Genomic DNA, 54,645 nt, shown 5'->3' with positions numbered 1-54,645 from the left:
AGGAACCGCAGCGAGAACTCCACGTTCTGCCAGGTGTTGCTGGATGTGTCCTCGTACCTGATAGCAGAGTCGGGGACACCGCGTTCGGTAAGGAGCCTGCGGAATTCGCGGCCTTCGACGATTCCGTTGTGGCGGTTCACGCCGCCGGTCGCGATGATCAGTGGTGCCAGTCCTCGGTGGTATCGTTCGGCCGCGATGTCAACCGGCTGGAGCTGATTCGTTCCGAAGAGCAGGTGAGCGGTCGGCTCGTTGGGGGGCGGGGGCGCTTCGATGTCCACGAATGCCGTGCAGGTGTCGATCTGCTCGCTACTGAGATGATTGCTGCTCATTCAACTCCTCCGGATGGTGCGGCAGTTGAAGACGTCGGGACGCCTCCACGTACCGGGTATGGTATTCCTCAGCCTGATGCGCGCTGGCGAAGCGTTTTGCTAGTGCTTGGTCAAGCTTTCCGGCAAGGGCCAGTGTGGGCCACGCTGGACGCTTTCCAGTGAGCGCAGCGTGGCCTGCGGAGACAGCCTCATCGAGGTCACCGTTCCCGGCGTGGGCAAGGCCCAGGATCAGCAAGGCGCGTGCGTAGCCGGACGGATGCTCGCCACGCTGCCGTGCCTCGGGCGGGTAGAGGGTCTGGAGTACCCGGTTCGTCGCGGACACGGCTTCCTGGAACTGTCCCAGCAACAGCAGGGATGTTGCGGTGTAGGGCGGTTCTTCCCCCCGGGCGACGGAGAAAGCCCCGGTCTCCTTGCTGCCGGGAGCAAGTCGCGTCAACGCCTTCGCAGCGTGGCGCCTGGCGCTTTCCATATGGCTGACATCACCGGCCATTGCCGCTGCTCGCATTTCCTGTGCTGCCAGCTTGGCGTGAACCGCTGTTCCGATCGGTGTTGCGCCCCGGCCTTTCGAAGCCAGAAGGGCAGACTGTCGCGGCTGTCCCTGATAGAAGGCGATCGTCGATCGCGTCAAAGCGGCCCATCCCGCCAGTTCCGGCTGCCTTGCTTCCTGGCTTCTGCGTTCAGCGTCGGCGCACCAGACGTGTGCCGACGCATGTGCTTCCGCATCGCACGCGGCAATGGCAAGCAGGCATGACAGCCAGCCGACTGCGAGGGAAATGTCTTTGTGCTGTGGAATGTTCCTGGAGCTCTTGAGGAATCTGCTTGCGTATGACCGCACCGCGAACATCTCGGCGTACGCGGTATCGGGGAGCGTGGTACAAACCGCCAGGGAGTAATGATCGACTAATTCGCTGAGGCTGTCCGCTATGGCTCCGGGGCTGTCCTGGCCGATCACATCCAGAGCCTCGACAGCACGCTGTCCTCTGGCCAGCGGGACAGCTGCCAGTGCTGCCGCGCTCACCGAGAAGAGGGCGCGCCGTTTCATGGAATCGTCCTCCACGCTCACCGGGGTGCTGTACGGGATAGTTCCCGTCGGCCGCATTGTCTCCCGGCCGACTGCATCGGGTGTACAGAGGTCCAGCCCCAGGATGGCCGCCAGATGCGGCAGCCACTCGCCGGGCTTTCGCCGTCCGGTCTCCCACCGGTAGACATCGTTGGCTGTGCAGGTGCCCCAGCCGGAGGCGCCATTGAGTTGGCCAGCGAGGATTTTCTGTGTCCAGCCACGGGCCAGCCGGGCCGCCTTGATCACAGCCCCCAGCTCCGGTGCCTGCATCGTGAGCATGGTTCAACTCCCTGTGTCAATCTGCCCCGTTGGCAGAACGATGGCAGACCCGCTGGCAGATATGCAGAGATCCGTCAACGTCGTTGACTCAGTGACAGCCGCCTGGGGACGGTGTTCCCGGACGGCACCCTGACAGTGGGTCCTTCCCCGAACAGTCCGCCGTCACCAACCAGTCCGCTCGTGTTGGAGCTGCCTCATGCCCAAGAACCGTGGCACCGCCATGCCCGCATCCGGGTCCTCGTCGCCGAGGCCGGAGCGGCGGTCGACGTTGCAGCAGAAGCTCAAGGCGAAGCACCCGCTCACCCCGACCGTCGCGACGCACGGGGATCCGGGCGGCTGGAGCCGGGACACGGTCGAGACGTTCCTGGACCTGTCCGCCGGAGAGGCGGCAGAGGAGTGACCGCGCCCAAGCTTCCTCAATGGCTGCACGAAGGCGCCCGTGTATACGACCCGGGCAGCGAGCGCGACGGGTTCGTGCAGTTCATCGGGGAGTGGGAAGACCCCTACACCCGCCGCCGCACTGACCGTGCGGTGTTCCTGCGGCCGGTGGGCGGCGGCCGGGAATGGGTCGTTGAGGACCCGGGGCGGCTGAGAATCCGCCCGCAGGCCGGACACATCATCGACTCCGCCTCCGCCGGGACGTTCCCGCCGGTGGTGGCGGCGGACACCGCACTCACGGTGTCTTGACCGGCCCCGCTCCCTTCGGTCGCATGGCGGCAGAAGATGGCAGGGGAGCGGGCACCAGCACCAGCCCCCGCCCCGTCCTGGGGCGGTCCTGCAACCTTTGGAGGACGCAGTGAGCAGCCTTGCCCCACCCATGTTCCCCAAGCCGAAACCGGACCTGCGCTCGCCCGGCAGCGGCACGGTCCGGCCCTTCGGTCTGACTACCGCCCTGCCCGTCACCACCACCGAGGATGACGGCATGGCCGAGGGCCTGTCCCTGTGCCCGCGCCGGCAGATCACCATCACCCGTGACGGGAAGCCGTTCATCAACGCCCCGTCGATGGCCTCGAAGTTCCAGACCGTCAGCCAGACGGTGGAGGACATGCAGGTCGCCACCGACAAGGAAAACGACACCGACTGACGAGGAGCTGCTGTGACGGTCCTGGTGCTGACCCGCCCCTTGTTGGACGCCACCGCCGATCTTGTGATCACCGAGCTGGATGCGCGGGGGATACCGGTCCATCGTCTCGACCCCGGCCAGTTCCCCCGGGAGATGGCCATCACCGCCCGCATTGGCGAGGGTGAGGAGGACTGGCTGGGCATCTGGCAAGGACAGCACCGGGACCTGCGGCTCGAAGACATCTCGGCCGTGTACTACCGGCGGCCCGGCCCCTTCCAGCTCGATCCCCGCCTGTCCGCCGATGACGCCCGGTGGGCATACGACGAGGCCCGCCACGGGTTCGGCGGCGTCCTGTCCTCGCTGCGCTGCACCTGGGTCAACCACCCCCACCGCAACGCGGTCGCCGACTACGCCCCGCACGCCCTCGCCATCGCACGCCGCTGCGGCCTGCCGGTGCCTCGCACGCTGATCAGCAACGATCCGGCCGAGGTCCGCGACTTCATCCGCTCCCTGCCCGGCCAGGTGGCCGCGTACAAGCCGCTGGGGGCAGCGAGCCCCTGTGTGGCGGGCGGGGAGCAGACCGCGGTGTGGACCAGCCGCGTGAGCGCCGAGGACATCACCGAGACGGTGGCGCTTACCGCGCACCTGTTCCAGCAGTGGGTCACCAAGGAGTACGAGGTCCGTCTGACCGCTGTAGGACGCCGGATGTTCGCGGCCGAGATCCATGCCGGCTCGGATGCGGCCCGTATCGACTTCCGCCGTGACTACGGCTCGCTCACCTACCACGTGTGCCGCGTGCCCACTCATATCCAACAAAGTGTCTTGCAGCTCATGGATGCGCTGGACCTGCGGTACGTGGCGCTGGACTTTCTCGTTAGTCAGGGAACCCGCGACTGGTCCCTGATCGACATCAACCCGGGCGGGCAGTACGGGTTCGTGCCCGAACTGCGTGACCCGATCACCCGCGCGATCGCCGACGTGCTGGAAGGACAACCGTGACGACCCTGACCGCTGAGCAGGCCCGCCACCGCATGACCGATGCCATGACCGAATCCGGTGCCCTGCACACCCCGGGCTGGACGAGCGCGTTCGCCACGGTGCCCCGCGAGGTGTTCGTGCCTGTGTTCTCCGTGCGCACCCCCGACGGCCTGATCGCCTTCGACGAGGACCATCCCGAGTTCTACGACAAGGTCTACAGCGACGACTCCCTCGTCACCCGACGGGACGCGGGCGGCACCTCGGTCAGCAGCTCCAGCCAGCCCTCCCTGATGGCCAGGATGCTGGAGACATTCACCGTCCCCGAAGGCGCCCGAGTCCTGGAGATCGGCACCGGAACCGGCTACAACACGGCCTTGCTGTGCCACCGCTTCGGTGACACCCAGGTCGTCAGTGTGGACATCGACCCCGAGCTCACCGCCACGGCCCGTCGGAGGCTGGCCGACATCGGCTACGTACCCGTTGTCGTCACCGGCGACGGCACCAACGGGCAGACGAGCGGCGCCCCGTACGACGGGATCCTCGCCACGTGCGGCGTGCACCGCATTCCCGCCGCGTGGTTGAAGCAGGTACGGCCCGGCGGGATCGTCGTGACGAACATCGGCATCGGCATCGTGCGCCTGACCGTCGATGACAACGGTGGTGCGCACGGCGCGTATCTTCCGGAGGAGGCCGGGTTCATGATCGCCCGTCCCACCGTCGACCACGTCGCCGAGACGGCCTCGAAGTACACGAGCCTGGTGATCCATGGCAGCGGGCACAGCCAGAGCGCGGAGGTACCCGACGGCTTCTACGAGGCGCTGGTCCACGCCTCGGCCCTCGAAGTCGCGCTGCTCCAACACGACGTGCTGAGCATGTCGCTCAGTACCGAAGGCGGAATCACCGTCTATGGCTTGCTTCACCCGCCCACTGGGTCCTGGGCACGCATCACCCCGCAGGGATCCGGCAGCAGTGCACGGATCGAACAGGGCGGACCGAAGCCACTGTGGGAGGAACGGTGCTCGCTGCTGTCCACATGGATCACCGACGGCCGTCCCGGACCAGGCTCCTATGAACTCACCGTGGACCCCAGCGGGGGGCACACCCTGAGCAGGCAGAAGCCCAAGTCCCATTCCTGGACGCTCCCTGCTACTGCCACCGACAGAGCACTGAACCACTGAACCGGTTTGCGCGGTGTGGCGTATCGGCATCACCGGGGAGCACGGCCGGAGCTGCTCGCCGTCGGCCTCTTCCATCGCCTTCTGCTGGAACCCGGAGGAGGGCGGCGGCGGTGCCTGCGCGGGCTGCCTGTGGAACGGCACGCAACAGGCGGGTGGGGGCGGGCCGTTGCCGATGCTCGACCTCCTGACCCGCTTCGGCAAGGCGTTCCCTCCGGGGGTGAAGGTGCGGGTGCCGTCCGTGGAGGGCGACGGGGGCGACGGGGTACGGGCGCTGGCGTCCGACAGCACGATGCTGGTGATCAACACGCGGGACCGGGGGGCGGTGGTGAAGGTGGGCGGACGTGATGTTTCGCTGGGGCCGTACGAGGTGCGGTGGTTGTAGCGGGGGGTGGCTATGGACTGCGCGACCCCGGCGCCACCCGGTGCTGAGAAACCGCTGGGCATCGGTTCGGCCTTGACCTACGATCGCGCGAATGATCACTCATGAAGCGATACTCGACGCCGCCCTCGCCCGGATCACCGCCGGTTATGTGTTCCCCGAGAAGACGGCGGCCATTGAAGCGGCGATCCGGAACCGGCTGGCGGAAGGCGCTTATGAGGGCCTGGACGGGCGGGGGCTGTGCGAGCGGGTCACGGAGGACTTGCAGGAGGTGTGCCCGGACAAGCATCTGCGGCTGCTGTGGAGCGAGGAGCCGCAGTCGATGGACGAGGAGCCGGAGGACGTCGCCCGGGCCCGGTTCGAACGGTACGCACGGGAGAAGAACTACGGAATCCGGCGGGCGGAGCAGCTCGACGGCAATATCGGCTACCTCGATCTGCGCATGATTCCCCCGGCCGGGGTGGGTGGTCCCGCGATCGCCGCCGCTATGCAACTGGTCGCTTCCACCGAGGCGTTGGTCATCGACCTGCGGCAGTGCAGCGGCGGTTCACCGGATGGCGTGCAGCTGTGGTGCAGCTACTTCTTCGCTGACGACGAGGTGCACCTCAACGACATCTACGACCGGGCCACCGACTCCACCCGCCAGTACTGGACTCTTGGGCACCTCGCCGCGCCGCGCTATTCGGACCGGCCGGTGGCGGTGCTGACCAGCGACTTCACGTTCTCCGGCGGGGAGGAGCTGTCGTACAACCTGAAGGTGCTCAAGCGTGCGACGCTGGTCGGGCAGACGACGCGCGGTGGCGCCCACCCGACGGCTCGTATTCCTGTTGCGCCGCATGTGACGGTGACTGTGCCGGCGGCCCGCTCGATCAACCCGGTCACCGGCACCAACTGGGAGGGCGTTGGCGTCGAGCCTGACGTGGCGGTTGCCGCTGAGGACGCGCTGGAGACGGCGCTGAAACACCTTTGCGCGTAGTTGAGTCCCCGGCTGCTAAGTCGTCATGAGCAGCCGGGGATTGGCTCAGTACGCGAGGTGGAATCCCGCGCCGACGACATCGTGGGCGTTCAGTTCGTCGATGATGTCCAGGATCGGCGAACTGTGCTGCACGCCGAAGGCGTTGCCGACCAGCGTCGTGCCGTCGACGACGGGGGAGCCGGAGTCACCGGCCCAGGTCCAGATGAGGTGGGTGAACCAGATGTCGTGGGTGCCCAGCTTGATGCCGCAGGTGAGGCCGGTCGCGTGGCCCTGCTTGCACATGCGGACCCCGTTGGCGGGCGGGGCTCCGATGGACTTGATGGTCACGCCGCCGATGGTGTCGGTGGGGGTGACTCTGGACTCGTCCAGCTTGATCACGGAGACGTCCAGGCCCTCGGGCCCGCCGCCGAGCACGTGGCTGGATGTGCCGACGTAGGCCACCGTGCCGATGGGCCCGGCCTTCAGGTCGGGGCTGCCGTTCGGAGCCGGGCTGAACGCCGTCCCCGAGGGCGAGGTGTCCAGGTAAACCCTGTTGCCTACCTGCTTGTTGTCCTGGGCATCGGTGAAGCAGTGGGCGTTGGTCAGGCCCACCAGGTTCCCGGCTTTGTCGCGGCCGACCGCGGTCAGGGTGCATCCCTCGTACTCGGGCACTGCCGCACCCGGGTTGGTCTGGAAGACGATCCCGGAGCCGCCGCCGACGGGCGTGAGCGTCGTTTCGGCGTTCGCGGCCGGGGCTGCGACGAGGGACATGCTCGCCGCGAGGGCGGCGAGGCCGAGGGCGCGTAACACACGGAGCATGTGATCACTTCCCACCTAGGACTGGGACCGCCGCGTCGGCGATCACGGATTTATGGGAACACGTGACCGTTCGTTTGCCACTATGCGAAATGCGCCACTCGCTCACCGGGAGCGGTCAAGTGTGGGCGAACTCGGCCCTCGCGCCAACCTGGTGGCTGAAGACGATCCAGGAGCAGCCCGTCGGTTTTGAGAAGCTGGTCGTCACCGCCTGACGCTGAGGAACTGGAGATCGGCCGCATGACGATGACGATGCTGGTGCTGGGCGGTTCGCACTTCCTTGGGCGAGCGATCGCCGAGGAGGCCTTGCTCCGGGGATGGGAGGTGACGGTCTTCAACCGGGGCCGGTCTGCCTGGGATCCTGAAGGGGTGCACTCCGTTCGTGGAGACCGCACCAACGTGGGAGACCTGGAACGCCTGGCCAAGGCCGGGCCATGGGAAGCCGTTGTGGATACCTCCGGCATGACCGCTGAATCCGTGCACGCTGCAACGCGGTTGCTGGCCGGCGCCACTCAGCGGTACGTCTACGTCTCCACGGTGTCGGTCTACGCAGGGTGGCCACTTGCGCCTCTCGATGAAGACAAGCCGACTCTGGCAGCAGCCGAACCGGCGCCGGGGATGCCCGGTGACGTCAACGTGCCGTATGGCGTCGACAAGGCGGCGTGCGAGACAGCGGCACAGCATCACCTCGAGGAGAAGCTGACCATCCTGCGCCCAGGGGTGATCCTTGGCCCCCATGAGTATGTCGGGCGGCTTCCTTGGTGGTTGCGTCGGGTACAGCAGGGCGGGAACATCCTGGCCCCTGGTCTGCCCGAGCAGCAGATCCAGCCTGTGGACGTGCGGGATGTGGCGCGGTTTGCCTGCCATCGTGCTGCCATGGCCGAGGGGGCGGAGGTGTTCAACGTCGCCGCTCCGACTCGGCACGCCACGATGGAAGGGCTCCTGACCGCTTGTCTCTCCGAAGTGCGTCCGGCGAACGCCGCGCTGGAGTGGGTGGCCAGTGAGTTCCTGATCAGCCATGGTGTCAAGCAGTGGACCGAGTTGCCACTGTGGCGCACATACCCGGGTACCTGGCAGGTGTCCGCCGAACGAGCGCAGGAAGCGGGCTTGGTCTGTCGGCCGTTGGCGGAGACGGTGGCGGACACCTGGGCTTGGATGGTGGCAGGCGGGGCCGCTGTGGAGCATAAACGGGCGGCTCACATCGGCCTTGCAGTGGACAAGGAGAGTGCGCTCCTCGCTGCGTGGCGAGCCGCCCGGGGCAAGGTTAGCTGAGCGCTTGAGGCATGGGACTCGGCAGCGTTGTCCTGACAGAGTTCAGGCTGAACTCTTCGATGTGCTCACCGAGTTCGATAGCCAGTTCGCTCAGTCCAACTCGGCGAGGGCATCAACGAGTGTGCGCCCTTCTTGCGCTCCACGCCGGAGCAACAGCGCAGCCACAGTGTGCAACTCGCCCCATGCATGGGGACGGCCGATCTCGGACGCGTCGCTGGTGATCGCCAATGCCGCTTCCAGAGCTGCTTCAGCCTCTCCCGCACCTGCATAAGCGTGGGCGAGACAGGCTCCATACCAGGCCCGGTCTCGCCGGAAAGTTGATGCAAAGCCAGTGAGCCCCGCCACCAAGTTGTCAACAGCGCTTGTCCAGTCCTTCAAGTGCGCATCTGCCATGCCTCGTTGCGCCGAGAACCATGACTCGTCGTAGAAGTACAGCCAGGGCGGGGCGTCGTCGGCGTTAGCGATGATCTGTTGGGCTTCATCCAGCCTGCGATGCGCATTACTGGCGTCGCCTTCGAGTGCATGGCCACGCCCGGCCATCTGGATCGCCATGGCGCGCGTCGCCTCACTCGCTCCCGGGATGGAGGCGGCGGCCTCGCCGAGGCGGACGCACCGCAGGCCCTTCCCCGCCGACCACGCCAGGTGGGCCTTCATGCTCATCGTGGTGGCGGCCATGTCGCCATGACCGGACTCCAACGCCCAGTCGTAGGAGCGGTCGAACCACCCAAGTGCCGCCGGGGCGTTGTCCTGATCCTGTGCCATCCACGCAAGGAACTGCGCGTACTCCGCCAGCAGTTTCACCAGCCGGTCCGCGAGCGGGCCCCGAGCTTGGTCGTACAGGCCCGCCACTTCCTGGAACTGCGCGGCGACGACCCCGTTCATGACGCGCGAGCCCAGGGTGTCCTCGGCCCTGCGGTGCGCTGCGAGCAGACCCTCCATTGCGCCCAGCGAAGTCACATCCAACCGCATGCCGTCTTCACGAACACGCCGCACGTGGCTCATTGCCGGGTCGGCAACTGCCTCGGGCAGAAGCAGCGATGGGAGCGGCATCTCCATGTCGGCGCATCCGAGCACCTCAGCAGGGATGTCCAGTCCCTCGATGATGCGCTGTCGCACCTCGACCGAAGTCACCATCCGGCGACGGTTCTCGATCGCGGAGACGTCCGGCTGCGACAACCCGACGAGCGCACCGAGCTTGCTCTGGTTGGTGCGGGTCAGGGCACGCCAAGTCCTCAATACCGTAGGCCAGTCCTCCGCCGCCGCAGCAGCTCGTAGACCTGGGTGTGCCCACACGTTCGGCTCCGGCTCCATCCCCGAAATATACGGCGGCTGTATATGACCCGGCAGTGGATCAGCGCGGCTACCAGCCGACATCGTGAAGGTTCACCCGGGGTGCGCTCCCCGTCGCAGCGGACTTCGACCCATCAACTTGGCGTGCCGCACAGCCCGCTGCATCCCTGCCGGAAAGGAAGAACGATGACCTATCGCAAAGGACAGCGGTCCAAGGACGAGCAGAGGGATGGCGGCCCGCCGTCTACGGCGATGACGTTGCGGGTGTCGCGGAACAGCGGGCGGACCTGGGGGCCGACGGTTCGCGTATCGGCGATCAAGGACGTCCAGGGCGATCAGGTGAGTTGCCGCTGGTCGCCCTGCAAGTGCTCGCGGTGCACCAGTGGCCAGAGTAAGGAGTACCTGGCATCGGATCAGCCACTGCGTGCTCTGCCTGGAGGACGCTCATGATGATGCCCCGGCCTTTCATCCCGCTGTTGCACACGGACAGACCGCCCGCCGGAACGGCGGCTCCATGCCCCACGTGCGGGCGCTTCGACCGCCTGATCGCCGCGGCCGAACGGAGCGGCATCTACGAGCGGGCCGATGCGTACCGTACGTCGAAGGGTGTCCACCAAGCCGAAGACCACGGGCGTGAACGGTGACTTGGTGGCGGAAGAAGGGCCAGGTTCACGTCACGGCGGACAGTCGGTGGGCGATCGTGTGGGCCCTTGGTGTCCTGGCATGCATGCTCGGCCTGTTCGCCTGGACTGTGGTTGAGGTGGTGTATCAGTGGTGACGCGGCGTCAGCAATGTTTCGTGGTGTGGCGCGCCCTGCGCTCCCGCTGGCAGACGCGGGCAAGCCGGACAAGAAGCTGCTGCGGTCACGCGCCGCGCGGTCAGTGAGCGCAGATGTGGGGTGCCACGGTGCCGGTGGCCGGGGGCTTGCTCGCGGCGGCGGCGCGCGCCACGTCGGCCAGTAGGCGCAGGCGTTCCGTGCGGTCCAGGTAGCGGCCCGCGACCAGGACGGAGTCGATCCGCTGGGTATGGCGGATGTCGGTGCGCGGGTCCGCGTCCAGGACCAGCAGGTCGGCGCGGTCGGCGGGCAGGCCGAGCATCCGGGCGGGTGCGGTGGTCGCGGCGTGGAGGACGTCCCGGGTGGGCAGTCCGGCCTCGGCGAGCAGCTCGAGCTCGTGGTGGAGGGAGAAGCCGGGGACCGCGTAGCCGGTTCCGGTGTCGGTGCCCGCGAGCAACTGGACACCGGCCCGGTGGAGTTCGCCGACGAGGCGCAGTCGGTGCTCGTAGATCTGGTGGATGCGGGCGGTGTCCTGCGCGGTGCGGCCGGCGGTCAGGGCGGAGAGGATGGTGGGCCATTGGTTGGTCGTCCAGTCGGGTAGGTAGGTGAACTCCGGTGAGTTGGTGGGGAGTTGGTCGGTGCGTTCCAGGGTGTGGTGGACGGTGAGGGTCGGTACGACGCGGGTGCCGTTGGCGGCGAGCCGGTCGAAGAGGGCGCGGGTGCGGCCGACGTCGTACGTCCGCACCGCCTGCCATTCCACCGCGTGCACCTGCCGGAACCAGCTTGCGTAGCGTTCGAAGCTGGTGCCGAGGGCGGGGTCGATACGGACCTTCGCCATGGCCCGCCTGATCTCGGGTTCCCGGGCGGAGGTGGCGAGGAGCAGGGCGTGGAGGTGCTCGATGGACTGCTGACCGGCGTCGCTCGCGCGGGCGATGGGCAGGGTGTCGGGGCAGTGGCCCGCATGGCGCAGGCCCTGGCGGCGGGACTCGTCGGCGATCGCCTCGTATGCCTCGGGTGTGAGCCGTGAGTACACCTTGACGAAGTCGGCGCCGCTCGCTTTCGCCTCGCGCACGGCGCGGCGGGCGGACGGGGCGTCGGTGACCTCGACGACGCGCTGGCCGGTGTCGTTGGCCCACAGTGAGGGGCGCCCGTCGATGATCGAGCTGGCGATCACCCAGCGGGGGCCGAGGAGTTCGCCCGCGCGGACCTTGTCGCGCCACGCGTGGTGGACGGGTCCGCCCCACATCTCGCGGACCGTGGTCACGCCGTTGAGCGGGAAGAGGGGCGGCAGCACGTCCTCGGGCCCGTTGTTGTGGACATGGGACTCTACGAGGCCGCCCGGGACAATGTACTTGCCGGTCAGGTCGTACGTCGTCGTCCCGCGCGGAATCGGGATCTCGGCCGAGCGGCCGGTACGGGTGATGCGGCCGTCGCGGATGAGGACGGTGTGGTCGGGGCCCGCGCCGAGGACGGTGGCGTGGGTGAGGGCGATGGCGCCGCCGGGGTGGTGATCGGATGCGGCCGCCGCGGCCGGGGCGGCGAGCAGGAGGGCGGTACTGGCCAGGGCGGCCGAGGCGGCGAGGGCTTCGCGTCGAGTGGGCATGGCACCACTCTGGCCCGGACCGGGGCCGCGAACACGGGCTCCAGGGCGTGAGTTGGAGGTGGTGGCAGCACCACCACAGGAGTCGGCACAGCGCCTATGACATCGTCACCATCCGCTGCGCCGGCGCTGGAACCGACGGGGCTGTCCGGTGGGATGCGGTGCTCAGCTCGGCAGTTCGGATGGGTGGTCGATCCTGGTCGGCAGTGGGTCTCCTGCGGCAGAGTCGGATGCGAAGGATGGCGTCGACCCGGACATGCTGAGGTATCCGTTCACGCTTTGTATGAGGGCGAGCCCGTACCCGTCAGCTGTCTGTGCGTAACCGCCGCGCGGGTACGAATCCGCATCGTTCCGCGTCGCCCAGCCTTGGTCATCCCAGGCGCGCATCACCAGGTCGAAGTACCGATCGGAGGTATCGGGTGTGGTGCCGAGCACCCAGTACCTGATGCTGAAGCACTCCAGGCGGTTGTCGGGATCGTTCAGGTCACAGGACAGGTTGACACCGCGGTGAAACTGCGCCTTGGGAAGGTCCGGATGCCGTAGCGCCAGGGCCAGTTCGGTGGGCAGCGCCCGGAGTGTGGTGATGAAGTGCTGTCGCAACTGCGCACGGACCGTGGCCTGCGTCGTCTCCGGTGGCATGCTGTCCTCGTTTCGTCGTCCCGTGAATAGGATGCCGGTGTTCGGGCGGTGACGGCGCCCGGCAAGAACGGGGGCCGCAATGGGCGACATACCGGGCGCACGTGAGGAGTTGGACCGGCTGGGTCGAGCCCTGCGCGCGCAGATGGTCGAACTGATCACCGGCCTGACCCCCGGCAGTGACCTCGGCCTGCTGTTCCTCGACGAGCCGACGGTCGCCGACTGGCATGAGCCGCTGCGCCACCACTACTCGGCCCTGTTTCGTGGGGAGCGGCCTGCAAGCGTCAGCACCGTCGACCTCGCGGCCGGCGCGGCCGGCCTGCTCGACTCGGCAGGCTGGGAAGTCGCGACGTCGGAGGAGGGCGACGACGCGAAGCGCTGGAGCGTGCTCACCGGTCGCCATGGCGACAGCAGCATTCACATCCGTGTGGGCCACCACACGACCGCCGTGATGTTCAGCGGGCAGACGCCGGCGCTGTCCCTGCGCACGCCGGAGGAGTTCCAGTGGCCGGAGTCGGTACGCACGCCCGAGACCGTCACGTCCGGATACGTGCTGTGCTACGAGTGCGATGGCCTGGGCGCGTGCCCCGGGTGTGGCGGACGCGGCTGGGTGCCCGACAGGGTACGTGGACGGACCAACTGTCCTGAATGTCACGGGGGACGCGTCTGCGCGATCTGCCGGGGCTCGGGTCAGCTCGCCATCTCCCGGGTGAGTCCGTATCAGCGCAGCTATTACCCTGAATTGGGCTAGTTCGCGAAGGAAGCGTTCAATGACCGGTCACAGTGGCCGCATTGTGAATGCAATCGAATCAGATCTTCGGTCATGTTTCGGTCGTCTACGGTCATTTGTCGCGGCCTGGGGATTTCTGGGGCACTCTCAAGAGCATGAAGCTCGCTATCCGGAGGTTTGTCGGTGTCGGCGCCGCGCTCGCCGCGGCTATGGTGTTCTTGGCTCCCCCCGCTTCGGCCGTCAAGCCGGGCGAGCGGTTGCGCTACGGCAGCCTGGACTGTGTCGCCACCGCCGACACGGCGTGGAACGGGGCGCTGAGCTGCACCGGCACCATGAACGCTTCTTGGCGGGCCAAGGTCAAGTGCTACGCGGGCTTCACGTACTACGGTCCGTGGCAGAACAACGCCTCCGGGGGCACCAAGGAGTCCAGGACCAACTCCAGCTGCGTCTTCTACGTCGACGACATCACCATCGACGCCATCTGACAGTGAGGATCGGCGTGGCAACGCCCGGACCCGGGCGGCCGGTTCACGGGTTTCCGACTCCTCGGACAGCGATCCATCGAGGACCGGCCGATGCGGCGAGCATGATCTCCCTGACCCGGTCGAGGTACTTCGGCACACCCGTCGCGGCCTCTGGGGTGTCCGGCATGCTGACCACCAGGTCGGCCCGGTCGGGAAACCAGTTGAACCACAGCGAAGGGCCCCTGGCGTTGTCGGGGCCGGCCAGGACGGCCGCGTCCGCGCTCAGGTAGTCACGGAAGCCCGGCGCATTCCGTCCGTCCAGGTAGGACACCATGGGTGGGATGGACGGGACGTCGCTGCCCAGTAGTTCGAGCGCTCGGTGCAGCGGCACGTCGTATGCCGCGCGGGCGCGCTGGAAGCCTTGCTGTGCGGCGGCGATCGCGTCGGCGAGAGTCGGCGAGGCGGGCAAGCGGAACAGCACCGGAACGAAGTTGACCAGCCAGCCGTGCACCTGGAGCAGCCGAGGGTAGGCCCTGGTCGACGCGACGGTGAGCACTCGGTAGACGTCGTTGCCGGTGAACTCCCGCTGTGCGAGTGCCAGCGCGGCGAAGACGCCCGCGCCGAACCCGCCTCTGTGCTGGGCGCAGTAGGCGCGGAACGCGCGCGCCTGGACTCCCGTGAGCACCGGGTACTGGAGCCGTGTGCCGGTCAGCAGTTCGTCACCGTCGTTGCCCAGCCCGACGGGGAAGCCGGGGAAGCCGTGGTCCCCCGCGGCCAGGAACTCCGACCACACGGCGAGCTCCGGCGCGGCAGCCGTCAGCGACGCGGAGCGTTCCTGCTCGCGGCGGTTGTATTCCAGGTAGCCGGGCGCCGGTGCCAGGTCGACCGAGGCGCCATCGCAGGCCGCGTGGTACCGGGCGCGGATCTCGTCGAACAGCAGCGCCAGGGAGTACCCGTCGGTATAGGCGTGGTCGACCGCGAAGTACACCGTGGACACCGTGTCCCGTCGGATCACTCCGGCCAGCACACCCGGCCAACCCGCTGTGGTCTGCTCGTCGATCCGCCGGTGCAGATAGGCGCGCAGATCACCCGAGTTCGTGAAGTCACCCACACGCGTCGGACGCACCATGACGGAATCGGGTGGTAAACGGAATCCGGTCAGGTGCTCGGTCTCCTGCTCGTACCAGGTGTGGTACGCCTCGTGCCGTCGTACCAGCCCTTGCCACGCGTTGGTGAGCGCGTCGAGATCGGCCCGGCCCGGCAAGTCGAACTTCATGCCCGCCCAGGGCGACTGCCGTCGCCCAGCGGCGCGGTGGGCGGCCGCCAACTGAAAGTGCACCTGCTGGAAGTACGAAGCCGGCACGTCGTGCGGTAGGGGCGCCCGGTCGGTGGTCAGCTCGAACTCGACCACTTCGCCCGGCTCGGGGTGCCAGTCAAGAACCTGAGTCATACGCATGGTTGGGGTCTCCTCTTCCATGGATCGGCTGGTCAGGCGGGCATGGACAAGGTTTCGGCCCGGTGGCCGTCCGCGACGCGGGCGGCGGCGTGCACGGCGGCCAGCACGAAGCGTTCGACGTTCGCCCGCGCCACGACCGTGTCGGGGAAGCGTGTCGACAGATGCACGCCGCGGTCGCTCCTGGTCAGCCACACGTACACCGCGGCTGGGCCGTGGATCCGGCTGCGCAGCATGACGTCTTCTTGCCGGGGCGGGGTGCCTGCCACTCGGCGCACATCGAGATAGGACACGACGAACCGGGGGCGGATCTTCCTGCGCAGCATCTGGTTGATGTGCGGCAGCGAATTCCCCGGCCCCGGTCGGTGACGGCGCAGTTCGGCGGCGGCGAGGGCGACGGTGTCGGCGAAGGCCGACCCGGGAGTTGCCGGGATCCGCACCGGGTACAGGCCGACGAACCAGCCCGGCGCTTCCCGCCACCGGTCGGGCCGGGTGTTGGCCAGGTTGACCACGGTCAGGTGCCGTTCACGCGCGACCTGCGCCGAGGCGAGCGCCAGGCAGGCGAGCATTCCCGCTGCGGTAGTGCCTCCGGCTGCGCGTGACGCGGCGGCGAACCTGGTGGCAGCAGGTCCGTCGAGAAGCCAGCGGTAGGTGCTGCACTGCGTGAGCGGCACCTCGGACGCGCCGAGCGGCAGGGGGAAGGCGGGTGTCCTGCCGTGGGCGTTGCGGAGCAGGGTCCGCCAGCGGTCCGCGTGCTCGGGCCCTGTCGGCAGCCGATCGACCAGGCTCCGTTCCTCGGCTCCGAAGTCAAGGTAGGTCGGCCCGGGTATGTCCTCGGCCCGGCCTGCCAGGAGACCGCGGATCTGCCCCGGGATCATGGCGAGCGTGCAGGCGTCCACGACACCGTGATCCGCCCCCGCGAACACCGTCACCCCGCCCGCGCCTTCGACCGTCGCGAAGACCACCTGCGGCCAGCCCAGCGGGCTGGCGCCGCGGTCGAAGAATGCCTCGATCTGCCGTCGGGCCGAGGCACCGTCCGGGAAGACGCCGATGTCCTCCCGCCGCAGCGTGACCGCGCTCGCGGGGACCGTGTGGCGCGCACAGCGCTCCCGGGTCGGCACCAACGTGCTTCGCAGGTGCTCGTGTTGGCCCAGCCAGGCCGAGAGCGCGGAATCGACCTGGTGCCGGCTGACTCGGCCCACGCCGAACGACACCCCGATCCACGCCGGATCCACATGCCCCGGTCCCCGGGCGGCCGCGCCGCGCACGTGGTGCTCGTGGACGAGCGCGGGCGCTCGTGAGTCCTCGGCCCAGGCCCAGGCCGGGGCGATCGGTGTCCAGAACACCAGTTGGCCGGCGGGAACCGTGCTGTCCTCGAATTCTGTGAACTTCAACGTTTCACCGATCCGGCAGGATGCGACGCCGGCCTCGAATCACCATCACCATCACTATGTCCCCCATGAACTCTCGATGTGACTTGGCGAAGCTATACGGGCGCAATGAAACTAAGATGAAACAGCGATGTTTTCGCTGGTCACGGATATTGGGGCGGTGTCCCGGAGAATCATCCCTCTTGTTGCCCGTCGAGTGCACTGCTAGCGTCGACCCCGCCACTCATTCTGAACTGAGCCAATTCGTCGGCCACTTCGACGGAGGGACAATTCATGAACGCAAAACCATCCATGGACTACGCCACGCTGCGCCGCGACCCCGAATACGCTGAACTGAATCGCGTGCTGCTCGACTTGGTCCCGGTCGGCCGCGGGCCGGCCATCCTCGACGTGGGGTGCGGAGACGGAGCCGTGAGCGAGCAACTGTTGCTGCGCGATCCGGCGATGTCCCTGGTCGGCGTCGACCCCGAACAAGGCCTGCTCCACGCGGCACAGGCTCGTCTCGGCGACCGGGCCCGTTTCGTCGCGGGTGACGCGGCCTCCGTCTCCCGGTTGTTCCCGCCGGGCGCCTTCGACACCGTCGTGCTGGCCAACTGCATTCATCTCGTCCCGGACCTCGACGAGGCGCTCGACGCGATCGGGCAGGTTCTCACCGACGGCGGGCGTCTGGTGTTCAACTCGGCCTTCTACTCGGGCGCGGAGACCGCGGCCGACCTTCCGCTGTACGCCGAGTTGATCAGCGAGGCCCGCCGCGTCGCCCGGGGGCGCGGGCTCCCACTGGCGCGATCGGCCGCCGGCCGGGCCGCTGGGCTGCGCAGGAGTGCCGGGGACTATCAGGCCGCTCTCGACGCGGCTGGTTTCACCGACGTGGTCACCGGAGAGCGGGAGTTCACCCTCGGCCCGCGCTTTCTCGCCGCGTTGTGCTCGACCCCGATGTTCGCCACCGCCGCGCTACCCGGAATCGAGCGGCATACCGCTGCGGAACTGCTTGCCGAGACGCTGGAACAGCAATACGAACGCGCCCCGTTCACGATTACGCGGCGCTGTGTGTACTTCTCCGCGATCTGGCCGTGAAAGACATCACGAAAGGAATGTGTCATGACCGAGGTGCTGGACGTGGTAACTCAAGCCATTATCGATATCCGGCCGGACCTGGGCGCAACCCGAGAGGCAATCACCCGCGACTCGGCCCTGTTCTACGCCGCTGATCCCGACCAGCCGGTGCTGGGGCTCGATTCCATGGAGGTACTCGAGCTGATGAGCCAGCTGGGACAGGAATTCGGGATCGAGCTGATGGACACCAATATCAGGATCGTCGACCTCCACACGGTCGGAGACGTGGTCGATGCGATGGCGGGGGCACTGTGACGTCCACGACGGTACGCAGCCGCGTACTGGTGACCGGCATCGGCGTCGAGTCGTGTGCCGGCGGCACTCCCGACGAGTTGTGGGACGCCCTGTCCACAGGACGGCCCGCGCTCTCGGCGCTGGAACTCGAGGAACCGCTGCCGTGCCAGGTCGGTGGTGTGGTCAAGGGGTTCGACCCCCGAGAGCACATGCCCGCCCAGCAGGTCCGCCGCACCTCACGCTTTCAGCAGCTGCTCTTCGCCGCGGCGAAGAAGGCACAGGCGGACGCACGGCTGCGCACACCGCCGGGGGCGCTGTACGTCGGCACCGGCGGCGGTGGGCTCGACGAAGCCGCGCGACTTGTGACCGTGTTGCGCCGGAGCGGGTGGTCGCACATGAACCGGCTCGGCCTGCTCCGTCTGCTGCCCAACCAGGCGGCCGGGCTGGTCGCCCAGGAAATGGCCATCACCGGCCCGGTGCTCACCATCTCGACCGCCTGCGCCTCCTCGACGGACGCCATCGGGGCCGGAATGCGCGCGGTGCGTGACGGCACCGCCGACGTGGTGCTCGTCGGCGGCGTGGAAAGCTGGCTGGACCTGCCGTGCCTGGCATCGTTCTGCTTGCTGGACGCGCTCTCCCAGCGCCCCGCGGCGGAGGCGGCGAGCGCGTCCCGGCCGTTCGACCGCGACCGCGACGGCATGGTGCCGGCCGAGGGCGCCGCCGTGCTCGTGCTGGAGTCCGAGCGATCCGTGGAGCGCCGCGGCGCCGCGGTGTACGGCGAGGTGCTCGGTGCCGCCTCCACCTGCGACGCCCACCACCCTGTGGCTCCCCGGGCGGACGGCACGGTAGCGGCCCGGACGATCGAACTGGCCTGCGCCGACGCCGGCCTCGACACCGATGCCGTGGACCTGATCAGCGCGCACGGAACATCGACCCCCCTCAACGACCGAGCCGAAACCACGGCCATCAAGCTCGCGTTCGGCTCGCACGCGCGACACGTGGCGATCACGGCGCCGAAATCGGTCATCGGCCACGCCTGCGGCGCGTGCGGGGTGTTGGAGAGCATTGGTGTGCTGCTCGCCATCCGCGAGAAGTATGTGCCGCCCACCGCGAACCTGGACAACCCCGACGCCGAATGCGACTTGGACTACACCCCGGTGGTGGGCCGGCCCGCCTCGATCAGCGTCGCCATCAAGCAGAACTTCGGATTCGGCGGCCAGAACTCGGCGGTCGTGTTCGGCGCCGCGTGACAGTACCTGCCGTGACTCACCTTCTGATGACGCCAGTTGGAGGGCGTATGAGAGTGGCTGTGTTAACCGCTGGTTCGCGTGGTGACGTGGCTCCCTACACCGGGCTGGGGCACGCCCTGGAGCAGGCCGGGCACCGGGTCACCCTGGTCACCCACGCCCGCTTCGCGCCCCTCGCCGAGGACGCGGGCATCGGCTTCCACCCGCTGCCGGTGGACCCGCGGACGGAGTTGGACAGTGCGCGGGGGCGCGCGCTGCAGCGCAGTACCAACGATGTGGAGCAACGGGTCCGGTCCTTCGCGCTCGCCCGGCGGGGCGCGGGGCGGATGGCGGACGGCCTGTTGGCGGCCGCACAGAAGGCCGACGTCCTGCTCGTCTCGAGCTCGCTGCAGTTGCCCGGGCACACTCTTGCCGAGGGGCTCGGGCTGCCCGCCATGGGGGTCTACCTCCAACCCCTCCACGCTACCCGCGAGTTCGCCCCGAGCGTCATGAGCACCCGCTCCTTGGGCTCGGTCGGCAACCGGATAGCCGCACAGGCCGCGAACGTCGCCATCGACGCCGTCTACGCCGGTACCGCCCGCACCCTGCGGGCCCGCCTCTGCCTGCCGCCGAGCAGCACCCACGCCGCCCGCCGCACCCGCGAACGGCAGCGCTGGCCCGTCCGGCACGGCTTCAGCCCGCTCGTCGTCCCCCGCCCCCGCGACTGGCGCCCGGAGCTGACCGTCGACGGCTACTGGTGGCAGCACGACCCGCCTGGCGCCGGACTGCCCCCGAATGTCCGGGACTTCCTGGCCGCCGGCCCGCCGCCCGTCTTCGTCGGGATGGGCAGCAGTCCTGTGCCCGACCCGGCGCGGCTGGGTGCGACCATGGTGCGGGCCCTGCGTGCGGCCAGGCTGCGCGGGGTGATCCAGCGCGGCTGGAGCGGGCTGGAGGCCGACGGCGACGACATGCTCACCGTCGACGAACTCCCGCACGCCGCGCTCTTCCCGCACACCGCCGCCGTGGTGCACCACGGCGGAGCGGGCACCACGGCGGCGGCCCTGCGCGCGGGAGTGCCCGCCGTGCCGCTGCCCCTCTCGCTCGACACCGGCTTCTGGGCCGCCCGCCTCACCGCCATGGGCGTCGCGCCCCGCGCCGTACCGCTGCGCCGCCTCACCGTGGACGCCCTGGCCGCCGCCCTGCTGCGCGTCACCACCGACCCGTCCTACCGGGAACGAGCCCGTGCCTTGGGCGCCCGCATCCGCGCGGAGGCCGGTACGGCCCCGGTCGTCGCCGCCGTGGACCGGCTGGCCGGCGCCTGAACACGCCGGTACCGCGGGCGAGGTCACGCAGTGCGCACCTCACGACATCGTCACCATCCGCTGCACCAGCACCCCCACCACCACCCCCACCAACGGCATCGCGAACCACAACGACATCTGCATCCACCGCGCCTTCCGCGGCCCCGGCCGCAGCGCCACCCGCGTCAGTTCGCGCGCTGTCAGCAGGAGCATCAGCACCACCGCCGCCAGGGCGCCGACCACGGTGGCGGGGGTCCAGGTCACGAGGGGGCCGGCCGGGCCGGGGCGGGGGTGCGGGGCGATGCTCGGGGGCTTTTCCTTCAGTTCGTACAGCACCGCGTCGCCGTTGACGAACGAGCGCTGCAGCTCGGGCCGTTGGTCCAGGGTGTGGCGCAGTTGCTGTTCCCAGTCGGGGGCGTAGCCCGCGGTGAGTTCCAGGTAGACGGACTGGCCGCGGTTGAGCATGAGGTACGCGTTGGGTCCGGCCTTGCGCAGGGCGGTCAGGACGTCGGAGACGTCGGCCGGGTCGTGCGGGGCGAGTGTCGGCTCGTAGAGGACGCGCTCCATGTCGCGGGAGCCCCACGGCATGGCGGGCGTGACGTTGTTGACCGTGTCGCTGCTCATCCACAGCAGCCGGACCGTCGGCTTGTCGTGTGCGTAGACGTAGTTCATCGCGGCGACTTCGCCGTCGCGGACGCGCTCGAAGGGCTCGTTGCCCCAGCGGGCCACCAGGAAACCGAAGACGAGGACGAGACCGGCCGCGAGGGCGGCCAGCGGGCCGAAGGCGGTGCGGCGGCGTCCGGGGCCCTTGCCCGGGAAGAGGGCCAGGGCGGCGAGGACGCCCGCGCCCGGGACGGCGAACAGGAAGACGCGCAGGGCGACTTCGCCGCCGTACGACTGGAAGCCGAAGGCCAGGAACGGGACGCAGGTCAGGACCAGCAGGGACACGTCCGCTATTCCGGCCCGGCGCCTGCGCCACCAGCCGAGCGCCGCGAAGGCGAACACGCCGCCCGCGAGCGCCACCCGGACGTAGAGCACCAGCTTGTGGATGCTGCTGCCGCCCTGGATGCGGCCCGACACCGATGAGGAGACATTGCCGCCCAGCGAACCGAGGCCGCCGAAGAGCTCGTTGAAGTGGCCGGACCAGTACGGCTCCGCGAGGAAGCCCACCCAGACCGCCACCATCACCCCGCACAGCAACGGCAGCCCGCGCAGGATCGAGCGGCGGGTGAGCACCAGGGCGGTCAGCACGCCCAGCATCACGAAGGGGGTGAGCTGGTGGCCGGCGACCGCGGCCGTGAACACGGCGATGAGGAGGGCCAGCAGGACGGTCAGTTCGCGGCGGCCGGCCGGAGCGGGGTGGCGTTCGCCGGGCAGCCTCTTACCGGGGGGACGCCGCGCCGGGCGGAACCACACCAGCAGCACGGCCGCGAAGAGGAGGTAGAAGACGTAGGTGAGGGACTGGGGGGAGAAGTAGTCCTGGCCGACCCAGCCGCACAGCGCGAACAGCCACAGTGCCGTCCACTTCGCCCGCCAGCTCGCCCTGACCGCCCGCAGCAGCAGCGCCAGCGGCGGCAGGCACAGGAGCTGGATGGTCAGGGGCCACCAGCGCAGGATCTCGGTGAAGTCGGTGACTCCGCAGGCCTTGGCGACGAAGGCGGCGAGCGCGAAGAAGCCGGGCCAGCTCCAGCGGGCGTCCAGATCGGGCGCCGCCGTGCCGGTGCGGTCGATGTAGTCGAGGAAGCCCAGGTGCTGCCAGGCCGTCGCGAAGCGGGGCTGGTCCTCCAGGATCGCGGGTACCGCGTGCAGGGAGACCACGGTCAGCACCAGCACCGTCGCCAGCAGGCGGGTGTGCGGGCGGTCCTGCCACAGGGCGTACGCGAACACCGCGATCAGCAGCCCCGTGCCCAGCAGTGTCGCCGTGGGCAGGACGGTCACCAGGCCGAGGCCGCCCATGCCGTCGAGATTGACCTCGCCGAGGGCCCGCAACGGCACCCAGTACAGGGCGAGTGCCGCGGCGAGCAGCAGCCAGCCCCGTGCCCCGGGCCCGCGCCACCACGGCGCGGGCCCGGGAGGGCGGGGGGCCGGAACACCGGCCGCACCGGCAGTACTGACAGCACCAGCCGCATCGTCCGCACCGGCAGCCGGTACGGGCCGGACGTCAGGGCGCCGCTCCAGGTGGTCGAAGTCCAGGCGGACGCCCAGCGGGAGCGTGTCCGCGTCCAGCGCCGCCCGCAGCGCCCAGCGGGTGCCGTACGCGCCGGACTCCCGGTCCGGCGGGGGCTCCGCCTCGCGGTGGGCCGGGAGGTCGGCGAGGTCGCCGTCGGGGGGCACGTCGACGGGACGAGCCGCCGGGGGCGAGGACTTGAGGATGCCCCGGAGCTTCACGGCCGCGACTGTCGCGATCACCGTGAGACTGCTGACCTCCGCGATGCCCTGACCCGCCAGCCCCATCCGGGGCAGCAGCACCAGCGTCAGCCCCAGCACCAGCGTGCACAACACCCCCTGGAGGAACGCCAGTCCGGCCGTCCGGCTCTGCGCCCTCAGCACCGCGAAGTACGTCTCCATCACCACGCGCAGCGCGGCCCCCACCGCGAACCACCGCAGCAGCGGGGTCGCCGCGTCCGCGTACCCCTGCCCGAAGACCCGCAGGATGTACGGCGCGAGGAGGAAGAGCAGCGCGCAGACCGGAATCATGATCTTGGCCATCCGCCGCAGTGCCGCACGGCAGTTGTCCGCGAGCTGCGCCGGGTCGTGCGCGCCCTCGACGGTCAGCGAGGCGCCCATGTTGATGGCGAGGAGGTTGACGGTGCCGCCGATGGTGGAGGTGATGTAGAAGTACGCGTTGTCCGTGGAGCTCACCTGGGAGGCGACGATCACCGGCACCAGGTAGACCACGGCGAGGGAGAAGAGGGAGCCGGTGTAGTCCCCGGCCAGGAAGCGGCCCATCTCCCGGTACGACGCGGGCCGCGCCGTCCCCTCGGTCGCCCGTACATGCGCGGGGACCAGCCGCCGGAACACCAGCCAGCCCAGCGGCACCACCGACACGGCGATCGACACGACCCAGGAGACGTACACCCCGGTCACCGGCAGGGCCGCCGCCACCCCGATCAGCAGCGCGAGCTTCACGGTCGAGAAGACCGTGTTGCCCACCGGCACCCACTTCGCGCTGCGCAGGCCCGTCAGCACCCCGTCCTGGAGCGTGAGCAGCGACCACGCGATCACCGCGACGACGAACCCCAGGCCGGGCAGCAGCCCGCCCAGGGAACGGTAGGACGGGCCCCAGACGCCGAGCGTGAGCAGGAAGACGCCCGCCGCGGCCGCCACGAACACCGAACTGGCCGCGTACGTACGGAAGACGAGCCGTCCCGTGGTGCGGCCCGCCACGGGGATGAAGCGCGCCAGCGCCCCGGTCAGGGTGACCGCGGTGAGCCCCGCGAGGAGCTTCATCGCGGCGATGGCCGCCGAGCCCTGGCCGACCGACTCCTCGCTGTAGTAGCGGGCGGCGACCAGCCAGTAGCCCACACCGAGGATCGCGCTGATGCCCGTGTTGAGCATCAGCGCGAAGGCGTTGCGGAACAGCGGGCTGCCGCCGGTGCCGCGCCCCGGCAGTCGCAGCCGGCGTCCCGCCGGTTCCACCGTGCGCTCCTCGGTCCGGGCGGACGTATCAGCCACGCGCCTGTTTCGCCTTTCTGATCACCTGTCGGCTCCTGCGCACAAGGGCATACCCCTTGGTGAGGGCCCGGTCACCCGCGAACAGACGCCTGATTTCCCGGCCTTGCACCATGCGTTCGAAGTCCGCGATCCCTGTCGTACGGCGCACGGTCACCCGGCGCAGGGCGTACGGCCCCTGTCGGCGCTCGGCCAGGCCGTTGCCCACCGCGAGCGAGGCGCCGAACCCGGCGTCCCGCACCGCCTCCCGCACCCGGCGGGTGGAATAGCCGTACGGATAGGCGAAGGAGACCGGCGGCCGGCCGAGCTCCTGGCTCAGGATGTCACGGCAGTGCTCGATCTCGAACCTCAGCTCATCATCGGCGAGTTGATCGAGCTGCGGATGTGTGTGGCTGTGCCCGCCCATCTCCACACCGGCCGCCTGCAGGTCGCGGATCTGCTCCCAGTCCAGCATGAGGTCGAGCGCGCCCCCGGCCTCGTGCGCCCCGCGCAGCCAGCCGGTCGAGACGAACAGCGTGGCCCGGAAGCCGTGTTCGGCGAGGGCGGCGAGGGCATGCCGGTGGACGCCCTCGTAGCCGTCGTCGAAGGTGATGAGCACGGGCTTCGGCGGCAGCGGGCGTCCGTCCCGCCAGGCGGCGGCCAGCGCCGCGGTGGTGAGCGCCGCGAACCCGAACGCAGCGAGCAGGCCCATCTGTTCGGCGAACGCCTCGGGGGAGACCGACAGTCCGTACGTCGCCCGCGCCGGGGTGTGGGCCACCGCGTGGTACATCAGGATCGGCACCGGGGCCTGGGTCATGCGGCCTCCTCCGACTCGACGGCCGCCGCCGGAGGTGGCACCTCGGGCACGGCGAACCGGCCGCCGCCCCGGCGCGCCCGGATGCTGCCGAGCACATAGCCGCCGGCCGTGGCGGCCAGGCCGGCCACGATCGCCGCGGCCCGTCCGGCGCCGCCGGGCCGGCCGAGCAGCGCGTCCCGCACACCGCGGGCGACGCCCGCGGGCAGCACCCGCGTGGCGTAGTGGCGTTCGGAGGCCAGCCCCGTCCGCGTCCCCACGCTGCGCGTCACGAGCGCCTTCGACAGGCCCTCGGCGTACGCCCGGGTGCGGAAGTAGCCGAACCGCTCACGGGCCTCGGGCACACGGTGGTGGATCACCGCGCGGTCGTCGATCAGCAGCACCGCCTCCGGCAGGGCCCGGGTCAGCCGGATGCACAGCTCGGTCTCCTCGCAGCCCAGCGGCAGCCGGTCGCCGTCGCGCCCGATGCCGCTCGCGAACCCGCCCACCGCCTCCAGGGCCGACCTGCGGAACGAGGCGTTGCCGCCGAGGACGTTGCGCACCGGCACCAGGCCGGGCTGCAGCCCGCGGTAGGAGCAGCCGACGACCCAGTCGAACTCCTCGGGGAACCAGGCCGGTCTGCGCCGTGACGCCCACACCGGCTGGGTGCGTCCGCCCACCGCCATCACGAGGGGATCCGCGTAGCCGCCCGCGAAGTGGCGCAGCCAGTCGCGCTCGGCCACCGCGTCGTCGTCGAGGAAGGCGATCACCTCGCCGGAGGAGGCCGTGACACCGGTGTTGCGGCCCGCCGACAGGCCGCGGGGGCCCGCGTTGGCGAGCACCCGCACCCGCTCCTCGCCGGCCGTCGCGTACTCCTTGGCCAGCCGGCGCAGGAGCGCGGGGTTGTGGTCCACCACGACCAGCGTTTCCCGCGCCGGATACGACTGCGCCGCCACCGAGGCCACGGCGGCGAGGATGTCGTCCCAGCGGTCCTCGGTGTAGACACAGATCACCACGGAGACGGCCGGTGCGCCGGGCCACCCGGACGGTTGTGCGCTCAAGACACTTCTCCGCGGTTCGCCGCCGGAGCGATGGCGAGCCGGCCGTGGTGCGACCGCCGGGCGCGCCTGCAACTCCGTTCGTGCACAATCACCTTGAGCACCCGCAGCCCGTCGCGCACGGCCCGCAGATTGCTGGCCCCGTGGATGCGCACGAACTCATGGCTGGGAATCTCCTGGACGCGCAGCCCGGCCTTCACCACTCTGATGTTCATCAGGGTCTCGACCTCGAAGCCGGCGCAGTCCAGGGCGATGTCGTCCAGCACACGCTTCCAGAACGCGTTGTAGCCGTAGCACAGATCGGTGTACCGGGCTCCGAACTTGTGGTTGACGAGCGAGCACAGCACCCGGTTGCCCAGCTTGCGGATCGGCGTCATGTCGTCCGTACCGCCCCCGTTGGCGAACCGGGAGCCCTTGGCGAAGTCCGCGCCGCCGACGAGGGCCGAGACATAGCTGACGATCTCGTTGCCGTCGGCGGAACCGTCCGCGTCCACCATCACGATGATCTCGCCCGAGCAGGCGGCGAAGCCCGTGATCAGGGCATCGCCCTTGCCCTTGCCGCGCTGTTCGACGACCTTGACCGAGGGCCACAGCTCACGGGCCACCTTCACGGTGTCGTCCGTGGAGTTGCCGTCGACCAGGACCACTTCGTGGATCCACTCGGGCAGGGTCTTGAAGACGTACGGGAGGTTCTCCGCCTCGTTCATGGCGGGGATGACGACGCTGACCGGCGGTGCTATCGCGAACTGTGCCGTCACCGGCCGGTACCGCGGGGGCTCCTCCTCGGGAGCCTGTTCCCGGTCGGCCGCCGGATGCGCGAACGAACTCATGAGTCGTGGTTCCCTCTCGTCCGGTGGACCGCCCGCCCCCGAGCGGTCCCACGATGTGTCCGGTTCGAAAAGGGGGTAACCCGCCCTGCCCCATGCGGTGTTCGAACACCGCGCGGGACAGGGCAGGTTGAGAAGTCTCTACTCGCACGGCAACGCGACTCGGCTCGCTGTCACGGGCCGAGCGCGGCACCCCCTGCCGCGCTCCGCTCCGGAACCATCAGCGGCGCTAGAGCCCTCCCCGGAGCCGCATGGAGTGATGGACCGATGCGGGTAGATGTACGACGGTATTGAAGCTTGAGAGTGTATGGCAAGAGGTGGGACGGAGCCTCCTCCTTTGGTGTCGTTTGTTCCTGACGCAACATTCGGCCGTGCCCCGGCTCACACCCCTGCGGGAGCCGGGACTTGGCCTGCCCGGGCGCTGCTCAGGCACCCGGCCGAAGGCGCCCCGCGCGCTTGAGCATGCGGTCCGCGGGCTCGAAGAGCGCGGGCCGTGCGAGCACCGTGTTGCGCAGCGCGCGCACCGGCACACGGCGCGCCAGATGGCCGAGGGCAATGGGATGACGCCTCGTCACCCACCCTTCGCAGACGCCTAGTTCGCGTGTCTTCAGGGAATCCTTGTAGCCCTTGTCGCCCCGCCCCAGGTCGAGGTAGGCCAGGCCCGCCGCGGCGGCCCCCTCCGCCATGCGCAGATGCAGCACCAGACCGGGGGAGTACTTCGCGAACTCCGGGTCGTAGGCCGGGAACCAGCAGGCGAGCACCGTCCGCGACCGCAGCCCGAAATGCGCCGCGACCGGCCTGCCGCCCGCGTAGAGAACGGACAACAGACCGGTGCAGGAGTCGGAACGGGTGTGGAAGAGCTGCTCGACGAGCCCGAGGATCCAGGGGTGCGCGAAGCGGTCGCTGCGCCCGGTTCTTCGGTACTGCGCCGACTTCCAGCGTATGAGCGTGTCGAGGACGGCCGGGTCGCGCTCGTCGTGCACGTAGCGCACCTCACCGGCGTCACGCGCGAGCCTGCGCTCCTTGGCGAGCGTGGTGCGGGTGAACTTCGGCGACTGCTTGCGCAGGGCGGCCAGATAGGGCTCGAAGCCGTGCTCCACGTCGATGACGGGAGAGGCGAAGGAGTGGGAAGTTCCCACTTCGAATGGTTTCTGCCCCTCGACGAGATGGTCGAACTCCCACAGCACGAGGCCGCACGAGCGCAGCAACTCCCGCGCGTCCCACTGGAATCCGGGACGGTGGACGAGCCCCTGGGCGTCCGACACCCCCAGCCCTATCGCGCGCCCGACCCCGAGCCGCGTCCGCTGGTAGGGGAAGAAGGCCACCGGCTCGCCCTCCTCGCGCACCACCGCTATGCGCGTCCCGGGCCGGCAGCGGCCGACGGCGAGGGCGAACTCGGGTGCGAGGAAAGGATTCGCGAGCTGAGGAGACCCGTCCGCGACCGCCCGTGCCTGCATGGCGGACCAGGCCGCGCGGTCGGCGGCCGTGAGGTCGCCGGGACGGTACACGCTGATGTTCACGTCAGGACGCCCGACTTCTCGGCGTGCGGCTGCGGTGGCGTCGCACGTGTGCCAGCAGGAAGAGGAGCAGGCTGACAGCCGCGACCGCGGCGACCCCGCCCCGCACCGACCACGCGTGCAACGCGAGCATCGTCTGTGCGACCAGCAGGTCGACGGCCACCGCTCCACCGGCCGCCACCACCGACCGGCTCAGCGGATCGAGGCCGCGCAGCGCGGCGCCGACGGCGCACGCGGGTGCCACGATCAGGAAGAACAGGGTGAACGGCGCCCGCAGCGGTGAACCGATGTCCGCCAGCGCCAGAGCGGCTCCCACTCCGGCCATCGCCGCCGCGGCGCCCGCGACCACGGGCAGGGAATCCGCCGCGGGATGCCTTCTGCGGGTGGATTCGCCGCCGGCCCGGGCCGGCTCGTCGAGACCGTCGAGACCCGTGAGATCGCTGAAGCTCTGCATTGGCGACTTTGCCCCCCGAAGCGCCGGATGCCGGGCTTCAATGTCGCGCAGCGGGCGGACGGTCGTCAAGATGTGAAGGCTGTGCAAACGCTTCCGCAAGCCATGTCGCAACTGGCCCTCGCACAGCGGAAATTGTCACGCATAGCCAATAGTTCGTCACGAAGCTGACATCACATGGCAATCGGATGTGGGGATCCTGCACACGTGTGTCATGGACGCTTCCGTTCGCAGCAGTGCGCTGCTACCACCGGGGTTGGCAAAAACCCTGCTACGGAGGTCCCCATGAAACTGCCCCGACTCACGGGTTTTCTTTCGGCTGCCGCACTCGTCGTCACCGCCGCCCTCGGTGGAGCGGGCACCGCACATGCCGCGGAGGAGGGTGCCGGCAAGGGCTACACGGCCCTCGGCGACTCCTACTCCGCGGGCGTCGGCGCCGGTTCGTACGACCCCTCGAGTGGCAACTGCAAACGAAGCAGCAAGGCATACCCCGCACTGTGGGCGGCGTCCCATTCGTCCACGAGATTTGCGTTCGCAGCGTGTTCGGGCGCTCGTACGGGCGATGTGCTCGACAAGCAGCTCGGCTCACTGAACGCCTCGACCCGGCTCGTCAGCATCAGCATCGGAGGCAACGACGCCGGTTTCTCCGACGTCATGAAGACCTGCCTCTTCAACGACGACAGCACCTGTCTCGACCGCATCGATCAAGCCAGCGCATTTGTCCGCAATGACCTTCCGGGGAAGCTCGATTCCGTGTACTCCGCCATCAGATCCAAGGCGCCCTCGGCGCACGTCGTCGTCCTCGGCTACCCGCGCTTCTACAAGCTCGGCGTCAGCTGCGCCGGCCTGAGCGACACCAAGAGGTCCGCCATCGACTCCGCCGCCGACCTCATCGACTCGGTCATCGCCGAGCGCGCCGCGGACCACGGTTTCTCCTACGGCGACATCGGCGCCGCTTTCCGCGGGCACGAGATCTGCTCCGCCAACCCCTGGCTGCACAGCGTGACCCTGCCGGCCATGGAGTCCTACCACCCCACCGCGGCCGGGCAGTCCAACGGCTATCTGCCGGTCTTCGCGTCAGCGGCCTGAGCCGTTCAGCCGCCTGAGCCGTACGGACTCGAGCTCGGGTAGCCCGAGTAGCCCGATGAAGAGGAAGCGGGCGGCGAGGCGCTGCCCGACTGCTTCTGCTGACAGGTGACGGTGAACCGCACGTGCGGGGAGGTCAGGTGCTGCGGGCTCCTGACCTCCACGGCGATCCAGTCCTGTCCGTCGTCGCCGGGGCCCCGGCCCGTCTCGGTGTGACGGATGCTCACGGCCTGCGACTCGCCCAGGGACACGGTCTGCCAGCCGCCGTCCGCCACCTTCCCGCTGCCCGTGACCCAGCGGTAGGACACCTCCGCCGGGGTGTGGTCCACGCTGATCGTCGCGGTGAAGGCCGGGGCCTGCGACGCGGGGGCCGGGCAGGGGCCGGTGTACTGGTTCCGTACGGCCCTCACCCTGACCTTCACCCCGTTCGGCGAGGCCGGCCCCGAGGACGTCTGACCTCCGCCCCCGCCGCTGCCGGAGGCCGAGGGTGCTCCCGCGTTCTGGCCGCCGTTGTCACCACTTTGCGCCGACGAGCCGCCGCCGCCGTCCGAACCGCCCCCGCGCGTCAGCGCCCACACCAGACCCGCGATCGCCAGCACCACCACCAGCGCGGCGACCGCGAGCACCACCCCGGCCCGGCGGGACGCCCGCGGGGCCTCGCCCGCCCCGCCGGGCCCGGGTGCCGGCGGGACGGGTCCGGCCGGGCCGGAGGGTGCCCCGGTCCCGCCCACGGCGTGGGCCGGGACCGTCGGGGTGTACGCGGCGGGCACCGCGCTGGGCGCGCCGCCGGCGGAGGCGGTCCGCAGCAGCCGGTCGGCCTCCGCCGCGCCCATCCGCTGCGCGGGGTCCTTGCGCAGCAGCCCGTCCAGGACAGGAGCGAGCACGCCCGCCCGGCGCGGCGGCGGCAGTTCGCCGTCCACCACCGCGCGCATCGTGCTGAACGGGGTGTCCTGGCGGAACGGCGAGTAGCCCTCCACCGCCGCGTACAGCATCACCCCGAGCGACCACAGATCCGACTCGGGGCCGGGCGGGTGGCCCAGCACCCGTTCCGGCGCCAGGAATTCGGGCGAGCCCACCAGCTGGCCGGTGACCGTCAGCGTGGGATTGCCCTCGATCAGCGCGATCCCGAAGTCGGAGAGGACCACCCGGCCGTCGTTGGCGATCAGAACATTGGCCGGTTTCACGTCCCGGTGCAGCACCCCCACGTCGTGCGCGGCCCGGAGCGCGGCCAGCACCTCGGCGCCGACATACGCGGCGCGGGCGGGGGAGACGGGGCCCTGTGCGTCCAGTTCGTCCGCGAACGACATCCCGCGCACCAGCTCCATGACGATCCAGGGGCGGCCGTCCTCGGTGACGACGTCGTGGACCGTGACGACGTTGCGGTGCGAGACCCGGGCCGCGGCGCGGCCCTCGCGTTCCAGGCGGGCGTACAGCTGCTGCACCTCGTGCTCGAGGAGCCCGGCCGGTGCCCGGACCTCCTTGACCGCGACCTCGCGGCCCAGGATCTCGTCCCGGGCCTGCCACACCACGCCCATGCCGCCGCGCCCCAGCTCGCCCTGCAGCCGGTAGCGGCCCGCCAGCACCCGCCCGCCGTCGTGAGCTCCACTCATGACGCACCCCTCCCCCGGGAGAGCGATTCCGGGTGAATGTACCGCAACAGAGCGTGATTGCCCCCGTCTTCGTACTCAAATGTCCGGGTCAACTCTGCTCTGTCTGCGACAGGTTCACGCCAGGCACGTCAACACCCTTGACGGGGTGGTGAATCCGTTTCGCCGATGCGCGGGTGACGCGATGGGGCGATAGGGTTACCCTGCCTTGGCCGGGTGCCTCGTACGGGTGGGGAGTCTCATGGATCAGATAGCTATGCGCAGCAGGCCGCGTGTGCCTGCCGTCGATTGCAGTGGTGCGTCCAGTTCGCGCCTCGACCGCCACCTCGCGGTGCTGGGCGGTCCCGCCCTGCCGCAGGGCGAGGTCGAGGGCGCCACTTCGCTGATGCGCGAGCTCACCACGCGCGACCACGCACGCGCCGGTGCGAGCCGTACGGCGCGCGTCTCCCTGTTCGCTCCCCTGCGCAGACTGCGCCGCTCGCTGTTCGGCAGCCGCCACTGACCTGTTCCCCCTGCCCGGCACCACCTAGCGCGCGTCCAGTGTGACCGTGAAGGAGAAGCGGTCGCCCCGGTAGCGGATGCGGGCGACGTCCACGACGCGCCCGCCCTCGTCGTACGTGACCCCCGTGTAGTGCAGGATCGGGCTCAGCAGCGGCACCCGCAGCAGGCGGGCCGTCTCCGGGTCGGCCAGCCGCGCCTCCACCGTGTCCGTGATGCGGGCGATGCGCACCCCCACCACGTCGCGCAGCACCTTGGTCATCGGTGCGTGCGTGAGATCGGCCGGATCGATGCGCTCGGCCACATCGGGGCGGACCAGGTTCTCCGCCCAGTTCGTCGGCTCGCCCGACGCCTCGTCACTGCGCAGCCGCCGGAAGGCGATTGCCTCCGTGAGGTCCGGGAAGTGCTCGGCCAGTTCGGCGGGCACCGGCGCCGGGCCGTGGCCCAGGACCGCCGTGTGCTCGCCGGACTGCTGGGCGACGATCGTGTCCACCGAGCCGAGCAGCCGCACCGGCGAGGTGCGGCGGGCGCTCGGCTCGATGAACGTGCCGCGCCGCCGGTGCCGGCTGATGAGCCCCTCCGCCTCCAGCTCCTTGAGTGCCTGCCGCATCGTCAGCACGCTCACCCCGTAGTGCGAGGCGAGCGCGTCCTCGGTGGGCAGGCGCAGCGGGTCGTCCGTGCTGCGCCCGAGTATCGAGGCCCGCAACGACTGCGACACCTGGTACCACAGCGGCAGTTTGCGGTTCAGGGCGAGGGAGTCGGGTGCGAAGACGGTCACTGGGGGCTCCCTACGAGGCGAAGTGGCGCTCCAGACCCTGCCACACCGCGTCGTACCCCCGTTGCAGGTGTCCGGCCGTCGCCGCCTGCCCGGTCAGGGTGATCGGCCAGCGGGTCTCGAACATGAACGCCAGCCCGTCGTCCACCTTGTGGGGCTTGAGGTCGGCCGCGCTCGCCTTGTCGAACGTCTCCCGGTCGGGGCCATGGGCGGACATCATGTTGTGCAGCGAACCGCCGCCCGGCACGAAGCCCTCCGCCTTGGCGTCGTAGGCGCCCTCGATCAGGCCCATGTACTCGCTCATCACGTTGCGGTGGAAGTACGGCGGCCGGAAGGTGTCCTCGCCCACCAGCCAGCGCGGCGCGAACACGACGAAGTCGACCCCCGCCAGCCCCGGGGTGTCGGAGGGCGAGGTCAGTACCGTGAAGATGGACGGGTCCGGGTGGTCGTAGCTGATCGTGCCGAGGACGTTGAAGCGGCGCAGGTCGTAGACGTACGGCACATGGTTGCCGTGCCAGGCGACGACGTCGAGCGGCGAGTGGTCGTAGGTTGCCGACCAGAGGTTGCCGCAGAACTTGTTGACGACCTCGACCGGGCCCTCGGTCCCCTCGTACGCCGCGACCGGGGCCAGGAAGTCACGGGGATTCGCGAGCCCGTTGGCCCCGATCGGGCCGAGGTCGGGCAGGACGAACGGGCGGCCGTAGTTCTCGCACACGTAGCCGCGGGCAGTCTCATCCAGGAGCTCCACCCTGAAGCGCACTCCGCGCGGGATCAGCGCGACGTGCCCCGGCTCGGCCCGCAGCAGCCCGAACTCGGTGCGCAGCAGCAGCCCGCCCTGCTGGGGCACGATCAGCAGCTCGCCGTCGGCGTCGCTGAACACGCGCCGGGTCATGGAGGAGTTGGCGGCGTACAGGTGGACGGCCATGCCCGCGCGCTGGGCGGCGTCGCCGTTGCCCCCCAGGGTCCACAGCCCGGCCAGGAAGTCCGTGCCCTCGGCGGGCTCGGGCATCGCGTTCCAGCGCAGCCGGTTGGGGTCGGGGACGGCCTCGGTGAAGGGGGCGCCGCGCACGGCCCCGTTGTCGACACGGGTGAACGGCGGGTGCGCGGCCGACGGCCGGATGCGGTACAGCCACGACCTGCGGTTGGCGTGCCGGGGCTCGGTGAAGGCCGAGCCGCTCAACTGCTCGGCGTAGAGCCCGAGCGGCGCGCGCTGCGGCGAGTTGCGTCCGATGGGCAGGGCGCCGGGCACGGCCTCGCTGCTGTGCTCGTTGCCGAAGCCCGACGCATACCGCAGGCTCTCGGCGGTCTTCCGGGCCTGCTCGTTGTCCGTGCCGGTCATCGCGTGTCTCCCGCTGCCGAAGGAATCCTATGGAGGACCGTAGGATTTCCGGCACCGTGCGTCAACGGTCACTGGTGTGTCACCGCTACGCGTGATTGGCTGGTGGCTGCTGCATGTACCGGCGGGACGAGGAGACGGCGTGATCGCACACGACGGGATGTTCATCGACGGTGGCTGGCGGGACGCGGCCGGGACCGGGGTGATCGAGGTGATCAACCCGGCTGACGAGCAGGTCATCGGCACCGTCCCGGCCGGTACCGCCGAGGACGTGGATGCCGCCGTCCGGGCCGCCCGTGCCGCGCTTCCCGGCTGGGCGGCCACGCCGCCCGTCCGGCGGGCCGAGCTCCTCACCGCGCTCGCCGGCCAACTGACCGCCCGGAGCGAGGAGATGGCCGCCACCATCACCGCCGAGCTCGGCACGCCGATCGGTTTCTCGCGGAAGGTGCACGCCGCTCTGCCGACGGCCGTCACCGGTTCGTACGCCGAACTCGCCGCCACGCACGCCTTCGAGGAGCGCATCGGCACCTCGACCGTCCTGCACGAGCCGGTCGGCGTGGTCGCCGCGATCACGCCGTGGAACTACCCGCTGCACCAGATCGTCTGCAAGGTGGCGCCCGCACTCGCCGCGGGCTGCACGGTCGTGCTCAAGCCCGCCGAGAACACCCCGCTCTGCGCGCAGCTGTTCGCCGAGTGCGTGGCCGCGGCCGGATTCCCGGCGGGGGTCTTCAATCTCGTCACCGGGCTGGGCGCGGAGGCGGGACAGGCCCTGGCCGAGCACGGAGGAGTGGACCTGGTCTCCTTCACCGGTTCCACGGCCGTCGGCCGGCGTATCGGCGCGATCGCGGGCGGGGGCGTCAAGCGGGTCGCCCTGGAGCTCGGCGGGAAGTCGGCGAACGTCATCCTGCCCGGCGCCGACCTGGCGACGGCCGTTGCCGTCAACGTCGCCGATGTCATGCGCAACGCGGGCCAGTCCTGCAACGCGCTGACCCGTACGCTCGTCCACGCCGACCACTACGACGAGGCCGTCCGCCTGGCCGTCGAGGCCGTGTCGGAGTACGTGCCGGGCGACCCCACCGACTCCGCGTGCCGGCTCGGCCCGGTGGTCAGCGCCGCCCAGCGCGACCGGGTGCGCGGCTACCTCCGCCGCGGTGTCGAGGAGGGCGCCCGCCTGGTGGCGGGCGGCCCGGAGGCGCCCGAGGGCCGGGAGAAGGGCTACTACGTGCGGCCCAGCGTGTTCGCCGAGGTCACCCCCGAGATGGCCATCGCCCGGGAGGAGATCTTCGGCCCGGTCCTGTCCTTCCTCCGGTACGAGGACGAGCACGACGCCCTGCGCATCGCCAACGACAGCGACTACGGCCTCGCCGGGGCCGTCTGGGCGGCGGACGAGAGCGAGGCGGTGGCGTTCGCCCGCCGCATGGAGTGCGGACAGGTCCAGGTCAACGGCGGCCGGTTCAACCCGATGGCACCCTTCGGCGGCTACAAGCAGTCCGGTGTGGGGCGGGAGCTGGGCGTGCACGGGCTGAGGGAGTTCCTCCAGACCAAGGCGCTCCAGCTCTAGCCCTGCCGTGGTAGTCCTCAAGGCGTCAGCCGCGGGTCGACTCCCGTTGCTGTGACGGCAGATGAACCACGATGAGGGCGAAGGCGGCGAGGACGATATTGCGCTCCGCCGCCTGCAGTCCGTTCCACTTCGACGACTGCCACATCGCGAACCACTCGCCGCCGATGGCGATGAACCCCGCCCCGAACAGCAGCAGGAACATCACCAGCCCCAGGGAGCTCGCCCGCCGTGCCCGGCGGCAGTCGCCGCGCCGCAGGCCGCGCGCCCACAGCGCGGTGGCCAGGATCAGGACGACGGCGGTCAGGGCCTCCCAGGCGATGATCGCCACATAGGCGATGTCCTGGAGCGTGTGCGAGGTGATGGCCCGCCACATCAGGGAGTCGTCGTGGAACGTGGTGTCCATGGCCAGAACATGCCGGACGAACTGGCGGTTGGTGTCGAAGTCGGTGATGTTGCCGAAGACGACGAGCGTGATGTAGAGCGCGACGATCGCGGTGAGCGCCGCCGCCGCTGCCGACAGGGTTCCGAACCTGGTCATCCGTGCGGTGAACATCCGCCATGCATGCCCGCCCGGCAGGGCCCGCATGCGGCCTGAGCGCCTGCTCAGCAGCGGGATAGGGTGGGGCGTCCGGTCGACGGGCCCGCGGCGGGCCGGGAGGGGAAGGCAGAGGCATGGACACGCAGGACGGGCCGGCCGAGGAGTGGGCCGACGTCACGCCCGACGCCGCCCGGCGGCTGCTGACCGCCGCGGTCCAGGCGTTCGCCGAGCGCGGCTACCACGCCACCACCACCCGCGACATCGCCGGGCGCGCCGGCATGAGCCCCGCGGCGCTCTACATCCACTACCGGACCAAGGAAGAACTCCTCTACCGGATCAGCAGCGTTGGCCACCGCCTCGCCCTCGACCTGCTCCGCCGCGCCCACGACGCCGACGGCGGCCCGGCCGAGCGGCTCGCCCTGGCCGTCCGCTCGTTCGTCCGCTGGCACGCCGAACACCACACCACGGCCCGCGTCGTGCAGTACGAACTCGGGGCGCTCGGCGAGGAACACCACGCGGAGATCACCGGGTTGCGCCGCGAGACCGACGCGGTCGTCCGCGCCATCATCGAACAGGGCGTCGCGACGGGCGACTTCGACGTCCCCGACGTACGCGGCACCACACGTGCCGTGATGTCCCTGTGCATCGACGTCGCCCGCTGGTTCCGCAGGGACGGCAAGCACACCTCCGAGGAGGTCGGCGAGCTCTACGCCGGGCTGGTGCTGCGGATGGCGGGTCACCACGCGTAACGGGTCACCACGCGTAACAGGTCACCACACGTAGCGGGACACCGACTCCGCCACGCACACCGGCCGTTCCCCGCCCTCGCGTTCGACCGTCACCACGGTCGTCAGCTGCACCCCGTCCGTCACACCGGTCACGGACGCAAGGCGGGCCGTCGCGCGCAGCCGGGAACCGGCGGGGACGGGAGCGGGGAAACGGACCTTGTTCAGACCGTAGTTGATGCCCAGCCGGGCACCCTCGACCCGGATCAGCTGCGGCAGGAAGGCCGGCAGCAGCGAGAGGGTCAGATAGCCGTGCGCGACCGTGGTGCCGAAGGGGCCCTTCGCTGCCCGCTCCGGGTCCACGTGGATCCACTGGTGGTCCCCGGTCGCGTCCGCGAACCGGTCGATGCGCCGCTGGTCCACCACCAGCCAGTCGCTCGGGCCGAACTCCTCGCCCTCGGCGGCCTGCAGGTCGGCGAGCGACGTGAACACACGAGGTCCGGTCATCCGCTCAGGATGGGCAGTGCCTCACCGGCTGTCAACGACATCGGGTGACGTAGAGTCCTGTCTCGTGCCGCAGATCACGAACGACGTACACGAGCTCACCGTCGGGCAGCTGGCCGCACGAAGCGGAACGGCTGTTTCCGCACTGCACTTCTACGAGGCCAAGGGGCTGATCAGCAGCCGCCGTACCTCCGGCAACCAGCGCCGGTTCGACCGGGACACGCTGCGCCGGGTCGCCTTCATACGCGCCGCGCAGCGCGTCGGCATCCCGCTCGCCACGATCCGCGAGGCGCTCGCCCGGCTGCCCGACGAACGCACGCCCACCCATGAGGACTGGGCCCGGCTCTCCGAGCTGTGGCGCAGCGAGCTCGACGAACGGATCAACCGGCTCCTGCGGCTGCGCGACCACCTCGACGACTGCATCGGGTGCGGCTGCCTCTCGCTGGACAAGTGCTCGCTGTCCAACCCCGACGACCGCTTCGGCGTCCGGTCCTGCGGATCACGGCTGGGCTGACTGCTGTTGGTGTGCGGGTCGGCCGCTTACCGTCCCGCACACGCTTCCCGCCCCGTCGCGGGCCTCACACCGCCGCGTACCGTGACTCGAACATGCGGCGCCGTGCCGCCGACAGCGCCCCGGGGGTGAGGACTGCGACGGGCACCACGATCCCGCACTCGGTGCAGACAGGGCCTTCCAGGGGGCAGCGCTCCAGGTCGGTGCGCCACTCGATGCGTTCCTGGGAGCAGACCGGGCAGCACTCCCCGGGCTCCGATTCCATCGCCGTGATCACCCGGCGCAGCACGTCCGCGAGCCGGGCCCCGGGCCGTACTTCGGGGGCCGCGCACGGCACGATGTCACAGCCGCCCCAGGTGTTGCGGTGCCAGTCGTCGACCGCGCTCGGCTGGCGGATTCCGTAGTACTTCTCCCGCCTGCGCCGCCCGGCGAACTCGACCTCGTACGCGAGCCAGACCTCACGGGCCTCCTCGAGCTCGGCCAGCGCCGTGATGAGCCGTGCCGGGTCGGGGGACCGGTCGTCGGGGGCGAGACCGGCCCCGGCGCACAGGTGCTGCCAGGTCGCCCGGTGTCCGTAGGGGGCGAATCGCTCGAGGCACTTGCGCAGGGACGTCCGCCGCAAGGCGATCGTGTTCTCCGGATTGCGTACCTCTCGTGCGAGAGCTCTGAAACCTGCCACTGCATCCCACCTCCGCGGCGCGGACTCGTAACCGACATGGAAGGGACGTAATGCGCGGCGATTCGGATCCCTCCGGCATGCCGGCTCAGGTCAGGACTCCTCCGGCCAGCAGTACGACGCGGGCGAGTTCGGGGTGGCAGATGTCGCTGTGGGCCCCGCTCGGCGGCCCGCCGCGCCGTACGACGCCGGACGCGTCGAGGTTCACGGGGCCCGTGCCGGGCAGGCCGCCGTCCAGCGCCCGGGCCAGGGTGAGGTCCGTGGCGCCGGCCACGGCCTGGATGCCGTCGTGGCCCATCGCGCCCCACCGGGCGGTGTCGAAGCCGAGCAGCGACTCGGCGTCCCCCCGGGCGGTGTCGGAGGCGGTCAGCGAGTCGGCGTCCCCGCTCAGCCGGGACGCGAGCGGGTAGAGCACCCCGAGCGCCAGGTCGTGGCTCGACCAGCAGCACACCACCGGACCGTCGACCCGGTCCTGCAGGCCGTCCAGCACACCGCCGTGGCTGTGCGCGAACGGCAGCCGGGAGGCGAACGTGTAGTGCGAGAAGGCGCCTTGGAGCATGGTCAGCGAGCGGACGGGCCGGGCGTCCTGCGGCAGTCCGGCCAGGGCGAACGACACCAGCCGCGCTCCGAAGCTGTGCCCCGCGAGGTGGACGCGCAGCCCGGGGGAGGAGCGCGCGAGTGCGCCGAGCGCGGGGCCGAGCCCCTCGCGGCCCACGACGCCCGCCCTGCGCTTCATCTCCCAGTACGCGCCCTGGCGCAGCAGTTCGAGGGCGCCGTCCCACGCCCGGTGCAGCACACCGCCGAACAGCGAGCTCACCCTGGCGCCCGTACTCTCCAGCGCGGAGGCGAAGTTCTCGCACACCGTCACCGCTTCCTCGGTGAACATCAGGGGTTCGGCGGTGTCCGCCCCGGTGTCCAGGACGCCGCTGCCCCGCGGCTGCGGGGCGACGAGGGTGCGGACGAGCCGGGCGAACTCCCCGATCCGCGCCGGTTCCGCGGGCCGGGTCGCCAACAGCTCGGCCAGCCGGTCGAGTTCGGCGTCCCGGCCGGGGAAGGCGGTCCCCAGGTCCCGCCGGATGTCAGGGGGAAGCCCGGGCCCGGCGGCCACCGCGACGGACTGCGCGGGGAACTCGGGGATGGGCTCGTCCGTGAACCGCATCGACGGCCAGATCACGCCGCCGTAGCCGAGGCGCACGTCGGACCCGGCGCCGGTGAGCAGCCCCGGGAAGGGCGCGAAGAAAGTGGCGTAAAGACCTGTTGCCATCGACCGGTTGTTGTTCCACCCGTGCGCGAACACGACCAGATCGGTGAGGTTCTGCTCGACCACGCCGCTCACCAGGGCGTCCCGCTCGCGGGGGTCGGGATGCCCGTCCTTGTCGAAGGTCACTTCCCAGTAGGGCCGCACGCTCATGTCCGTCATCTCGTCCCCTTTGCGCGGTGCGTGTGCGCGCATGGTCCTGCTGTCAAGAGGGTCTGTCCAGCCTTCCTGGAACGGTTCACACCGGGGGGTGGCAACTAGCTGGCGAGGGGTCAGAAGCCGTGCCCCGTACGGCCGATGGCAAGATCCTCGAGCAGGGGCCGCGCGACCGGCGCGGCCCCGCAGCCGGCGGAGGGGTGGGGTCATGACGAGAGCCGAGACGGTGAGAGCGGCGGCGGGGGTCCGTGAACGGCCGGTGCCGCAGCGGCTGCTGGCCGCCGCCACCCGTCTCTTCGCGGAGCAGGGTTTCGACCGCACCTCCGTCCAGGAGATAGTCGGCGCGGCCGGGGTCACCAAGGGCGCGCTGTACCACTACTTCGGGTCCAAGGACGATCTGCTGCACGAGGTGTACGCGCGCGTACTGCGTCTCCAGCAGGAGCGGCTGGACGTCTGTGCCGGAGCGGATGCCCCCGTCGAGCAGCGGCTGCGCGACGCGGCGGCGGATGTCGTGGTCACCACCATCGAGAACCTCGACGACACCACGATCTTCTTCCGCTCCATGCATCAGCTCGGCGAGGAGCAGCGCGGGCGGGTACGGGCCGAACGGCGGCGCTACCACGAGCGGTTCAGGGCCCTGGTCGAGGAGGGCCAGCGCTCGGGGGTGTTCAGCGCGGCCACCCCCGCCGACCTGGTGGTGGACTACCACTTCGGCTCCGTCCACCACCTCGCGGGCTGGTACCGCCCGGGCGGGCCGCTCACCCCGCGGCAGGTCGCCGACCACCTCGCCGACCTGCTGCTGCGCGCCCTGCGCCCGTAGGGCGCGCCCGGGCCGTCAGGCGTGGCAGGCCAGGGGCTCGCCGCCGTTCAGCACGGACATCTCGCCGAAGACGGTCCGGACGTCCAGCGGTGAGCCCTCCGGCAGGCCGTCCAGCTCGGCGAAGGCACGGTGCAGATTGCCGACGAGCCGTTCGCTCTCGGGGAGTTCGGCGAACTCCCCGAGGTCCGCCTGCTGCGCGGCCTCCAGTGGCGTCCGCCCGGCGGCGCGCGCGGTACGGGCCAGCCGGTCCACGTACCTGAGGTAGCTCTCGGCGCGGTCGTAGACGCCGGCGTCGGTCACGGGGCCGTGGCCGGGCACGACGACGCGTGCGTCGAGCCCCCGCAGGACGTCGAGGGCGCGCAGCGATCCGCTGAGCGAGCCCATCGTGATGAAGGGGGTGCCGTTGTTGAAGACGAGGTCACCGGTGAACACCACGCGCTGCTGCGGGAGCCAGACGATGGTGTCGCCGACCGTATGGGCGGGGCCGGGGTGGATCAACTGCACCTCGATGTCACCGATGTGGAGCGTGAGCGTGTCGGTGTAGGTGAGTGTGGCGGGGGTGATGCGTACGTCCCCGTACTCCACCAGGGGCCAGACGGCGTGCAGTTGGGGCCCGACGGCCAGGGTCTGTTCGCGGCAGCCGACGTGGCCGATGATCGTCGCCTCGCCGGCGAAGACGCAGTTGCCATAGGTGTGGTCGCCGTGGTGGTGCGTGTTGACCACGAGGGACGGTACCGGGGCACCGCTCGCGGTGATCGCGTCGCGCAGCGCGCGGGTGCGCGGGATGGTGGCGGCGGTGTCGATCAGCAGGGTGCGGTCCCCGTCGGTGACGAACCCCGCGTTGTTGAGGCACCAGCCGCCGTCGGGCTGGACGAAGGCGGTCACACCCGGCGCGAGGGGAACCGTGTAGGGCTCGGCCGTCGAGGCCGGGGACTGCGGGGTGCCGTCGGGCATGTACGGGCCTTTCGCCAGGGTCCGCGCGGGGCGCGCGGAACGGACCGCCCGTCAGAATACGGGCAGGTCAGGTGCCCTGGCCGAGGCCACGGCGGAACCGCTCCAACAGCCCGTACAGCGTGGTGCGCTCCTGGTCGTCGAGGGCGTCGAGCGCGCCGTGCGTCGCCTGCATCTCGGCCCGGACCCGGCGGATCGTCTCGTGGCCCTCGTCGGTGGCGACCACGTTCTTCACCCGGCGGTCGGCCGGGTCGGTCTCGCGGCGCACCAGCCCGCGGGCCTCGAGCCGGTCGACGATGCCGGTGACGTTGGAGGCGTCGCACACCAGCATCGTGGCGAGGCCGCGCATGGGGACGGGGCCCTTCAGCTGGGCGAGCACCTTGGCCTGCATGGGGGTGAGGCCGTGCCGGGAGGCGGCCGCCGCGAAGTCCTGCCACTGCGCGGTGCCGAGCGCCGCCACCAGCTCCAGGAGCCGGGCCTTGGACGGGGGTGACGGGGGCTGGGGGTTCGCGGCGGTCATGGGTGCCAGTCTACGCAAGAGCTTGACCTCATCAACAATTAATTTGACTACCTGAAGTATCTGGGTCTAGCTTTGCCGGGTTGCTTGATGGCCTCAAGCATCAATGTCGTGAAGCAACCCGGAGGAATTCCCGTCCCATGACCGCACAACGGGGCAACGAGACGGTCATCGTCTTCGCCCTCAGCCTCGCCGCCATGGTCGTCTCGATGATGCAGACGCTCGTCGTGCCGATCCTCGGCCTCATCCAGCACGACCTGCACACCACGTCCGCGAACGTCAGCTGGGTCACCACCGCGACCCTGCTGTCCGCCGCGGTGTTCACCCCGCTGCTCGGCCGCTTCGGCGACCAGCACGGCAAGAAGAAGACCCTCGTCGGCGTGCTCGTCGTCATGGTCGCGGGATCCGTGCTCGCCGCCGTGACCCACTCGCTCCTGTGGCTGATCATCGGCCGGGTGCTCCAGGGCGCCGCGACCGCGATCTTCCCCCTCGCCCTCTCCGTGCTGCGCGAGGAGATCCGCCCGGCCAAGCTGCCCGGCGCGATGGCCATGGTCAGCGGCACCCTCGCCTTCGGCAGCGGCCTCGCCCTCGTCGCCACCGGCCTGCTCACCTCCGGCGACAACCCCGACTACCGGGTCGTCTTCTGGCTGGCCACCGGCCTCGCCGCGCTCGCCCTGGTCGCCGTCGTGACCCTGGTGCCCGCCACCCGCGAGACCACCGGCGGCCGCACCGACGTCCTCGGCGCGCTCAGCCTGGCCGCCACCCTGATCCTGGTGCTGCTGCCCATCACCCAGGGCCACGAGTGGGGCTGGACCTCCGGCCGCACGCTCGGCTGCTTCGCCGGCGCCGTGGTGATGGCCGCGGTGTGGGTGCTCGTGGAGAACAAGGTGCGCGAGCCGCTGGTCGACATGAAGATGTTCGTCCACGGCCCGGTGCTCTTCGCCAACATCGCGGGCCTGCTCGTGGGCTTCGGCTCCTTCGCCCTCTTCATCGGCGTCTCGTACCTGGTCCAGATGCCGTCGAAGATCGCGGGCTACGGCTTCGACGCGACGGTGCTGCGCGCCTCCGTCGAGTATCTGCTGCCCAGCACCCTCGTCTCGCTGCTGGCCGCGCCCATCGGCGGCCGGCTCGTCCGCAGCCACGGACCGCGTCTGGTGCTGATGCTCGCCTCGATCGTCGGCACCGCGGGCTTCGCGTGGATCGCGCTCGACCACGACCACACGTTCTCCGTGATCGCCGCGGGCATGCTCGTCGGCGCGGGCATCAGCTTCGGCTACGCCGCGATGCCCGCCGTGATCGTCGCGAGCGTGCCGCACCACCAGACCGGCATCGCCAACGGCATCAACTCCATCTCCCGCTCGACCGGCAGCGCCATCGGCTCCGCGATGATCACCTCGGTGCTGGCCTCGAAGAGCATCGAGCACCTGCCGCCGGGCGTGCCGAAGCTGCCCGCGGAGAGCCAGTTCACCCTCACCTTCGTCGTCGCGGGCGTGGCATTCGTGCTGGTCTCGCTGGTGGCCGGGGCCGGGCTGCGCAGGATCCGCGCGCTGGGCGCCGGCGCGGTGGCGGGGTCGGCCGCCGCGGCGGACGCTGGGACCGCACCCGTCACAGGAGGAACGCGAGCATGAAGGCTGTCAGCTACCGCGCGTACGGCGGCCCCGAGGTCCTCGAGGTCGGCGAGCTCCCCGAGCCCACGGTCGGCCCGGACGCCGTCCTGATCAAGGTCGAGGCGGCAGCGGTCAACCCGGTGGACTGGAAGGCCCAGGCGGGCTACCTGGACGGGATGATCACCTCCGTCTTCCCCGTGATCCCCGGCTGGGACGTCTCCGGCACCGTCGTCCGCCTCGGCGCGGACACCCCCGAGTACCGGGTGGGCGACGAGGTCATGGGCTACGTCCGCGAGGACGTCCTGTCCCGCGGCACGTTCGCCGAGTACGTGGCCGCACCGGTGCGCACCCTGGCGCGCAAGCCGGCCTCGCTCTCCTTCGAGCAGGCCGCGGGCCTGCCGCTGGCGGGCCTGACCGCCTGGCAGGCGCTCAAGGCCACCGGGACCGGCGAGGGCGACACCGTGCTGGTCCACGCCGCCTCCGGCGGGGTGGGCTCCATGGCCGTCCAGCTCGCCCGGCACCTCGGCGCCCGCGTCATCGGCACCGCGAGCGAGCGCAACCACGACTACCTGCGCTCGCTGGGCGCCGAGCCCGTCGCCTACGGGGACGGACTCGCCGGGCGGGTACGGGCGCTGGCGCCGCAGGGCGTGGACGTCGTGCTCGACCTCGTCGGCGGGGGCGCGATCCTGACCTCCCCCGAGGTCACGGCGCCGGGCGCCCGCCTGGTCTCCATCGCCGACCCGGCCGTCGCCGAGCTCGGCGGACGGCTGCTGTGGGTGCGCCCCGACGCGGCGGACCTCGCGGAGCTGGGCGCGCTGGCCGACCAGGGCGTCCTCACCGTCGAGGTCGCCGAGGTCCTCCCGCTGGAGAGGACGGCCGACGCCCAGCGCCTGAGCGCCGAGGGGCACACCCGCGGCAAGATCGTGGTCAGGCCCTAAGCGGGGTTCCGCCGCCACTCCCGCAGCCGCCGGTAGGCCTCCAGGCCGTCCGGCACCCACTCCCACGCGGGCAGGCGCGCCTCCAGCTCCTCCTCGGCGAGGAACGCGTGCCAGGCGACCTCCTCCCGCTGGGGCCGGACCGGAAGCTCGCACCGGACCTCGTAGACCCCCGACCACCACGTGTGCTCGGGGGTCTCGTACAGGAAGCGGAACAACGGCGTCGGTGCGGGCAGGCCGCTGACGCCGAGCTCCTCCTCCGCCTCGCGCAGCGCCGCGTCGTCGTACGACTCGCCGGCGCCCAGCACCCCGCCGACGAACATGTCGTGGCGCGAGGGGAAGACGAGCTTCTGCGCCGTACGCCGGTGCACGAAGATCCGCCCCTGTCCGTCCCGGGCCAGGACGAAGACACAGCGGTGGCGCAGCCGCCGGGCGTACGCCTCGCCGCGCGGCGCCTGCCCGATGACACGGTCCTGCTCGTCGACGATGTCGAGCACCTCGTCCGCCGACAGCCTTTGGTGATCCTGGTGATCGGTCATGGGCCCATCCCACACCCTCCGAGCGGCTTTGCCGAAGTCCGGTGCGGTACCGCGCCCCGTGAGGGGCGCGGGGACTGCGCGACCGGCCATGGACGGCCCGCAGCCATCGCACCGCACTTCCGGCGGAGCGCTCAGTGCGGCTGGAGGTCACGCGCCCGGGGTTCGGCGACCCCGGAGGGCATCGCCGGGTGGCGGCCGATCAGCACGATGCCGACCACGATGGCGACGACCCCCGCCGCCTGCCACGCCAGCGCGCCGGGCGACGTGCGCAGCCGGTCGCCCAGGAACCCGACGCCGCAGGCGATGCCCGCGAGCGGCTGGGCCGCGGTGAGCGCGGGCAGCGACATCCGCAGCGGGGCCGTCTCGAAGGCGCTCTGCACCAGCACCAGGGCCGTGATCCCGAGGGCCAGCACGGTGTACGGCTGCCAGCTGGTGAGGAACGTGCCCCAGCCGCCTTCCGAGAACAGCTTGCCGCTGACCCGGGTGAGCGCGTCCTGCACGCCGTAGAGCAGGCCGGCGGCGAGGGCGAGGAGCGCGGCCTCGGCGCTCATCCGCAGCCGCTTCGCGACGGCCGTCAGCAGCATCGCCGCACCGACCATCAGCCCGATGATCAGCCAGTGCCGCAGCGGATCGGTGACCGAACTGCCGCCGTGCGGCTGCCCCGCGACGATGAACGCGCTCACGCCGCCGGCCAGCAGCCACAGCCCGCCCCAGCCGCTGCGGCCCAGCGGCTGCTTCGTCTGCCAGCGGGAGAGGGCCATCGCGAACAGCAGGTTGGTCGCCATCAGCGGCTCGACCAGGGAGATCTCGCCCTTCCCCAGCGCGATCGCGCCGAGGACCATCCCGCACACCATCAGCACGATGCCCGCGACCCAGCGCGGCATCCGCACCAGGTCGAGCAGCAGGCGCAACGAGAGGAAGTCGCTCATCGGTGCCCGCTGCGCGGCGTTCTGCTGGAGAACGAAGCCGACACCCAGGCAACACGCCGCACTCACGGCGAAGGCGAAGACCATGACGTCGCGCACCTCAAGACCGGCCGGTCGTCGGAGACTTGACACAAAACGATAGCCGCCCCGGGGACGGTGTGACGTCCGAGTACCCGTCTTTCGGACGTTCATCCAGGCAAACGGCCGCCTGTGCGGCCGAGGGGTCGCGGGGACGGACGGGACCGGCCTTGACGGCGGCTGTGACTAACGCTTTGCTGTGCGTGATCGCAGGACGCCCGATCCGGCGCCCGCGCAAGGGACGTACGCCGCGAAGGGCCCCGACCGATGACTCCTCCGTCCTTGGGCCGTCCACGGCGGGGGAGCGGGCCCGCCTTCGATCCCGCGCTGGACGACACCGAACTCATTGCCGCCCGTGATGCGTTGGCCAAAGGGCGGTGGGCCGACGCCCGCGGGCTCCTCGCCGCCACCGGCGAGGACTGGGACCGCCGGGGCCACCGGCTCGTCGTCCTCGCCGAGGCCCCCTCGAGCACCGCCTGGGCCCGCGAGTGGCAGCTCGCCGAACCCGACAGCACGGACGCCGCCACCCTGCTCGCCTTCGGCACCGTCGTACGGGCGCTGCGCGGCCAGGACGGCCGGGACGCCGCCGACGCGGCCCGCGAACTGTGCCGCACCGCCGCCGCCCTGACCCCGCGCGACCCCACACCCTGGCTCGCCCTGCTCCTCCTCGAGCACGGCACCGGAACCCACGAGGCGCGCAGCCGCGCCTTCGAGCACGTACGCACCCGGCACCCCGAACACCACCACGCGCACCACCTGATGGCCGCCTGCCTCGCAGAGCGCCAGCGCGGCGACCGCGACGACCCGCTGCACGAGGTCTACGACTTCGCCGCCTGGGCCGTCGAACAGGCGCCCGCCGACTCGGCGTTGGCGGTCCTGCCCGTCGTGGCCCACGCCGAGCGCTACCGCGTCCTCGCCGCCGCCGGGCTCGAACCCGGCGACCCCGCCGCATCGGGGCACTGGACCACCCGCCGGGCCCGCCAGGTGATGAAGGCGGCCTTCGACTGGTGGCTCGAGTGGGACGTCGACGACGGCACCCCCGCCGCGGCCCACCCCCGCCGCAAGGTCGACCTCAACTACCTCGCGCACGCCAAGCTCCACGAGGGCCGCCTCGCCGAGGCCGCGGCCCTGCTCGGCAGGATCGGCCCGCACGTCACCCGCGCCCCGTGGTCCTACCCCGACCGGGAACCGGCACAGGAGTACCGCACCGCATGCCGCCGCGCCCTCGGCGCCCTCTAGAGCTAAGGACGGCTTACTGATGGCAACCGGCACGACCGGCGAGATCCGCACCTTCAAAGGGCAGAACGGGCGGCTGCGCGCCGGCCGCATCGGCGTCGCCGGACTGCTGATGTCCGTGGTCGCCGCGAGTGCACCGCTCATGGTCACCACCGGCGGCATGCCCGTCACCTTCGGCGTGCTGGGCGTGGTGGGCGAGCCGCTGCTGTACGTCCTCCTGGGCGTCGTCCTGCTGCTGTTCAGCGCCGGCTACGCCGAGATGAGCCGCCATGTGCACAACGCCGGTGCGTTCTGCGCCTACATAGCCCGCGGTCTCGGCGGCACGGCCGGCGCCGCCTCCTCCGTCGTCGCCCTGGTCTCGTACAGCTCCATGCAGTGCTGCATCTACGGCCTCTTCGGCTTCGAGCTCTCCGGACTGCTGCGCCGCCACCTGGACGTGGGCGTCCCCTGGTGGGCGTCCGCGCTCGCGGCGGCCGCGGTGGTCGGCGTGCTCGGCTGGCTGAAGATCGACCTCAACGTCAGGGTCCTCGGCGTACTGCTCCTCGTCGAGGTGGTCATGGTCCTCGCCTTCGACGCGGCGGGCCTCGCCTCGCCCGGCGGCGAGGGGGTCTCGCTGCGGGCCTTCGACCCGGACACCCTCTCCGGACCCGGACTCGGCACCGCGTTCTGCGGCTCCATCGCCTCCTTCGTCGGGTTCGAACAGACCGCGGTCTACGCGGAGGAGACCAGCAGGCCCCAGGTCGTCGTCGCCCGCGTCACCTACCTCGCCGTCGCGTTCGTCGCCGTCTTCTTCGCGCTGAGCTCCTGGGCGCTGACGGTCGCGGCGGGCCCCTCCGAGATCACGGCCCGGGCCCTGAAGGAGGGCCCGGACCTGCTCTTCTCCCTCACCCGGGACCGGTTCGGCAGCGGCTTCACCGACGTCATGCACCTCTTCTACGTGACCGGCATGTTCGCCGCGCTGCTCAGCTTCCACAACGTCGTCGCCCGCTACGCCTTCGCGATGGGCCGCGAGGGCCTGCTCCCCGCCGCCGTCGGCCGTACCTCCCGGGCCAGCGGCGCCCCGGCGCACGGATCGCTGCTGCAGAGTGCCGTGGCCCTGCTCGTCATCGCCGTCTTCGCGGCCGGCGACGACCGTCCGGCCGGCGACCCGACCGTCCCCGTGCTGCGCCTGTCCACCTGGCTGGGCAATGTGAGCGCGCTCGGCGTCACCGTGCTCATGGCCGTGGCGTCCGCCGCCGTCATCGTCTTCTTCGTCCGCCGCGGCGCGGCCCGGGCACAGGCCTGGCGGCTCGCCGCCTCGGCGGCCGCGGGCCTGGCCCTGACGGCGGTCGCCGTGGTCACGGTGCGGGACTTCGGCGCGCTCGTGGGGGCCGACGCCGGCTCGCCGCTGCGCTGGATCCTGCCCGGCGTCATCGGGGCGGCCCTCGTCGCCGGGCTCGTCCTCGGCCTGGCGCTGAAGTTCCTCCGGCCCGCGGTGCACGCGCGCATCGGCCTGGGCAACGAGGCGTTCCGGCTGGAGAAGGCGGCGGCCGAAGAAGCCGGGTGAGCTACCGCAGAGGCCGGGTGAGCCACCGCTTCCGGGTGAGCTAGCGCTTCGCCCTCTTCGCCGCCGGGAGCACTGTCCACCGCCGGGACCGCTTCACCGCCGGAACCGAGAACAGGCGGCGGAAGTAGGAGGAATCCGCCTCCTCCTCGACCATGCGGCCCTCCGCCTCCACCCAGGCGTGGGCGCCGAACGGCGGGCGGGCCCGTACCCCGACCGTCCACTCCGGCCAGGTGCCGCGGACCCGGCACAGCAGCACCGTGGCCAGCGAACGCGGCAGGCAGCCCTCGTCGGAGGCGCAGCGCAGGCTCACGGCGACCACGGCCTGCCGTGCGGCCCGGGCCTCGGCGTAGGGGGCGGGACGGGCGCCCTTGCGCAGCTGGGTCAGCACGGCCCGTATCTGCGCGGGGGGCCTGCGGGCCAGCCGTCCGGCGACGGCCACCGCGAGCAGGGTGAGCAGGCGTCGCCCGGGGGAGAGCCGCGGACACACCCGGTGCGGCACCACCGCGCTCATCGCAGGACCAGCTTCGCCTCGAGGAGCCTCGCCAACAGGCGTTCCACGTCCTCGCGAGCGCGTGCCGCGTCGACGTCGTACGTCGCCGTCAGCTGCTCGGCCGCCTGCTCCACGGTCCCGCCCTCCAGCAGGACCTTCAGGGCGGTCGATGCCGAGCTGTTGAGCTGCCAGTAGCGGCCGTCGGTGCCGTCCAGCACCACTGTTCCGTAGTCGGTGTCGGCCGTCGAGACATCGGGTCGCAGTCTCAGTGTCATCGTCCTTGCCCTCTTCGTTCCTCGGTCGGTTCCTCGGTCCGGGACATCGCCCGGACCCACAGTTCGCAGCCGATGGTCACCGGCAGGTCCCGCTCATGGTGCCGGGCGGAGTACGGGCGGCGGAACAGGTCGCGCAGCGGCCCGGGTTCGACCAGGCCCAGTCCGGCCAGGGCGGACGAGTCCCAGAGCGCGGCGAAGTCCCGCCGGTGCCGCTCGAAGCCCTCGGCGGCGATCCGGGAACCGTCGCCCTTGGTCCGCCGGGTCAGCAGCTCGCGCGGCAGGACGTCCGCCAGGGCCGCCTTGACCAGCGGTTTGAGCTCCCAGGGCGTGACGCGCTCCTCGGGGCGCACGGCCAGGCAGGCGTGGATCACCTGGTCGTCCAGAAAGGGGGAGGACGGGGTGAAGTCCGCTGTCGCCACCACCTGGTGGAGCTGGCGGATCATCTTGCCGGTGTTCCGGATCTCCAGCAGATCGCCATGGCGCCCCCGGGCGGGCGCCAGCGGCTGCGCCGTCCCGGCGGTGTGCCGCAGCGCCCGCGTGATCAGGTGTCCGGCCTCGGGGGTCAGCCACCGGGGCGGCTGCGGGGAGGCGCCCCAGGCGAAGACCGAGGTGTGCGGGCGGGGCCGGGACGCCGTGGCCAGCCAGTGGCCGTAGGAGCGGCCGTCCAGCAGGTCCCGTACCGCGGGGCCCCAGGGGAAGCCGGTCAGTTCATGGAGGGTGCGCAGCCGCTTCAGGGCGAGCAGCGGGCGCCTGCGCAGCAGGTCGTGCTCGTAGCCGGGGTGGCCGGTCAGCAGCTGGTCGCCGCCGAGGCCGTCGAGGTGCAGGTGCGAGCCGTGGGCGGTGGCCCGCTCCTTCCCGGCACGTATCCGCGGGGCGCTGACCACCGCGCTGGAGGGCTCGTCGGGGAGGGCGTCCACGGGGAGCGGCGCACCGTCCGCGCCGACGAGTCCCTCCAGGAAGCCGGGGAGTTCAGAGGCCGGAAAGACGATGTGCTCCAGCTGCGGCAGGTGTGCGGCGGCCGTCCTGGCCCAGCGCAGGTCCTCGTCGGCCTCGTCGGGGTTCTCCATGGTGAAGACGGTCAGCGAGGACCGTTCCCGGGCGGCCAGCGCGGTGAGGCTGGTGGAGTCCAGGCCGCCGGAGAGATCGGCGGTGACCGTCCGGTCGCCACCGGTACGTACCCGCACGGCCGCCTCGAGCGCCCCGCGCAGCGCGGCCGCCCCCTCCTCCAGGGAAAGCACCGGCTCCGGGGCCCGCCACCAGCGGGTCATGGTCTGCCGCCGCCCGTCCGGGGAGAACGTCAGACGCGAGCCCGGGGGCACTGCCGTGACGTTCCGCCACGGTGTCCGGTCCGCCAGCGGGTGCGGTACGGAGGGGAGCAGGTGCAGGGCCAGTGCCGTGCGGTCGAACGGGGCGTCGAGCAGGGCGGCCAGGACGTCGGCCCGGTCGGCGGCGAAGACCCGGTTGCCGAGGCCGCCGTGGAAGACCCGGCGCAGTCCCGAGGCGCTGCCCTGGACGTGCACCCGGCCGCCGGCCAGGGCGATCAGATGGAAGCTGCCGGCCCAGGCGGTGCCCAGCCGGTCCAGGTCACGCGGGTCGCGGATGCCCGCGGCCGTCGCGGCGAGCTCGTCGGCGGTCACCGAGCAGTGGCCGATGACGGCCAGCCGGGTGTCGCCGTGTCCGGCCAGGAGGACCTGGCCGTGTGCCGGCCGGCCGACCACCCAGGGCCGGCCGGACCGGTGCGTCATGATCTGCGAGGTGCCCGGCGGCAACCGGTCGGCCGCCACGGCCGCGGACTCGTGGTCCGGCAGGACCACGAAAAACGGCGTCACGACACCGACCATGTCAATCTCCTTGCCGGGCCCGGCATTTCAGGGCGCGATTACCACCACTTGGTGTGGAGGGTGGGGAAGTAGGGCTCCATACCCTTGGCGCCGAGCATGCCGGTCTCCTCCTGGAAGGAGCCGCACTCGAACATCTCCGGGGCCTCGTAGGCCTGGAGCTCCTGGTTCTCGATGCGCTCGTTGTTCATTGAAATCACCTCCCCCTTTGCCGACGTGGCAGCTCAGGGAGGCGGTGACTTGGCGCAGGGGAAAAGCGGGCGGAAGCACATGCACCGCCCAACTGCCGTACATGCCGACAGAGTTCACATCCCCGTTGCGCCTTCCCTGGCGCTTGATCGCGACTGTAGTCACGGCCAATCCGGATGATCAAGGTCGGTATTCGACCGTACTGCGGGGGGACTGACGGAATGTCCCGTGCCACTTGATCAACACTTTGGACCGACGGCCGGGCCGGGTGCGGGAAAACAGAAAGACCCCAGCTCAGCTGGGGTCTTTCGTTGGTGTCCGAGGGGGGACTTGAACCCCCACGCCCGATAAAGGGCACTAGCACCTCAAGCTAGCGCGTCTGCCATTCCGCCACCCGGACCAGGTGTTGTGTCCTCCGCGGTGTTCCCCGCGGCGACATGGAAAACAATACCAAACATCCGAGGGTGCTCGATCACGCCCCCGACCGGCCGGGACGTGCACCTTTGCAGGCACATGACGGCAACGTTGCGGCCTTGGGCCCTGGCGGGAGGAGAGAGAGGATGGCCGTGAACCAACGTCGGGGGGCCGTCAGACCGGGGCTCCCGGCGCCGTACGACGAGGAGGCAGCGTGAGCGAGCCGAACCTGGCCCGTGGAGGATCGGGCACGGGCGCCGAGGCGGAGGTCGTCGACCTCTGCCGCGACCTGATCCGGATCGACACCAGCAACTACGGCGACCACTCCGGGCCGGGGGAGCGTGCCGCCGCCGAGTACGTGGCCGACAAGCTCGCCGAGGTGGGCCTCGAGCCGCAGATCTTCGAGTCCCACCCGGGCCGGGCCTCCGTGGTCGCACGGGTCGAGGGCGAGGATTCGTCCCGGCCCGCGCTGCTCATCCACGGGCACACCGACGTCGTCCCGGCCGACGCGGCCGACTGGACCCACCACCCCTTCGCCGGTGAGATCGCCGACGGGTGCCTGTGGGGGCGGGGCGCGGTGGACATGAAGGACATGGACGCGATGACGCTCGCGGTCGTCCGCGATCGTCTGCGGACCGGCCGCAAGCCCCCGCGCGACGTCGTCCTCGCCTTCCTCGCGGACGAGGAGGCCGGCGGCATCCACGGCGCCCGGTACATGGTCGACAAGCACCCCGGGCTCTTCGAGGGCGTGACCGAAGCGATCAGCGAGGTCGGCGGCTTCTCGTTCACCGTGAACGAGAACCTGCGCCTCTATCTGATCGAAACCGCCCAGAAGGGCATCCACTGGATGCGGCTCACCGTGGAGGGCACGGCGGGCCACGGCTCCATGACCAACACGGACAACGCGATCACCGAGCTGTGCGAGGCGGTCGCGCGGCTGGGGCGGCACAAGTTCCCGGTCCGGGTGACCAAGACCGTACGGTCCTTCCTCGACGAGCTCTCCGACGCGCTCGGCGTCCCGCTCGACCCCGACGACATGGAGGCCACGCTCGCCAGGCTCGGCGGCATAGCGAAACTGATCGGCGCGACGCTGAGCAACACGGCCTCGCCGACGATGCTCGGCTCGGGCTACAAGGTCAACGTGATCCCCGGGCAGGCCACGGCGCACGTCGACGGCCGCTATCTGCCGGGGTACGAGGAGGAGTTCCTCGCCGACCTCGACCGGATCCTCGGCCCGCGGGTCCGGCGCGAGGACGTGCACGCCGACAAGGCGCTGGAGACGAGCTTCGACGGCGACCTCGTCGCGGCGATGCAGACGGCGCTGCGGTCCCAGGACCCGGTCGCCCGGGCCGTGCCGTACATGCTCTCCGGCGGCACCGACGCCAAGCACTTCGACAACCTGGGCATCAGGGGCTTCGGGTTCGCCCCCCTCAAGCTCCCGCCCGAGCTGGACTTCGCCGGGATGTTCCACGGCGTGGACGAGCGGGTACCTCTCGATGGTCTGAAATTCGGTGTGCGCGTGCTCGACCGGTTCCTGGATGAGTGCTGAAGTTTCCCCTGGCTGCGCGTTGTTGGCGTTTTCTTCCCCGAAAGAGTGAATGCGCTCAAGGTTACGTAGCTCGGTTCCCCTGGTGTCGTTCTAGGTGTGCGGTCCGCGGCTGGGGCCGCATTGCCAACTAGGAGGAATCAATGCTCAAGAAGGTCGTCGCCACTGCGGCTGCCACCGGTGGTCTCGTGCTCGCGGGCGCGGGTCTGGCTGCCGCTGACTCGGGTGCTCAGGCAGCTGCCGTGAACAGCCCTGGCGTCGTCTCGGGCAATGTCGTGCAGGTTCCGGTCGAGGTACCGGTCAACGTGTGCGGCAACACGATCAACATCGTCGGGCTGCTCAACCCCGCCACCGGCAACGTCTGTGTCAACAAGTGACGTTGCGTTTCACGGCATGACGAACTGAAATCCGGCGGCCCCGGAGAGCGCGCTCTGCGCCCGGGGCCGCCGGGCTTTCGGTTGGGCTTTCCGAATGTGGGTAGATCGCCCGCATGCATTCCGCATGGCAAGAAAACAGCAGGAGGGGAATCAGTAATGCGACAGGTCACCAAAAAGGGCCTGATGACGACCGTGGCCGCGGCGAGCAGCGTGCTCGCCGTGACCGGAGGCTACGCCCACGCCGACTCCGGCGCGCAGGGAGTTGCCTCGCACTCCCCGGGGGTGGGGTCCGGGAACACGGTCCAGGTGCC

57 protein-coding genes and 1 tRNA gene (2 of these 58 running past the window's edge) are annotated in these 54,645 nt (G+C 70.6%); 28 read left to right on the top strand and 30 right to left on the bottom strand.

The window, feature by feature from the left end; genetic code table 11:
* A protein-coding gene (locus tag ACV530_RS02140) for a YdcF family protein (RefSeq protein ID WP_494330446.1) crosses the window boundary here: on the bottom strand, positions 1-329 show its 5' portion. Its footprint begins 280 nt before the window's first position; the window shows 329 of its 609 coding nt (coding positions 1-329); its start codon is at positions 327-329; its stop codon lies beyond the left edge, outside the window.
* Complete coding sequence (locus ACV530_RS02135) at positions 307-1,668, bottom strand: helix-turn-helix domain-containing protein (protein ID WP_494330445.1); 1,362 nt, start codon at positions 1,666-1,668, stop codon at positions 307-309. Before ACV530_RS02135 ends, ACV530_RS02140 begins: the two co-directional genes overlap by 23 nt.
* 196 nt (positions 1,669-1,864) lie before the next feature.
* On the opposite strand from ACV530_RS02135, the gene ACV530_RS02130 reads away from it, so the two are divergent.
* The 7 genes from ACV530_RS02130 (at position 1,865) to ACV530_RS02100 (ending at position 6,242) form a co-directional block, all read left to right on the top strand.
* Positions 1,865-2,068: a hypothetical protein gene (locus tag ACV530_RS02130; protein WP_494330444.1), complete on the top strand. Its 204-nt coding sequence runs from the start codon at positions 1,865-1,867 to the stop codon at positions 2,066-2,068.
* Positions 2,065-2,355, top strand: coding sequence for a hypothetical protein (locus tag ACV530_RS02125; RefSeq protein WP_494330443.1), 291 nt, complete (start codon positions 2,065-2,067; stop codon positions 2,353-2,355). Before ACV530_RS02130 ends, ACV530_RS02125 begins: the two co-directional genes overlap by 4 nt.
* A gap of 109 nt (positions 2,356-2,464) precedes the next feature.
* The gene (gene tgmA / locus ACV530_RS02120; protein ID WP_494330442.1) at positions 2,465-2,752 is read left to right on the top strand and encodes a putative ATP-grasp-modified RiPP; all 288 of its coding nucleotides are present in this window, start codon (positions 2,465-2,467) and stop codon (positions 2,750-2,752) included.
* A gap of 12 nt (positions 2,753-2,764) precedes the next feature.
* Positions 2,765-3,730: an ATP-grasp ribosomal peptide maturase gene (tgmB, locus tag ACV530_RS02115; RefSeq protein ID WP_494330441.1), complete on the top strand. Its 966-nt coding sequence runs from the start codon at positions 2,765-2,767 to the stop codon at positions 3,728-3,730.
* Positions 3,727-4,887: a methyltransferase domain-containing protein gene (locus tag ACV530_RS02110; RefSeq protein ID WP_494330440.1), complete on the top strand. Its 1,161-nt coding sequence runs from the start codon at positions 3,727-3,729 to the stop codon at positions 4,885-4,887. The genes tgmB and ACV530_RS02110 overlap by 4 nt, the downstream gene beginning before the upstream one ends.
* Before the next feature lie 13 nt (positions 4,888-4,900).
* Complete coding sequence (locus ACV530_RS02105) at positions 4,901-5,269, top strand: hypothetical protein (RefSeq protein ID WP_494330439.1); 369 nt, start codon at positions 4,901-4,903, stop codon at positions 5,267-5,269.
* 91 nt (positions 5,270-5,360) lie between these two features.
* Positions 5,361-6,242: a S41 family peptidase gene (locus tag ACV530_RS02100; protein WP_494330438.1), complete on the top strand. Its 882-nt coding sequence runs from the start codon at positions 5,361-5,363 to the stop codon at positions 6,240-6,242.
* A 45-nt stretch (positions 6,243-6,287) separates the two neighbouring features.
* Here ACV530_RS02100 and ACV530_RS02095 read toward each other — a convergent pair whose 3' ends face one another.
* Positions 6,288-7,040 (bottom strand): trypsin-like peptidase domain-containing protein, encoded by a 753-nt coding sequence (locus tag ACV530_RS02095; protein ID WP_494330437.1) that lies wholly within the window; start codon positions 7,038-7,040, stop codon positions 6,288-6,290.
* A gap of 89 nt (positions 7,041-7,129) precedes the next feature.
* Between ACV530_RS02095 and ACV530_RS02090 the strand changes: the two genes are divergently transcribed.
* Both ACV530_RS02090 and ACV530_RS02085 read left to right on the top strand, forming a co-directional pair.
* Positions 7,130-7,252 (top strand): hypothetical protein, encoded by a 123-nt coding sequence (locus ACV530_RS02090; protein WP_494330436.1) that lies wholly within the window; start codon positions 7,130-7,132, stop codon positions 7,250-7,252.
* A 25-nt stretch (positions 7,253-7,277) separates the two neighbouring features.
* Positions 7,278-8,309, top strand: coding sequence for an NAD-dependent epimerase/dehydratase family protein (locus ACV530_RS02085; protein ID WP_494330435.1), 1,032 nt, complete (start codon positions 7,278-7,280; stop codon positions 8,307-8,309).
* 90 nt (positions 8,310-8,399) lie between these two features.
* On the opposite strand, the gene ACV530_RS02080 is transcribed toward ACV530_RS02085, so the two are convergent.
* The 3 genes from ACV530_RS02080 to ACV530_RS02070 all read right to left on the bottom strand — a co-directional run bounded on the left by ACV530_RS02080 (position 8,400) and on the right by ACV530_RS02070 (position 12,613).
* Positions 8,400-9,620 (bottom strand): NsdA family TPR-like regulatory protein, encoded by a 1,221-nt coding sequence (locus ACV530_RS02080; RefSeq protein WP_494330434.1) that lies wholly within the window; start codon positions 9,618-9,620, stop codon positions 8,400-8,402.
* Positions 9,621-10,477: 857 nt separating this feature from the next.
* Positions 10,478-11,977, bottom strand: coding sequence for an amidohydrolase family protein (locus tag ACV530_RS02075; RefSeq protein ID WP_494330433.1), 1,500 nt, complete (start codon positions 11,975-11,977; stop codon positions 10,478-10,480).
* A gap of 162 nt (positions 11,978-12,139) precedes the next feature.
* Complete coding sequence (locus ACV530_RS02070; protein WP_494330432.1) at positions 12,140-12,613, bottom strand: hypothetical protein; 474 nt, start codon at positions 12,611-12,613, stop codon at positions 12,140-12,142.
* A 79-nt stretch (positions 12,614-12,692) separates the two neighbouring features.
* Here ACV530_RS02070 and ACV530_RS02065 point away from each other — a divergent pair, with 79 nt between their 5' ends.
* Both ACV530_RS02065 and ACV530_RS02060 read left to right on the top strand, forming a co-directional pair.
* Positions 12,693-13,361, top strand: coding sequence for a hypothetical protein (locus ACV530_RS02065; RefSeq protein WP_494330431.1), 669 nt, complete (start codon positions 12,693-12,695; stop codon positions 13,359-13,361).
* 134 nt (positions 13,362-13,495) lie between these two features.
* Entirely contained in the window at positions 13,496-13,825 is a 330-nt protein-coding gene (locus tag ACV530_RS02060) for a hypothetical protein (RefSeq protein WP_494330430.1), read from the top strand.
* A 43-nt stretch (positions 13,826-13,868) separates the two neighbouring features.
* Here ACV530_RS02060 and ACV530_RS02055 read toward each other — a convergent pair whose 3' ends face one another.
* Both ACV530_RS02055 and ACV530_RS02050 read right to left on the bottom strand, forming a co-directional pair.
* Positions 13,869-15,260 carry a condensation domain-containing protein gene (locus ACV530_RS02055; protein ID WP_494330429.1) on the bottom strand — a complete coding sequence of 464 codons (1,392 nt, stop codon included), beginning with the start codon at positions 15,258-15,260 and terminating at the stop codon, positions 13,869-13,871.
* Between the two features lie 32 nt (positions 15,261-15,292).
* On the bottom strand, positions 15,293-16,651 hold the full coding sequence (locus tag ACV530_RS02050) for a condensation domain-containing protein (RefSeq protein WP_494330428.1): 1,359 nt from the start codon (positions 16,649-16,651) through the stop codon (positions 15,293-15,295).
* A 270-nt stretch (positions 16,652-16,921) separates the two neighbouring features.
* Here ACV530_RS02050 and ACV530_RS02045 point away from each other — a divergent pair, with 270 nt between their 5' ends.
* Genes ACV530_RS02045 through ACV530_RS02030 form a run of 4 tightly spaced genes read left to right on the top strand, consistent with a single transcriptional unit; the run spans position 16,922 to position 20,543 of the window.
* Entirely contained in the window at positions 16,922-17,722 is an 801-nt protein-coding gene (locus ACV530_RS02045) for a methyltransferase domain-containing protein (RefSeq protein ID WP_494330427.1), read from the top strand.
* 24 nt (positions 17,723-17,746) lie between these two features.
* The gene (locus tag ACV530_RS02040) at positions 17,747-18,016 is read left to right on the top strand and encodes an acyl carrier protein (RefSeq protein WP_494330426.1); all 270 of its coding nucleotides are present in this window, start codon (positions 17,747-17,749) and stop codon (positions 18,014-18,016) included.
* Positions 18,013-19,245, top strand: coding sequence for a beta-ketoacyl-[acyl-carrier-protein] synthase family protein (locus ACV530_RS02035; protein WP_494330425.1), 1,233 nt, complete (start codon positions 18,013-18,015; stop codon positions 19,243-19,245). The genes ACV530_RS02040 and ACV530_RS02035 overlap by 4 nt, the downstream gene beginning before the upstream one ends.
* A 47-nt stretch (positions 19,246-19,292) precedes the next feature.
* Positions 19,293-20,543 (top strand): glycosyltransferase, encoded by a 1,251-nt coding sequence (locus ACV530_RS02030; RefSeq protein ID WP_494330424.1) that lies wholly within the window; start codon positions 19,293-19,295, stop codon positions 20,541-20,543.
* A 39-nt stretch (positions 20,544-20,582) separates the two neighbouring features.
* Here the strand turns inward: ACV530_RS02030 and ACV530_RS02025 are convergent, their stop codons facing one another.
* From ACV530_RS02025 to ACV530_RS02000, 6 genes are all read right to left on the bottom strand, one after another.
* Positions 20,583-24,197 carry a lipopolysaccharide biosynthesis protein gene (locus tag ACV530_RS02025; RefSeq protein WP_494330423.1) on the bottom strand — a complete coding sequence of 1,205 codons (3,615 nt, stop codon included), beginning with the start codon at positions 24,195-24,197 and terminating at the stop codon, positions 20,583-20,585.
* The gene (locus ACV530_RS02020; RefSeq protein WP_494330422.1) at positions 24,190-24,990 is read right to left on the bottom strand and encodes a polysaccharide deacetylase family protein; all 801 of its coding nucleotides are present in this window, start codon (positions 24,988-24,990) and stop codon (positions 24,190-24,192) included. The genes ACV530_RS02025 and ACV530_RS02020 overlap by 8 nt, the downstream gene beginning before the upstream one ends.
* The gene (locus ACV530_RS02015; protein ID WP_494330421.1) at positions 24,987-26,027 is read right to left on the bottom strand and encodes a glycosyltransferase family 2 protein; all 1,041 of its coding nucleotides are present in this window, start codon (positions 26,025-26,027) and stop codon (positions 24,987-24,989) included. Before ACV530_RS02015 ends, ACV530_RS02020 begins: the two co-directional genes overlap by 4 nt.
* The gene (locus ACV530_RS02010; protein WP_494330420.1) at positions 26,024-26,854 is read right to left on the bottom strand and encodes a glycosyltransferase family 2 protein; all 831 of its coding nucleotides are present in this window, start codon (positions 26,852-26,854) and stop codon (positions 26,024-26,026) included. Before ACV530_RS02010 ends, ACV530_RS02015 begins: the two co-directional genes overlap by 4 nt.
* Before the next feature lie 422 nt (positions 26,855-27,276).
* Positions 27,277-28,371, bottom strand: a complete 1,095-nt coding sequence (locus ACV530_RS02005; protein WP_494330419.1) for a GNAT family N-acetyltransferase — start codon at positions 28,369-28,371, stop codon at positions 27,277-27,279.
* Position 28,372: 1 nt separating this feature from the next.
* Positions 28,373-28,822 carry a hypothetical protein gene (locus ACV530_RS02000; RefSeq protein WP_494330418.1) on the bottom strand — a complete coding sequence of 150 codons (450 nt, stop codon included), beginning with the start codon at positions 28,820-28,822 and terminating at the stop codon, positions 28,373-28,375.
* 282 nt (positions 28,823-29,104) lie between these two features.
* On the opposite strand from ACV530_RS02000, the gene ACV530_RS01995 reads away from it, so the two are divergent.
* Positions 29,105-29,908, top strand: a complete 804-nt coding sequence (locus ACV530_RS01995) for an SGNH/GDSL hydrolase family protein (RefSeq protein WP_494330417.1) — start codon at positions 29,105-29,107, stop codon at positions 29,906-29,908.
* 5 nt (positions 29,909-29,913) lie between these two features.
* Here the strand turns inward: ACV530_RS01995 and ACV530_RS01990 are convergent, their stop codons facing one another.
* On the bottom strand, positions 29,914-31,515 hold the full coding sequence (locus ACV530_RS01990) for a serine/threonine-protein kinase (RefSeq protein WP_494330416.1): 1,602 nt from the start codon (positions 31,513-31,515) through the stop codon (positions 29,914-29,916).
* A 238-nt stretch (positions 31,516-31,753) separates the two neighbouring features.
* Between ACV530_RS01990 and ACV530_RS01985 the strand changes: the two genes are divergently transcribed.
* Positions 31,754-32,014, top strand: coding sequence for a hypothetical protein (locus ACV530_RS01985; RefSeq protein ID WP_494330415.1), 261 nt, complete (start codon positions 31,754-31,756; stop codon positions 32,012-32,014).
* A gap of 24 nt (positions 32,015-32,038) precedes the next feature.
* On the opposite strand, the gene ACV530_RS01980 is transcribed toward ACV530_RS01985, so the two are convergent.
* The gene (locus ACV530_RS01980; RefSeq protein ID WP_494330414.1) at positions 32,039-32,788 is read right to left on the bottom strand and encodes a GntR family transcriptional regulator; all 750 of its coding nucleotides are present in this window, start codon (positions 32,786-32,788) and stop codon (positions 32,039-32,041) included.
* Between the two features lie 10 nt (positions 32,789-32,798).
* Positions 32,799-34,124 (bottom strand): homogentisate 1,2-dioxygenase, encoded by a 1,326-nt coding sequence (gene hmgA / locus ACV530_RS01975; RefSeq protein ID WP_494330413.1) that lies wholly within the window; start codon positions 34,122-34,124, stop codon positions 32,799-32,801.
* A gap of 139 nt (positions 34,125-34,263) precedes the next feature.
* On the opposite strand from hmgA, the gene ACV530_RS01970 reads away from it, so the two are divergent.
* Positions 34,264-35,682 carry an aldehyde dehydrogenase family protein gene (locus ACV530_RS01970; RefSeq protein ID WP_494330412.1) on the top strand — a complete coding sequence of 473 codons (1,419 nt, stop codon included), beginning with the start codon at positions 34,264-34,266 and terminating at the stop codon, positions 35,680-35,682.
* A 25-nt stretch (positions 35,683-35,707) separates the two neighbouring features.
* Here ACV530_RS01970 and ACV530_RS01965 read toward each other — a convergent pair whose 3' ends face one another.
* A complete protein-coding gene (locus tag ACV530_RS01965; RefSeq protein ID WP_494330411.1) occupies positions 35,708-36,220 on the bottom strand; it encodes a DUF2165 domain-containing protein in 513 nt (170 codons plus the stop codon).
* 134 nt (positions 36,221-36,354) lie between these two features.
* Here ACV530_RS01965 and ACV530_RS01960 point away from each other — a divergent pair, with 134 nt between their 5' ends.
* A complete protein-coding gene (locus tag ACV530_RS01960) occupies positions 36,355-36,969 on the top strand; it encodes a TetR/AcrR family transcriptional regulator (protein WP_494330410.1) in 615 nt (204 codons plus the stop codon).
* 21 nt (positions 36,970-36,990) lie between these two features.
* On the opposite strand, the gene ACV530_RS01955 is transcribed toward ACV530_RS01960, so the two are convergent.
* On the bottom strand, positions 36,991-37,452 hold the full coding sequence (locus ACV530_RS01955; RefSeq protein ID WP_494330409.1) for a MaoC family dehydratase: 462 nt from the start codon (positions 37,450-37,452) through the stop codon (positions 36,991-36,993).
* 64 nt (positions 37,453-37,516) lie between these two features.
* Here ACV530_RS01955 and soxR point away from each other — a divergent pair, with 64 nt between their 5' ends.
* A complete protein-coding gene (gene soxR / locus ACV530_RS01950; RefSeq protein ID WP_494330408.1) occupies positions 37,517-37,963 on the top strand; it encodes a redox-sensitive transcriptional activator SoxR in 447 nt (148 codons plus the stop codon).
* 64 nt (positions 37,964-38,027) lie between these two features.
* Here soxR and ACV530_RS01945 read toward each other — a convergent pair whose 3' ends face one another.
* Complete coding sequence (locus ACV530_RS01945) at positions 38,028-38,639, bottom strand: hypothetical protein (protein WP_494330407.1); 612 nt, start codon at positions 38,637-38,639, stop codon at positions 38,028-38,030.
* Between the two features lie 85 nt (positions 38,640-38,724).
* Positions 38,725-40,056 carry a serine-threonine protein kinase gene (locus ACV530_RS01940; RefSeq protein ID WP_494330406.1) on the bottom strand — a complete coding sequence of 444 codons (1,332 nt, stop codon included), beginning with the start codon at positions 40,054-40,056 and terminating at the stop codon, positions 38,725-38,727.
* 202 nt (positions 40,057-40,258) lie between these two features.
* Between ACV530_RS01940 and ACV530_RS01935 the strand changes: the two genes are divergently transcribed.
* Entirely contained in the window at positions 40,259-40,870 is a 612-nt protein-coding gene (locus ACV530_RS01935) for a TetR/AcrR family transcriptional regulator (protein WP_494330405.1), read from the top strand.
* A gap of 15 nt (positions 40,871-40,885) precedes the next feature.
* On the opposite strand, the gene ACV530_RS01930 is transcribed toward ACV530_RS01935, so the two are convergent.
* Positions 40,886-41,824, bottom strand: coding sequence for an MBL fold metallo-hydrolase (locus ACV530_RS01930; protein WP_494330404.1), 939 nt, complete (start codon positions 41,822-41,824; stop codon positions 40,886-40,888).
* 67 nt (positions 41,825-41,891) lie between these two features.
* Positions 41,892-42,341: a MarR family winged helix-turn-helix transcriptional regulator gene (locus tag ACV530_RS01925; protein ID WP_494330403.1), complete on the bottom strand. Its 450-nt coding sequence runs from the start codon at positions 42,339-42,341 to the stop codon at positions 41,892-41,894.
* Between the two features lie 137 nt (positions 42,342-42,478).
* On the opposite strand from ACV530_RS01925, the gene ACV530_RS01920 reads away from it, so the two are divergent.
* Positions 42,479-43,966, top strand: a complete 1,488-nt coding sequence (locus ACV530_RS01920; RefSeq protein ID WP_494330402.1) for an MFS transporter — start codon at positions 42,479-42,481, stop codon at positions 43,964-43,966.
* A complete protein-coding gene (locus ACV530_RS01915; RefSeq protein ID WP_494330401.1) occupies positions 43,963-44,883 on the top strand; it encodes an NADP-dependent oxidoreductase in 921 nt (306 codons plus the stop codon). The genes ACV530_RS01920 and ACV530_RS01915 overlap by 4 nt, the downstream gene beginning before the upstream one ends.
* Here the strand turns inward: ACV530_RS01915 and ACV530_RS01910 are convergent.
* Both ACV530_RS01910 and ACV530_RS01905 read right to left on the bottom strand, forming a co-directional pair.
* A complete protein-coding gene (locus tag ACV530_RS01910; RefSeq protein WP_494330400.1) occupies positions 44,880-45,419 on the bottom strand; it encodes an NUDIX hydrolase in 540 nt (179 codons plus the stop codon). The two genes, ACV530_RS01915 and ACV530_RS01910, sit on opposite strands and share 4 nt — an antisense overlap.
* 131 nt (positions 45,420-45,550) lie before the next feature.
* Entirely contained in the window at positions 45,551-46,432 is an 882-nt protein-coding gene (locus ACV530_RS01905) for a DMT family transporter (protein ID WP_494330399.1), read from the bottom strand.
* A 258-nt stretch (positions 46,433-46,690) separates the two neighbouring features.
* On the opposite strand from ACV530_RS01905, the gene ACV530_RS01900 reads away from it, so the two are divergent.
* Both ACV530_RS01900 and ACV530_RS01895 read left to right on the top strand, forming a co-directional pair.
* The gene (locus tag ACV530_RS01900) at positions 46,691-47,662 is read left to right on the top strand and encodes a hypothetical protein (RefSeq protein ID WP_494330398.1); all 972 of its coding nucleotides are present in this window, start codon (positions 46,691-46,693) and stop codon (positions 47,660-47,662) included.
* Positions 47,663-47,681: 19 nt separating this feature from the next.
* A complete protein-coding gene (locus tag ACV530_RS01895) occupies positions 47,682-49,205 on the top strand; it encodes an APC family permease (RefSeq protein ID WP_494330397.1) in 1,524 nt (507 codons plus the stop codon).
* A 40-nt stretch (positions 49,206-49,245) separates the two neighbouring features.
* Here the strand turns inward: ACV530_RS01895 and ACV530_RS01890 are convergent, their stop codons facing one another.
* The 5 genes from ACV530_RS01890 to ACV530_RS01870 all read right to left on the bottom strand — a co-directional run bounded on the left by ACV530_RS01890 (position 49,246) and on the right by ACV530_RS01870 (position 52,397).
* Positions 49,246-49,716: a lasso peptide biosynthesis B2 protein gene (locus ACV530_RS01890; RefSeq protein WP_494330396.1), complete on the bottom strand. Its 471-nt coding sequence runs from the start codon at positions 49,714-49,716 to the stop codon at positions 49,246-49,248.
* The gene (locus tag ACV530_RS01885) at positions 49,713-49,970 is read right to left on the bottom strand and encodes a lasso peptide biosynthesis PqqD family chaperone (RefSeq protein ID WP_494330395.1); all 258 of its coding nucleotides are present in this window, start codon (positions 49,968-49,970) and stop codon (positions 49,713-49,715) included. Before ACV530_RS01885 ends, ACV530_RS01890 begins: the two co-directional genes overlap by 4 nt.
* Complete coding sequence (locus tag ACV530_RS01880) at positions 49,967-51,811, bottom strand: asparagine synthase-related protein (protein ID WP_494330394.1); 1,845 nt, start codon at positions 51,809-51,811, stop codon at positions 49,967-49,969. The genes ACV530_RS01885 and ACV530_RS01880 overlap by 4 nt, the downstream gene beginning before the upstream one ends.
* Before the next feature lie 38 nt (positions 51,812-51,849).
* Positions 51,850-51,999, bottom strand: a complete 150-nt coding sequence (locus ACV530_RS01875) for a keywimysin-related RiPP (protein ID WP_494330393.1) — start codon at positions 51,997-51,999, stop codon at positions 51,850-51,852.
* A gap of 310 nt (positions 52,000-52,309) precedes the next feature.
* Positions 52,310-52,397: transfer RNA gene (locus tag ACV530_RS01870), tRNA-Leu, on the bottom strand.
* A gap of 228 nt (positions 52,398-52,625) precedes the next feature.
* Between ACV530_RS01870 and ACV530_RS01865 the strand changes: the two genes are divergently transcribed.
* The 3 genes from ACV530_RS01865 to ACV530_RS01855 all read left to right on the top strand — a co-directional run.
* Positions 52,626-53,960 (top strand): M20/M25/M40 family metallo-hydrolase, encoded by a 1,335-nt coding sequence (locus ACV530_RS01865; RefSeq protein WP_494330392.1) that lies wholly within the window; start codon positions 52,626-52,628, stop codon positions 53,958-53,960.
* A 140-nt stretch (positions 53,961-54,100) separates the two neighbouring features.
* Entirely contained in the window at positions 54,101-54,334 is a 234-nt protein-coding gene (locus ACV530_RS01860) for a chaplin family protein (protein ID WP_494330391.1), read from the top strand.
* 156 nt (positions 54,335-54,490) lie between these two features.
* On the top strand, positions 54,491-54,645 hold the 5' portion of the coding sequence (locus ACV530_RS01855; protein WP_494330390.1) for a chaplin. 697 nt of this gene lie beyond the right edge of the window; 155 of the gene's 852 nt are visible here — the first part of the coding sequence; its start codon is at positions 54,491-54,493; its stop codon lies beyond the right edge, outside the window.

The sequence above is a fragment of the Streptomyces sp. SX-6 genome (assembly GCF_059089585.1).
This window is presented reverse-complemented; position numbering and strand designations above follow the sequence as displayed.

Bases quoted from the DNA above. Each gene is read 5' to 3' on its own strand.
- ACV530_RS01905 (WP_494330399.1), bottom strand. From the start codon at position 46,432: ATGGTCTTCGCCTTCGCCGTGAGTGCGGCGTGTTGCCTGGGTGTCGGC.
- ACV530_RS02040 (WP_494330426.1), top strand. From the start codon at position 17,747: ATGACCGAGGTGCTGGACGTGGTAACTCAAGCCATTATCGATATCCGG.
- ACV530_RS01990 (WP_494330416.1), bottom strand. From the start codon at position 31,515: ATGAGTGGAGCTCACGACGGCGGGCGGGTGCTGGCGGGCCGCTACCGG.
- ACV530_RS01915 (WP_494330401.1), top strand. From the start codon at position 43,963: ATGAAGGCTGTCAGCTACCGCGCGTACGGCGGCCCCGAGGTCCTCGAG.
- ACV530_RS02090 (WP_494330436.1), top strand. From the start codon at position 7,130: ATGCGCCACTCGCTCACCGGGAGCGGTCAAGTGTGGGCGAACTCGGCC.
- ACV530_RS02070 (WP_494330432.1), bottom strand. From the start codon at position 12,613: ATGCCACCGGAGACGACGCAGGCCACGGTCCGTGCGCAGTTGCGACAG.
- ACV530_RS02085 (WP_494330435.1), top strand. From the start codon at position 7,278: ATGACGATGACGATGCTGGTGCTGGGCGGTTCGCACTTCCTTGGGCGA.
- ACV530_RS02095 (WP_494330437.1), bottom strand. From the start codon at position 7,040: ATGCTCCGTGTGTTACGCGCCCTCGGCCTCGCCGCCCTCGCGGCGAGC.
- hmgA (WP_494330413.1), bottom strand. From the start codon at position 34,124: ATGACCGGCACGGACAACGAGCAGGCCCGGAAGACCGCCGAGAGCCTG.
- ACV530_RS02080 (WP_494330434.1), bottom strand. From the start codon at position 9,620: ATGGAGCCGGAGCCGAACGTGTGGGCACACCCAGGTCTACGAGCTGCT.
- ACV530_RS02020 (WP_494330422.1), bottom strand. From the start codon at position 24,990: ATGACCCAGGCCCCGGTGCCGATCCTGATGTACCACGCGGTGGCCCAC.
- ACV530_RS01960 (WP_494330410.1), top strand. From the start codon at position 36,355: ATGGACACGCAGGACGGGCCGGCCGAGGAGTGGGCCGACGTCACGCCC.
- ACV530_RS01965 (WP_494330411.1), bottom strand. From the start codon at position 36,220: ATGACCAGGTTCGGAACCCTGTCGGCAGCGGCGGCGGCGCTCACCGCG.
- ACV530_RS02010 (WP_494330420.1), bottom strand. From the start codon at position 26,854: ATGAGTTCGTTCGCGCATCCGGCGGCCGACCGGGAACAGGCTCCCGAG.
- ACV530_RS02100 (WP_494330438.1), top strand. From the start codon at position 5,361: ATGATCACTCATGAAGCGATACTCGACGCCGCCCTCGCCCGGATCACC.
- ACV530_RS01890 (WP_494330396.1), bottom strand. From the start codon at position 49,716: ATGAGCGCGGTGGTGCCGCACCGGGTGTGTCCGCGGCTCTCCCCCGGG.
- ACV530_RS01880 (WP_494330394.1), bottom strand. From the start codon at position 51,811: ATGGTCGGTGTCGTGACGCCGTTTTTCGTGGTCCTGCCGGACCACGAG.
- ACV530_RS01920 (WP_494330402.1), top strand. From the start codon at position 42,479: ATGACCGCACAACGGGGCAACGAGACGGTCATCGTCTTCGCCCTCAGC.
- ACV530_RS01935 (WP_494330405.1), top strand. From the start codon at position 40,259: ATGACGAGAGCCGAGACGGTGAGAGCGGCGGCGGGGGTCCGTGAACGG.
- ACV530_RS01955 (WP_494330409.1), bottom strand. From the start codon at position 37,452: ATGACCGGACCTCGTGTGTTCACGTCGCTCGCCGACCTGCAGGCCGCC.
- ACV530_RS02055 (WP_494330429.1), bottom strand. From the start codon at position 15,260: ATGCGTATGACTCAGGTTCTTGACTGGCACCCCGAGCCGGGCGAAGTG.
- ACV530_RS01885 (WP_494330395.1), bottom strand. From the start codon at position 49,970: ATGACACTGAGACTGCGACCCGATGTCTCGACGGCCGACACCGACTAC.
- ACV530_RS02065 (WP_494330431.1), top strand. From the start codon at position 12,693: ATGGGCGACATACCGGGCGCACGTGAGGAGTTGGACCGGCTGGGTCGA.
- ACV530_RS01895 (WP_494330397.1), top strand. From the start codon at position 47,682: ATGGCAACCGGCACGACCGGCGAGATCCGCACCTTCAAAGGGCAGAAC.
- ACV530_RS02130 (WP_494330444.1), top strand. From the start codon at position 1,865: ATGCCCAAGAACCGTGGCACCGCCATGCCCGCATCCGGGTCCTCGTCG.
- ACV530_RS01860 (WP_494330391.1), top strand. From the start codon at position 54,101: ATGCTCAAGAAGGTCGTCGCCACTGCGGCTGCCACCGGTGGTCTCGTG.
- ACV530_RS02060 (WP_494330430.1), top strand. From the start codon at position 13,496: ATGAAGCTCGCTATCCGGAGGTTTGTCGGTGTCGGCGCCGCGCTCGCC.
- ACV530_RS02000 (WP_494330418.1), bottom strand. From the start codon at position 28,822: ATGCAGAGCTTCAGCGATCTCACGGGTCTCGACGGTCTCGACGAGCCG.
- ACV530_RS01925 (WP_494330403.1), bottom strand. From the start codon at position 42,341: ATGACCGCCGCGAACCCCCAGCCCCCGTCACCCCCGTCCAAGGCCCGG.
- ACV530_RS01995 (WP_494330417.1), top strand. From the start codon at position 29,105: ATGAAACTGCCCCGACTCACGGGTTTTCTTTCGGCTGCCGCACTCGTC.
- ACV530_RS02045 (WP_494330427.1), top strand. From the start codon at position 16,922: ATGAACGCAAAACCATCCATGGACTACGCCACGCTGCGCCGCGACCCC.
- ACV530_RS01940 (WP_494330406.1), bottom strand. From the start codon at position 40,056: ATGACGGACATGAGCGTGCGGCCCTACTGGGAAGTGACCTTCGACAAG.
- ACV530_RS02075 (WP_494330433.1), bottom strand. From the start codon at position 11,977: ATGCCCACTCGACGCGAAGCCCTCGCCGCCTCGGCCGCCCTGGCCAGT.
- ACV530_RS01900 (WP_494330398.1), top strand. From the start codon at position 46,691: ATGACTCCTCCGTCCTTGGGCCGTCCACGGCGGGGGAGCGGGCCCGCC.
- ACV530_RS01910 (WP_494330400.1), bottom strand. From the start codon at position 45,419: ATGACCGATCACCAGGATCACCAAAGGCTGTCGGCGGACGAGGTGCTC.
- ACV530_RS02030 (WP_494330424.1), top strand. From the start codon at position 19,293: ATGAGAGTGGCTGTGTTAACCGCTGGTTCGCGTGGTGACGTGGCTCCC.
- ACV530_RS01930 (WP_494330404.1), bottom strand. From the start codon at position 41,824: ATGCCCGACGGCACCCCGCAGTCCCCGGCCTCGACGGCCGAGCCCTAC.
- ACV530_RS01875 (WP_494330393.1), bottom strand. From the start codon at position 51,999: ATGAACAACGAGCGCATCGAGAACCAGGAGCTCCAGGCCTACGAGGCC.
- ACV530_RS02135 (WP_494330445.1), bottom strand. From the start codon at position 1,668: ATGCTCACGATGCAGGCACCGGAGCTGGGGGCTGTGATCAAGGCGGCC.
- ACV530_RS01985 (WP_494330415.1), top strand. From the start codon at position 31,754: ATGGATCAGATAGCTATGCGCAGCAGGCCGCGTGTGCCTGCCGTCGAT.